The following is a 57,671-nucleotide window of genomic DNA, read 5'->3' on the forward strand; positions in this document are numbered from 1 at the left end:
GTGAAAGCTAATTAATTAGAAAATCCCTAAGAGAGAATAAGAGCAAATTTTGGCTCATGAATCTCATTATCGAACGTCTGCAACTGGCACAGAGCCGTCTTTCGGCTCTAATTCGTTTTTGTCCATTGACGAGTTACAAACATAACTGGCCTTTGCCCCTTAACGAGTTAGTGCTGGCCTTTAACGATTAAAATTCACTCTAAAATGATGAGTCTTGAGGAAGAAACTATGATTCATTTTCAATCTACGATGATTGGTAATACCCGCCGAGCCTATGAAAACTAAACATACTAACGTAAAGCTTCTAGTAAGTTTCTTAATTTTTGACATTATAGCTACTAAGAACAGGGGGCAATTTAGACCGAGTCTGTGACAAGTGTAGGAACTTACGATTAGAAGCTTGTTAAGAAAATATTGTTCCTATATTGACAATTAACAAATGTTAATATAGCTTTATTTTTGTTCAATGGTGAACATATTGTCAATTTATTAAGGACTCTAATATGACAAATTTTTATAAGCTAGCTTCTGTAATTCTTTTTGTTGGTACTTTTAGTGTTAATGCGAAAACAACAATTGAACCCAATAACCCAGTATCACAAATAAAAAGTAATATAGTTAATAACAGTAAAACTTTGGGGTTATCTGAAAAAGCCTATAAATACGCTACAGATCAATTCATGAGATTAAACTCAGGTTCATCTACTCCTGATATGCAACTAATTTATGAGGTTCCTGAATTTATTTCGCCGGAGAATTATTCAGAAAAAGAATTGAATAAAGCTATGAATGAGCAAAAAACAAAATTTGCGAACTATTTTGGTATACCAGTATCAAAGTTAGACCCATTTATTGCTCATATGGCTGTCGTTTTTGATTCAGATCTTTTCAGTGGAGGTATTACTACTTTCGATACAGATGAAGATATGGAAACAATAACAATTTTCTGTGAAGAAGCATGTAGTGGTGGAACAACTTCGGGAGGAGGTATTGCATTGAGTCTTAGTGTTTATCAAGGTGCAGTTAATGCAGGCATAAGTCAGTACACAGATTTCCAAGTTGAGTTTGTCAAGAAGTCAACAAATGATAAAGTTTCTACCGAAGTGTGGAGATACAATAACTTTTCGGGCGCTTGGAGAGAGAGTGTTATTTCTAAGCCTTGCCCTACCTGTTCTTATAATTAGAGCAGCTAAATTCAAGTTTGAAAGCTAACATTTATGTTAGCTTTTTTATTACTAAACCTTTTAATTTACTAAATTAGCAAAGCGAAATAATACAGTAGAAGAAAAGGTGTATGGCTCACGAATAGCTCCATATTGGGAATTATTATTTTAATACTCTAGCATGTTCTTGTCCAGAGGCGTGCTGGCGGGGCATGAAACACGAAAATGCCCCATTTCAATCTAGCAATGTGACTCACAAGTAACTTCAGCGTCGAAAGATTGACCAAATCACTGTACCACTACAGAGTGACTAGTGTAATGGTGGCGATTCATACCTTTATCCAGCTTAAGATGCTATCTTAACTAATATTTTATACTTACTAGCAAAGGGATTTGGCATGCCGGTTATTCGTCATATTGATATACAAAACTTTAGATCAATTAAAAACCTATCTTGGAATCCAAAGCCTGGACTTAACTGCCTAATCGGGCCAGGGGATTCTGGTAAGTCAACAATTTTAGATGCCATTGATTTAGCTCTAGGTGCAAGACGCTCTTACTCATTCAACGATGCAGATTTTTACCAATTAGATACTTCATCTCCATTAACAATCACTGTGACAATTGGCGAGCTTCATGATGATTTAAAAAATGTTGAACGATACGGTTTTTTTCTTCGAGGCTTTAATTTTGAGACCAAAGAAATCTCTGACGAGCCACAACCAAATTGTGAAACGGTTCTTACCTTCAAGCTCCATGTAGATGCTGACTTAGCACCTGATTGGCAGCTATACTCTGATCGTGCTGATGCTGACGGTCTTGAACGTAGATTACCTTGGAAACACCGAGAATTATTGTCTCCAGCCAGACTTGGCACCACATCACATCAAAATCTCGCATGGGACATCGTTCAATATTGAACAAACTTTCTGAAGAGACATTAGATGTATCTTCACTCCTTGCTCAATTGGGACGGCAAACTCGTGAAGCCTTTGCAGCACAACCAGTACAAGGGATCACAGAGGTTTTGACTCAAGTACAGCAAATCGCTAATGGACTTGGCGTACCAGTCGGGCAACTTAGTGCTCTTCTTGATGTAAATGGAATATCCATGTCAAATGGTGCCATAAGCCTCCACAATAGTGATGGATCACCTCTAAGACAATTAGGAACTGGATCTTCACGCCTTCTCATTAGCGGTCTACAAAAGGTGACTAGCAGCTCTAGTATTCTGATTGTAGATGAAGCTGAATATGGTCTTGAGCCATACCGCATTACTAGACTACTTAACGAACTAGGTTCAAAGGACATCGAGCCGCAAAAACAAGTATTTATCACAACTCACTCACCTTATGTACTTAGAGAGCTACAAGCTACCCAACTCCATGTCCTAAGGAAGCAATCCATAACAGCTCAAGCTTTGGAACTCCCGTTTTACTCCCATAAAATCTACAGTCTTTTGGGTGGGGAACAAGAACAAGCAACACTAAGAGCTTGTGCAGAAGCGTTCTTTAGCAAGGCAATAATTGTCGGTGAAGGAAGCACTGAAGTTGGTTTTGTCAGAGGTTTTGATCTTTACAAGCAAGACAATCAACAGCTTGGGATTCAATCTAAAGGAGGTTTTTGCACTGATGGTGGCGGTGGTGATAACTACTTCCAGCGATCTAAGGTATTTACGAATTTAGGTTACCCCGTGGCCTTACTAAAGGATTCAGATATTAATACTCTGGCACACCATGCACAGACTAAACAATGTATAGAAGCTGGTGTAAAAGTTTTTGAGTGGGGGCATGGCATGTCTACCGAAGGTGCTATTTTCAGCTGGTGTAGAGTAGATCTTTTACCACTACTTGTAAAAGCAGCAGCGGATTTAAATGGACACCAAGAAGTAGATCAGCATATTAAAAACAAGTCGAACAATCAGTATAATTTAGCCGCATGTTTATCCAACTCACAGGATAATATGAGAAGTCCTTTGGCTCTTGCCGCTGGCCACTATAAATGGTTCAAAAACATAGCAAAGTCTGAAACAGTTATCAGAAATGTCGTTGGCCCAAACATACTATTATTTAACGCACACTTTCAAAGTATCCTCAATGGTTTGCTCAATTGGGTTGAAGCTAATGGAGATATTAGATGAACGTGGAAACCGTTCTTGATACTGAGCGAGGGGCAATTGTTGCTCCTGCCGGCTGTGGTAAAACACATTTAATCACGGAGACTTTATCCGTGAAAAATACCAAGCCTATATTGGTGCTAACACACACCACAGCTGGAGTTTCTGCACTAAAGAAAAGACTGCGAAAGCTATCAGTTCCAACGTCGAACTACGTTGTTACTACCATTGATGGATGGGCACTTCGTATTGCCAATAGCTTCCCAATGACCAGCCCTGTTCATCACTCACCTGAAATGCCTCAGCTTTTTTATCCAGAAGTTAGACAAACTGTTTTAAGGTTGCTATGTACAGGCAGCATTAGTGACATCCTACAAGCATCATATTCACGACTGCTTGTTGATGAGTATCAAGACTGTGACGTTAACCAACACAATATAATTGCTTCACTTTCAGAAGTTCTCCCGACAGTTATTTTTGGCGACCCTATGCAATGTATTTTTAACTTCGGAGGTCCAATGCCTGATTGGGTCGGCGGAGTTCTGCAGCAATTTCCGCTTATAGGTGAATTAAATACACCATGGCGTTGGAACAATGCCGGAGCACCATTGCTTGGACGGTGGATACTTGAAACAAGGGATGCACTAATAAAAGGGACAAGAGTTGACCTTAGAACATGTCCCGCTCATGTCATATTGCACCCACTGACAGACATAGTCCGAACGGATATAACTAATCAGCATAATGCGCAACACTCTATTTTAAATCACTACCCAACTGATTCTATATTAGTAATAGGTAGTTCAATGGATGAACGTTCAAGGCATGGTTATGCTCAGGGTAATTCGCGAATTGAAGTCGTTGAACCAGTTCAACTTGCAAGCGTGACTAGTGCTGCAAGCCAATTCGATGACAATACAGGGTTAGCTCTTTCAGCCTCTATTTTGCAAGTTGCTAGTACCATGATGACTAATGTTGAAATGGCAACCACATCGCAACGAGTAGACAGTATTCTCAATAATCGAAATAGGACTTCTGCAACAAATACTGAGCAAGCACTCTGCAACGTAGCGATTAACAGCTCTCGCTCCAACATCTTAGCAGCACTGCAGCATCTAGAGTTAAAACCTGGTACTCGTGTTTACCGTAAAGGCGCATACAACGCTTTAAAAGACTCTTTAGCTCTTTCTATAACGTCTCCAAAAATAAGTATCTTTGAAGCTGCGTCAGCAGTAAGGGAGCGCTTACGTCAACAAGGAGATCAACGAATACCTAATAGGGCTATTGGTTCAACCCTTTTACTCAAAGGCCTTGAAGCCGATCATTGCATGATTCTTGATGCGCAAGCTCGAGGAATGAACGCAAATCATTTATATGTAGCACTCTCACGCGGAGCTAAAACTATTACAATATTTTCTCGAGATGTTTATATTCCATGAGGTAGATACGTGAGTAATAAGCTTATCAAATGGAATTTTCATACCTCGCCACATTTCCTATATCTGAGCATAGGATCTTGCTTGTAATGTATTAAAGAAGGCGTTATTCCACAAAGCGTCCCTAGTAACGTGATAGTCCATTTTGAATCGCCATTAGATCATGTGGTTTCGTCGTCTTCTGCCAACTCACCTCTAGCCTACGCCTTATATGAGGTTATTGTTCATCAGCTCACAAGTAACAAATAATTGAAACGGGACAAGCTTTTAGCTGGCGGAGTTCGCTTCGTTCGCGAGTATAGCCAGCTAAAATTTGCCGTTTAATTTAGTCGTTAAACCATAGAAATTTTTATCCGAAATTCACTTGATACAGCTGACGTCCTAACACGCTTTTGTCCAAAAACGAGTTTATCTGACCGTCTGCTTCTCGCTCTAAGCAGACTAACAGCAGTATATTAAAAGAGACTTTGATGACTAAAGCTCAGAGGGCTGAAATATAAATACTCTCTTTCGGAGTTTTTCAAGTTAGTTGTCGCATAAGCTGGCTCTTTACTTATACTCAATTTTATTAATAAACCACTCTTTTATCCCTACTGGCGTTTTCACTTGAAACTCATAATCAACTTCCTTTTTTAGCATCGCTCTGGCCATAGGGGAGTCAATCGAAATAAAGTTTTTGGTATTATAGATCTCATCTGGACCAACAATCTTAAAGCTTAATATTTCACCTGCTTCATTTTCAATTTCAACAGTTGCCCCAAAAAATACTTTTCCATCCTGTTGAGGAGAATAGTCGACTATTTTAAGTTCTTCTAAACGCTTTCTTAGGTACCTTACTCTTCGGTCAATTTCTCTTAATGCACGTTTATTAAATATGTAATCGCCGTTTTCTGATCTATCACCTAAGCTAGCAGCCCAGCTAACTATAGCTGTGATTTTTGGTCTTTTATCACGCCATAAATAATTAAGTTCTTCTTGTAATCTTTTATAACCTTCACGAGTTATTAATTTACTTTTCAAAGTGTTCCTTAAATATCATAAATTCTTTAAAGCTTTACCTAGAGCGTCTAATGTGGCGATTTTAAATACTCGTTCGTCTTGCTCATTTAATACGTCACCATGTATACCTTTTTTGAAATGCCACTTGTTAATGAAGTCATCGGACATTAAATACTCTAGCGCTTTCCGCTCAAGATGATCAAATGATTCAGTCTGAATAGCTAAACCATCGTTAATATTAATTACCATATCGGGCGGTGTAAATTCTTTTATAATTCGCTTAGCTTCGGCTAATTGGGCTGCTTGATGACTGACTAATATTTTAAGCCTAACATCAGATATTTCTTCAATCCAATCTACCTTCCCTTTATATTTTTTATTTTTAGAGTTTTTTTCATTAATATTATCTTCGAAAGATTTAATTAATGCTCTGTATGGCGCGCCTGTTTTGTTACGTATACTTTGAGCTTTAGGTACACCTCTTCCTTCACCTAATCGAGAAACTGTTGAAAAGGAGAAGTCTGATAAGCCACGTTTTTTTTGCTCAGAACATACTTCGTATATAGCTTGAAGCGTTTGTTTAACTTTATTTTTCACATCCATTTTCAATTCAACCAATAGTTCTTCCGGAGTCATCTTATACTTCCTTTATTTCTATTTTTTTCTGATGTAATACATTGAGTAAATCTATCGGCTCTATTCGTTCGTGTTCTTCCAAGTCAGATAAAAGTAGCTTACCTTCGATTAAATCATTCACTTTTACATGACTTTTTAAACGTTCTTTAAACAACTTATGTAATTGATTACCAGCTTTTAATTGCTGCTTCTTAGTTAAGGTAAATAATAATGGCTTAAGATTATTTCTCAGCATCATATTATCTATAAGCTGAGTACGCGGCGTTATAGCTAGATCGGCGCTCGCTGATTGATAAATTTCAGCATTTTCGCAAACTTCACAAAGTAGTTCGTATTGACTAACCTCTTCAGCAATCACCTGCAGTTCATGCTCGGGTCTAACTATTAATTGTAAATTTGAGTCGTCATTATCAATAGAAAGGTTTGATTGATTTAGTAAAACTTGGCATTGATGAACTAATGTACTTATTGCACCTAAGTCGCAATAAAGCATATCCATTTTTTTAGCTACAACTTCATACTCAGATTTTGTTTTCCGAATACTTGCTAGAATCTCTCTACGCTTTGTTGTATCAAATGTCTTGTTATTTTTATTACATAAGTACTCTTTTTCGTCTTCTTTCTCTAAAGACATTGATAATTCATTTTCATCTTCAATTAACCCATCATAATGTAATTGCTTCGCTTCTAAATACAGAATAATTTCTTGAAATATGGCTAATAACCCACCAATAAATGCAGGGCCTGTTATAAAGTGCCGACATCTAATGCAATTTTCTCCACCCAAATATCCTATTGGGACAGGAGATCTTGCTTGCGTGTTTCCAATGAAAGTACCTCCGTCCTCGCACCGAGTACCTGCATGCGGGCATATCCCCCAATCTCTAAACAAATAATTTCCTGCAGGTATGTTGTTATTAAGTGCGTTAAGAGTCTCTTGAGAATTACCAATTAGATTGGGCTTTATTTCATCAATTCTTAATTGTTCAATCATACTTTGAGTTGCTATTGCTTGAGATTTTAATGCTCTTTTCTCACCTTCTTCAATTTTTTTACGTAATACTGACCCTTGTGTTTTGACATAATAAACACTCATTAATATTGAGGAGTGCCCTGCAATTTTCATAATTATTGATAAATCTAAGTTGTATTCCATAACATAAATAGTGATCAGACTCACACGCATGCTATGGGGGGTAAACTCTGATTTAAACATAGAGATAGCTGTTTGCTTTCCTTCGCATATAGCTAATTTAATGCCCTTAGGTTGGCTGAAATATAAGGCAGCCGCTAACCTATTAGCTAATCGAGCGCCGAAAGTTCCACATTCTTCTTCTCCATAATCCCGAAACAAAAAACAATTTCGACCTTTTTTCTTACGTTGTACTTCATTAATATTTGTCCTTTTACAATCAATCCAATCTTTTGGCTCTTTTATTGGATTATATTTTGATTGCCACTTTCTTAATTTGATTAGCCAATAAGCTAATTCTATTGGCATCCAAGGAACGCTTGAGCCCATAGAGTTCATTGAAGTTTTATTTGATGTTGAATACATCCCAAATTCATTATTTGGGTAGCGCTTTATCATTCCTTGATTATTAGTTCGCCCTGCTAATTTATTTTTATTTTGTACCCAAACTATTTTTTCTTTTATATATTCTGGAATATATGTATCAGCTTCACCACTATCATTGTACGCAATCTGTATACCTCTAAGAGGGACGGAGAAGAGGGAATACGTATGCATCCAATACATAGGAATCCAAATTTTAGCAAAGTTGTTATCAATAACTTCAAATACACAATCTGGATCATGTTTATCTACAATATCGATCGGGACTTTTACCCAATCAGCATCAAATGTATGCAGATGTTTTAAATCGTTAAAAGTCTTTGCGTTCGATGGAATTGTCCAGTTTCGAATAGCTTCAATGTATTGGTACGATAATGCAGGTTTTATAGTTTCACCAAGAGTATCCTTACGTTGTTCATCAATAATAAAGGTGTCTTTAATACGATTTTTGGCATTAGGCATTCTAATAACCTCACCCGTATCAGAGTCTTCATCTGAACACTGTGTTCTGATTATATAATCCACAAATTCATCAATAGCGTTATAAGTTTTTGCTTGGTAACCTTCTTGTTGAGAAATAAACTCTTTGAATTCAAGTGAATTTATTTCTTTTTTTAAGACAAAGTCTATAGGTTTTATGCCTAACTGATATTTTTGAATATATAACCTGACAAACTTACACAACATTGTTTTTTTTGACATTCCACCTCTTGCAGACTTCATATATATGTTTATTTCATTACGCCAAGAAATATATGGTTCATGGATATACTGAGGCTGAAAGGGCTCTTCTACTCCAAAGAAAACATACCAATTAACCCAATCACTTTTATAATACGAGCTTTCATGGGGATTTGAAGGTATTCTAGAGTCCTTACTCAAGGAACGCCATTTTTGGTACTTATCAATGGTTGTAACTTTATTAATTTTAACCAAACGTTGCAGTGTTAAATAGGGATATGGTTTAGCTATGCCACACAAATTGTACCAATCAATAAATTCATTGGGAAAGGAACGTTTCGGATTAGATGGCAACTGCTTATATTTCTTTCTTACTTCCCTATATTCAGAAGAATTATTAATATTTAAAGCTTTAACTGCTTGAAGTAGTAAGCTAAAGTTGTCAATTTTAAGTGGAATGAAAAACTCTAAATCCGAATCGAATTTTACCCAGTCTTTAAAGTAAATTTTTTTTGGGTTTGATGGTAATTTGAAATCTTCTTTATAACGATTTTTATATTCTTTTAAAGAGGCTATTCCTAAAGAAAAAACTGCACCTTGTGCTTTTTCTAAATTAGAATAAAAACTTTTAATCCTGTGCCCGAAGAAAGCATTCCACCCATTAGTAATAGGCCAGGTTTCAGCATAAACTTGCTGGGGGTTAGCTGGTAATCTTTGGTCTTCTTTATAGCGAGCTCGGTATTCTTTTCGGGATGCAATACCTAAGAGCAAAGCGGCACTTCTTGCTTCATCCAAAGATGTATATAAAATTTTAACCTGTTTCCCCAAAAAATAATGCCAGCCATTTTTAGTCGGCCATTCTTTTCTGTAAAAGTGTTCTGGACAAGAGGGTAATTTGGGTTCTTCTTTATACCGAGCTTTATATTCATGGTATGTATTAATGCTTAATTCTGAGACTCTTTTTTTAGCTTCACTTAATGTAGAATAAAATTCAACATTTTCTTTACCAAAGAAAACAAACCATCCATTTTTAATTGGCCATTCCTTTGAATAATAATTCTTAGGATCCGATGGTAGTTTAGGGTTTTCTTTATAACGCTTCCTATATTCATTTATATTTTTTACACCTAATAATCTTACAACTTCCGTTGCTTCTTTAAGCGTAGGATAAAAATCATTAACAGTTTTTCCGAAAAAAAGTGTCCACCCATTTTTAACTGGCCATTCCTTTGAGTATACTTGACTCGGGCAAGACGGTAACTTAGGGTCTTCCTCGAATCGCTTTATATATTCACTATTAGATTTAATCCCTAAATTTGATGTCGCTTTTTTAGCAGCCGCTAAAGTAGGGTAAAACTCTTTAAAGCTTTTACCTAAAAAAATATGCCATCCATTTTTAGCTGGCCAATCTTTGAAGTAATAACTTTGGGGTTGTGAAGGTAGTTTATTAGACTCTTTATAGCGCTTATAATATTCAGCTCTAGATTTAATATTTAAGAGTCCAACCAACTGTTTTGCTTCATCAAATGTGGGGCATAGTACTTTAATGGTCTTCCCTAAATAAAAAGTCCACCCGTTTTCTTTTGGCCATTCTTTAGAGTATTTTTTATATGGCTGCGAAGGAAGTTTAGAGTCCTCTTTATAACGCATACTATATTCACGTATTGATGTTATACCTAGTAACTTAGTTGCTTTTTTAGCTTCTAATAAGGTCTTATACTTTGTGCTTTTCATTATATTTCCTCCTATTTTAACTACCCCTCTACTTCACGCATTTTTTTCCGGATATCTTCACTGGTAGGTTGGATATAGACAAGGCAAGAATCAGGGCTCTTATGATGCATGGCCTTTTGTATTTCTACTTGGCTAAACCCTAATTTAGATAAGCCATAACCATAACTATGGCGATGAGCATGACAGCTTGTCCCTTCATCCTTACATGGATTTAACCCTATATTAAAAACTGCATTCTCATGCATTCTCCTAAAGTTTTTAATAGTTTCTGGTTCCCCTTTACTATTAGTGAAAGCAAAAGGGTGCTGGAAGTGAGGAGGAGGATTTTTGCGTTGAAATGTTAGGTACTTTATCCAAATTATTTGGAATTCCCTTGCAATATTAGAGTTTGAAAATATGACATCAAAATATTTTTTATTACTTGTTAATAAAGGAGTCTTCCAACCTGCATGTAATCTTAAGCTTTTAGAGTATTCGTTCCGTGGTATTAAAGCATATTTTTCTTGTAGGTATGTTCTTCTTGTTTTGTTAGATGATTCCGGGCATTGCCCATGTGAAGGATGAAATACCCTCACAATAGCTTCATTATTCTTTTCATCTAATACTATATCATTAATATAAATATGAAAAACCTCACTAAGTCTCAAGCCGCCATAGTGCATTAACATTGTTATCAATTGATTTTTATAATCCGGATACTTGTCTCCAGATTTTTTAAAGCCATAATTAAGTAAAGTGCCTATTTTATCTTCAGGAAATTTAAAAACTTTTTCATTTTTAATAATTTCAGGTTGATCTGATTTGATAGATCTCACAAATTTGATTTTATCAACTGCGGCTTTTTTTTCTAAATGATTTAAGAAAACATGTTTTTGACGGTGATAATATGCACACCAATTAATTTTTTCTTCAATATGAGATGCTTTTCTAAAAGTATTTGTTGGCAGTTTATTTTCATTTTTAGCGCTGTAAAAATCAGTATACTGAGTTATATGATTTAGTATCACTTCTGCATCTTTAGTTTCTCTAGCCCTCCAAAACAACCCTGAAGAATCTCGTCCTATACGGTCTATGGTTCCTAAATTCAATGCTGTAGTAAAGCTTCTAAGCATTTCTACACCATTAAACTTTTGATTGTTTGAATGATTTTTAGTGTTAGCGTCAATATATTTAATTAACAATATAATTGAAAAAACACTTCTCTCTACCCAAGATTGGGATCTAGCTCTTTTCATATATAGGTATTGAATATGGCTAGTTAACACTCCTGACTTAGTAAGAACACAGGGAAACTCATGTGATATACCAGTTTTATCTACCTTATATTTACATTTTATTTTTAAAACATATGACATAATAGTATTTATTTTAAGGTTATAATTTTTATTGATTTACAAATACTAGTCTATAAATATAAAAAAGAAACTTAAGATACTTACTAATAGTATGCTCACTTGTGGGGTTATAATTGATAGTCTGCGTTCTCAGAGCGATCTCCGAGGCTGGCTGCCCAGCTTACTATTTTTGTTACTTCTGGGCGTTTTACGTTCCATAGTTGATCGTGTTCTTGTTGTAATTGCAAGTAACCTTCGCGGGTAACTAAATTTGTTTTCATGGCCAATTCTTTATTAACTCTAATGGTGTGCACGTTATTAAATTTGCCAAAACTTGTCGAGCGTAAAATGTAATAAAGTACGAGTAAGGAAGCTTTGAAATGTTCAGTAACAATCTAAGCAAGTAATTAGTTTTTGATTATTAAGTTTTTCATTTATATTAACTAGTAATTGGATATAAAAATAAGAACGAGATTATGGGACACGAGACCACAAAAGTATTAGTTGTTGATGACGATATGCGCTTACGCAGTTTGCTTGAACGTTATTTAGTAGAGCAAGGCTTTATTGTTAGAACCGCAGGAAACTCGGAGCAAATGGATAGACTCCTAGAGCGAGAAAACTTTCACTTAATGGTTCTCGATTTAATGCTTCCAGGCGAGGATGGCTTATCTATTTGCCGCCGACTACGCCAAAAAGAAAATGAAATTCCTATTGTTATGCTTACTGCAAAGGGCGACGAAGTCGACCGTATTATTGGCCTTGAACTTGGCGCTGACGATTACATTCCAAAACCATTTAATCCACGTGAGCTACTTGCTCGCATAAAAGCAATTTTACGCCGCCGCGCAAAAGAAGTGCCAGGTGCTCCAGCTGCTGAAGAAAACTTAATCGCTTTTGGTAAATTTACGCTTAATTTAGCAACGCGCGAAATGAGTGAAGGGGATAAAACAATATCGCTTACCAGTGGTGAGTTTGCAGTGCTTAAAGCGCTTGTTTCGCATCCGCGTGAGCCACTTAGCCGCGATAAGCTAATGAACTTAGCGCGTGGCCGCGATTACAGTGCGCTTGAGCGAAGTATTGATGTGCAAGTATCGCGACTTCGCCGCATGATAGAAGTAGATGCTGCTAATCCGCGATATATTCAAACCGTTTGGGGTTTGGGCTATGTGTTTGTTCCCGATGGTGAAAAGTAATATTTATGGGCATGTTTCCGCGAAGTGCTTTTGGGCAAACTGTTTTTTTAGTGGCGGCTTTGCTGCTAATAAATCAAATAGTCTCTTATGTTACGGTTAGTTTTTATGTTGTAAAACCAACTATTGAGCAAGTTAACTTGATGCTTGCTAAGCAAATTAAAACGGTATTTATTGACTGGGAAGATGGCGTTGAAATAAACGACGAAGTATCTGCGAAGTTTTTTGAAATTACCGGCATTGAAGTAATGACGCAGCGCGAAGCAATGCGTCAAGGGCTTGGACAAAGCCGCGAATATTCTATGCTATCGCGCAGCATGACTGAGCAACTTGGTGGTTATTCTCGTGTACGTATTAGCCAAACTGATCCATTAATTTATTGGGTTGAAGCACCGCAAGCGCCAGGTTATTGGGTAAAAGTACCGCTTAAAGGCTTTAAAGAGAATAACTTAGAGTTTTTAACTTTTTACTTATCAAGTATTGGCTTTTTAAGTGTGCTGGGTGGGTGGTTGTTTGCAAGGCACCTTAATAGGCCATTAAAAGCACTGCAACAAGCTGCAGTAAAAGTAGGCAAAGGCGATTTTTCTACCAAATTAGAAGAAGAAGGCTCAACAGAAGTAATAGAAGTAACGCGCGCGTTTAATCAAATGTCGCGCGGAATTGCCGCACTTGAAAACGACCGCCGTTTACTAATGGCTGGTGTATCGCATGATTTACGTACGCCGCTTACGCGTATCCGTTTAGCCACCGAAATGATGGTTGATGAAGATGACTATCTTCGTGAAGGTATTATTTACGATATAGAAGATATGAACGGGATTATCGATCAGTTTATTGAGTATTTACGCCACCATAAACGTGAAGAACTAAGTTGCGAAGATATAAATGCTTTAGTTGCCGAGGTTGTTAATTCTGAGCTTCAGCATCAACGTACTATTACGTTTAAAAGTAATCCAAATATAGGCAATATACCCTTAAGCTCTGTAGCTATTAAACGTGTAATTACCAACATGATTGGTAATGCGCTGCGTTATTCTGAGGGCGATGTTGAAGTACTTAGTTACTTTAATTCAAACAAAAAATATGTAGTTATCGCTGTAAACGATAGTGGTCCTGGGATCCCTGAAAACGAATTAGAGTCTGTGTTTGAGCCCTTTAAGCAAGGCGATGCTGCACGTGGCAGTGAAGGTAGTGGCTTAGGCCTTGCCATTATTAAACGCATTGTTGATATGCACGACGGTAAAGTAAAACTAGAAAACCGCCCAGAAGGCGGTTTAAGTGCACAAGTATATTTGCCAATCAAGGTATCAACTCCTGCAGTATCAAAGTAAGCTAAAGCATGGTTGGCTCTGTGCTTTTAAATAAAGCCCGTTAAAAGTATTACTCGGGCTCCCAAACGTATAAGCCATATTTTTGCATTACTTTTTTAAGGTCACCAGATTTTCTGAGCTCCTGCATACCAGTATCTATAAGTTGAGCATATTCATGTGCTTTAGGGTTTTTAGGTGAGAAGCACATCCTACCCCATAGTATTTTGTCAAACTGACCTGCTTTTTCAAAGCTATCTTGCAGACCATATTTTTGTAGTTTGTAATCGGCTACATAGGCAGCTTCACTAAATGTATCGATTCGGCCTAATTTCAGTTTTTTAAACAAGCGATAAATGAGATCTTCTGAACCATGATGAACCTGAATTAGCTGCTCGTTATCGCGGTTTTCTTCAAAGTAGCTTTGAACTTCAGGAGATATTGGTGAAAAATCGTAGCCTGCAATAACGCCAAATCTTATTAACTTTAGAGACTCCATCCCATTGTAACGCCATTGAGTGCCTTTTTTGACGTAAAAGCTATATATCATCGGGCCTACAGTGTTTTTAGAACATATATTTACTTTTGAACTACTGTCGTTACTTATAGCTACAGCATCATACTTTCCACTCTCTGTTCCTTTTAAAGAGCGTAAATAAGGGACTATATAAAAATTTACTTGGTGGCCTGCACGTTCTAAGATTATTTTTTCTAGCTCTAATACAAAGCCTATGGAATTATTATCGGAGGTATCACTGCAAACGTACGGGCAGAAGTCGAGTGCAGCAATATCAAGAGTATCAGAGCGTACGTTGCTACAACCAATTAGGGCAGCAAACATAATAAGTTTTGGTTTAATTGACACTGTAATATTACGCCCTTATTTTTATTAGTTTGGTAGTTCACTTGTATCGCGTTAATTATTGTTGATAATTTGTTAAATTCAACTTTTTAAAGAATAAGGCAGGGCTTTTGTTGTTTTATAATAATTAAGTGAATTGGCATAAATACCAAACATGCCTTAGTTAGAGCATTGGTAGGTTTAAATCTACCAATGCTCCGTAAACGGTGCAGGCATAATAATAAAAAATTAAAGTGCCCTAAAGCGAATGGCTGTGCCGCCGCTGGTAGCGAGTTTTAAGGTTAGTTTATCGCTTGCCGTGACTACATGTTTTTCGATATTTAAATCGTATGGATTGTTTTTCCACTCTGCGTTTTTACCATCTTGATAAATTTGCGCTTCAAACTTTTTACCTTGCTCTAAAAAGTCGAGCTTTACCTCAATTGTTCTGGCTTTCTCGTCAGTAACAGCACCTAGGTACCAATCGTTTCCTGAGTATTTAGTGCTTTTACGTTCTTTACGGGCAAATACAATAAAGTCGCCTACTTCACCATCAAGAGCAATGCTTTGCTGCCAATCTGTTGGTACGTCTTGAATGAATTGAAACGCATCGGGCTTAGCTAAGTAGTTTTTAGGTAAGTCGGCAGCCATTTGAATTGGACTATACAAAACAACGTAAAGTGCGAGTTGTTTGGCGAGAGTGGTTTGTGGGCGGTTTGTATCGCCTCCTAAACCATTAAAGCTCATATCAAAAATACCTGGCGTAAAATCCATCGGCCCAGATAGCATGCGGGTAAAAGCAAGCATTGGTACATGCTCTGGTGGGTTAGGTGGTGAACCCCATGCATTGTATTCTTGTCCGCGAGCGCCTTCGCGCGCAATCCAGTTTGGATAAGTACGGCGCAGGCCTGTATCTTTAATTGGCTCGTGAGTGTTAATGCTAATTTTATGTTTAGCTGCAAGTTTTACGTTATAAAGGTATTCGTTAACCATAAATTGGCCGTCATGCCATTCATGGCGAGCAATACCGTTTTTGTCTATACGTTTTATATTTCCGCCATCGGCTACATAACCTGTTTTTACTTGGCTGACGTTTGATTTTTCGTAAAGTGTAAAGGCATCTTCCATTTGGTCTCGGTAGTTGCTTACATTGCCTGATGTTTCGTGATGGCCAATGAGCTGTACGCCTTTTTCTTTGCCGTATTGAGTCAGCGCTGCTATATCAAAATCATCGTACGGTTTGGTAAAGTTAAATACATCGCCATTAAAGTACCAATCGCCATCCCAGCCAATATTCCAGCCTTCAACGAGTACGCCATCAAAACCATACTGCGCTGCAAAATCCATATAGTATTTTGTGGTTTGCGTAGTGGCGCCGTGTTTTTTACCGCTACCCCAAGTTTGCGTGTTTATATGCATACCCCACCAGATACCCACGTATTTGCCAGGTTTAACCCACGACACGTCACCGAGTTTATTAGGCTCGTTTAAATTTAGTATTATATCTGAATTAACTAGGCCAACAGCGCTGTCGGCTATTTGAATGGTGCGCCATGGTGTTTTAAAAGCACCTTGTTTTTTAACGGCAACACCATCTGACCAAGGGGTTAAGTCTGCTGTAAATGTGCCTGGACGGCGCTGATTAAGCACCATACCCGCGTAATCAACAAGAGCGGCTTCATGAATACTAATATGAGTACCGTCACTTGTTTTAAACGTAAATGGTGTGTGAGCTAGTGGAGCTTCGTTAAGTGGAGTAGTGTTGTAAACATATTCGTAGCGGTTCCAGCCACGAGCAGGTATCCACCATGCTGTTGCATCATGGCTATTGTTTATTGCAAACTCAGTCAGCTCTTTGGTTATTTCTGTATGTTCGAAGCCGGTTTGTTGTGGCACTTCGTATCTAAAACCTACACCACTATCAAATGCTTTAAATCGAATAGTGTAGGTACCTTTATTTGGCTCGTTTTTTGTAAAGGTAACGGCTACTTCGTTATATTCGTCAACAACGTTTTGGCGTTCGCCCCAGGGTTGTTGCCACTGCGAGTTAACGCTTTGTTGTTCAATGCTTTTAATTTTAAAGCCATCGCTAAAAGCTGCTTGTGTTTTAAATTCAAACCCCAGTAAAGATTTGTTTATAACCGCTTTGTTTTTAAATTTTATTGCGTAGCTTGGCGTGTTGTTTTCGTCAGAGATGCTTACTGTTATTTGTGTGTCTGGCGATTTTAGCTCTACAGTTTGTCCGTAGCTATTACTAGCAAAGGCTAAAAGCACAAGTGCAGGGATTCTCATGGTGTGTCCTTAGATGAGTCGGTGGTGACATTTAAGGATAATGACTGTTGATGATTAATACGACTGCCTACATACGTATTCAATGTTTTAAAAAATAGAAAGAATTTAGTGGTTTAATCGGTCTATAATGTAAACAAATTGATAATAGCGACAAGAAAATGATAAAAAGCTTACTTTGTGTATTTTTACTAAGTGTTAGTACTGGAGTTTTTGCAGCAAATATAACAATTAAAAATGCTAATAATGGCCCATTACCTAATGCTGTTGTGTGGCTAACTGCAGGAGATTCCTATGGCGTTATTCCTCCAGAAGCACCTTATGCGATGACCCAGCAAAATCGAGAATTTAAGCCGCGTATTTTAGTTGTCCCACAAAATGCAAAGGTAGAGTTTCCGAATGCGGACTCAATCATGCATCATGTTTATTCATTTTCTAAAGCTAAAACATTTGAATTAAAGCTATATAAGGAGCACCCAAAAGCGCCCATTACTTTTGATCAAACAGGGGTTGTTGAGCTTGGCTGTAATATTCATGATTGGATGTTAGGTTATATTGTGGTGGTCGATAGTACTATTTTTGCAATCACTGATGAAAATGGTCATGTTGATTTAAATGCCAATGTAGGCGAATACACGTTAAGTGTTTGGCATTCTGGGTTTAGTGATATTAGTAAGGTTGAATCTCAAACTATTACTGTGGCTACTAACCCGATCACTTATAAAGTAAAGCAGGAAATTGCGGAGCAAATTGACTTTGCTACGGATGAATTTGATGACTATTAATCGTTTAACGAGGCTGATATTTTTAGCCGGTGCTTTATGTTTTAGTAATGCATTGTATGCACAAGTAATAGGCTTGATACAAATTAGAGCCGTGCAGGGTGACGATACACGTAGCTTCCAAGAGGGCGGCCTTGGGCTATATCGGCACGATACTAAAAGCGACGAACTTATTTTATCCCAAGGTATTTTAGATTTTAATGTTGATTTAGCATCTAGTTGGTCGGCTCATGGGGTGTTAAATGCGAATCAAGATCCTGACGTTGGCCTTGGTTTTACGCAAGCTTATGTAAAGTATCAGCCGCTATCTAACAGCAACTATAAATGGCATGTGCGTGTAGGGGGCTTTTATCCACTTATGTCGCTTGAAAACCCTGATATAGGGTGGACTTCTCCTTATAACTATACAAACTCAGCTATTAATAGCTGGATTGGCGAGGAAGTACGCACTGTTGGCGCAGAGATAACTATTAAGCGCCCAGCAAAACGTTTTAACAGCGCTCATAGCTTTAGTTTTGTAGGTGCTACATTTAAAGGCAATGACCCTGCCGGTACTTTACTTGCTTGGCGTGGTTTTGCATTACACGATAGGCAAACTACATTTAGCGAAAGTGTTAAATTTGCGCCTGTAGCGGCATTAAATGCGTATGAATTACGCTGGCAAGCTAATCAGGTTTTACCGTTTGAAGAAGTAGACGGACGTTTTGGCTATTACGCTGGCGTACACTGGGATTACTTAAAAAAATCACAATTTCGAATTTATTATTACAACAATAACGGTGACCCAACCACACTTAATATTAGTACAGGGCAGTATGCTTGGGATACTCGCTTTACAAGCGCCGCTTGGCTTTATAAGTTTAATAATAAAACCCGCTTTATAGCACAGGTACTTAATGGTAAAACCGAAATGGGCGCTAATGCTTTAATAGATAATGCCTTTTACAGCCATTATTTAATGTTAAGCCATAAAGAAGGCAAGCATCGAGTTTCTGTACGCTACGATTACTTTAAAGTGACAGATAACGACACTACTGCGTTTGATCCTAATGCAAGCAATGGGGAAGGTTTAACCGCAACATGGCGCTACCAGCTCACTAATAAACTACAAATAGGGGTTGAAGGTTCTGCACTTAAAAGTGTTGCAAAAAATAGAGAGCCAATTGGATTTAATGAACGAATCTCGCAGCAGCAAATAATGCTAAACGCTCAATGGCGATTTTAGGTTTTATAAACTAGATTTATTATCAAAAAGGTAGGTATTAAATATGGTTTTTTTTGGAGTAAGTAATGAATTTGAATAGTATCCGCGTCAAAGTCTCTTTTCCTATTGTTATTTTAGGTATTGCTATCTTGTCGTTAATTATTGGGTATTCATACTTAATTAACTTACAAAAAAATGCATTAGATGTGCAATCCGATAAATTTATTAAGGCTGTGTCTCTTGCTTTGAGTGCCGACAGGGATTTGTATCAAGCAAAGGTTGCTGAGTTAAATTTAGTCGCACATAACGACAATAAAGAAGCTTATTTGCAAGAGCATAAAGAAAATGCTGAGCAAGTAACGCAAAGGTTAGAGCAGTACTTAGCTTTGTTATCGGACTATCCAAAAGCTATAAATGAGCTTCGCGGTTTTGATGGTGCTTATAATACTTGGTTAAACGCTTCACTGGCCTATATGAATGATAAAACAAATCTAAAAAAACAGTCTCAATCAGAAAAAGCATTTGACGAATTAAGAGCTACGCTTGATCAAGCTGGTGAATTAGCAGAGCAAACATCGGTTGAAGAAGTTCAAAAACTATCAGACACAATTGCTTCAACTAAGTTAACTATGCTTATTTTTGTCATATTAATTTTATTAGTGGCGTGTTGGTTTAGTTACCTTATTCCTAAGCAATTAACACAGCAAATTAACTATGTAACTTCTCGTATTAACGATATAGCCTCTGGTGATGGCGATTTAACTGGCAGGATCGCTATAACGTCTAAAGATGAATTTTCTGAACTTGCAACGCAGTTCAATCGTTTTCTCGACAACTTACAGCAATTAATTCGCGATATTTTAGAGCAATCAAAAGAACTAAGTGAATTAGGAGGTGAGTTAAGTCAGGTTGCAAATAAAAACAATGCTGTAAATCAAACGCTCAGCCAAGCCTCTGAGTCAATAGTAAGTGCAGTGCATGAGATGAGTGTAGCAAGTAGAGAAGTTGCAGGTGTTGCTCAGCAATCATCAACAGAAGCTGATAAATCGTTAAATTTAGCTCAGCAAGGACTAACAGCGGTTGCGCACTCTAGTTCTCGTATTATTTCTTTGTCGCAAAATATGGAGCAAGCTATGGCGCGCTCTACAGAGCTACAACAAAGTTCTGATAACATTGCCAAAGTACTTGAGGTTATTCGTGCAATTGCAGAGCAAACAAATCTGCTGGCGCTTAATGCTGCTATTGAAGCCGCGCGAGCTGGTGAATATGGCAGAGGTTTTGCTGTGGTAGCAGATGAAGTAAGAACATTGGCTACACGCACGCAAGTAAGCACAAACGATATTCAAAAAATGATAGAGCAATTTGCAACGAGCGTAGAACAATCAATTAAAGCGATAGATGAAGGTAAGCAATTTGCAGATGATGCGGTTGGCTCGTTTAGTCAAACTAATGATGTGCTTAATGCAATGCAAAGCTCGTCTACTAAAGTAAATGATATGGCGATGCAAACAGCGCAAGCGACTGAAGAGCAGACAACGGTTGCAGATGAAATAAGTCAAAACCTATCATCATTAAACGATCAAACTTTAGAAGGGGGGGCGCTTGCTCGAACTACTGAGGATGTATCTAAAAAAATGGAACAATTGACTGATGAGCTAAATCACTTAGTACATCGATTTAAAGTTTAAATAAACTGATTATTTGGTTAGATAGCTCTTTAAGGTTTTGAAATATAACTGTACTTATGTTGTTTGCCAGCTCGAGTTCAGTTTGAATCGTCATTATAAAAATAAAAAGGGACTTTAAAAGTCCCTTTTTTAATGCAATTTTAACCTTGAGAAGTCAACAAAGCCTAAAGTGAATTAGTATTATTTTTTATCAAAAGCGCGTTTCATGTAGTTAGGTGTAGCGAGTGCACCATGATGAATACCGCTGTTGTAGTATTCACTTTGCTCAGCTATTTGTGCTGCGCCGTCTTCTCTAAAACCGTCAAATGCTTGTGATTTACGTGCAAGTGTTACCGACCATAAACCGCTTGGGTAAATTGGTTGCGGGAATGGCAGTGTTTGTAAATCGTTAAAGCCTACGCTTAGCATTGCTTCGCGCATTTCAACTAATAATGGCATATGCATAAGAGGTGATTCGCTTTGTTGTACTAAAACACCACCTGGGCGCAGTGCATCTAAACAGCTTGTGTAAAACGCATGATTAAATAAACCTTCACCTGGACCCACCGGATCGGTGCCATCAACAATAACCACGTCGATAGATTCGCCAGCGGCTTCGCGCATATATTTAATACCGTCGTCAAACATCACTGTTGCACGGGCGTCGTTGTTAGATTCACAAAGCTCTGGGAAGTATTTTAACGACATTTGCGTTACTACTTCGTCTATATCTATTTGCGTTACAGTTTCTACGCCTGGGTGTTTTAATACTTCGCGTAAAGTACCGCAGTCGCCGCCGCCAATAATAACGACGTTTTTAGGGTTTGGGTGCGCTAAAAGTGCAGGGTGGCTGATCATCTCATGATAAAAGAAGTTTTCGCGGGTTGTTACCATAGTACACCCGTCGATGATCATTAAATTACCAAAGTCTGTGGTTTCAAACATTTCTACCTTTTGAAAAGGAGACTGTTTTTCATCTAACTTTTTATTAATACGTAATGAAAATGCGCTGCCATCGCGGTCGCTAATTTCAGTAAACCACTTACTTTGATCTAAATTTGCCATAGTTACTATTACACTTTTTTAGGTTGAGTATGAAAAAGGGGCAATTCTGCCAGTGCTTGGCGTTTTGCTCAATGACATTTTAACTGATTTGACGAATAAAGTTAGTTAGGAGTGAGTGAAAGTTCAATTTTTGTTAGCCTAGTGGATAGTGACGTATTAAAATGCGCCTTTATACCTAATTGACTAAAGAAGAGTTGCCATGACCTGGGGTTTAGAAACAGCACGCGCCACTTATAACGTTGCTCATTGGAGCGATGGTTATTTTGATATTAACGCACAAGGCGAACTGGTGGCTTACCCAGATGGCGACCAAACAAAACCGGCCATTTCTTTAACGCAATTAACTGAGCAGTTTAAGCAACAAGGTTTAACGTTGCCGGTTTTAGTACGCTTTACTGATATTTTAAAAAATCGTGTAGACACACTTACTAACGCGTTTACGCAAGCGCGAGCAAATCGTGAATATAACGGAAAATACACCTGTGTTTACCCAATAAAAGTAAATCAGCAACGTTCTGTAGTAAGTAAGCTATTAGTGCATCCAAGCGGGCTTGTTGGCCTAGAAGCAGGCTCAAAGCCAGAACTTATGGCTATTTTGGGCGTAGCAAAAGAGCCAATTACTATTGTGTGTAACGGCTATAAAGACAGTGAGTTTTTACGCTTAGCATGTATTGGTCAAGCAATGGGCCACAGCGTAAAAATTGTGGTAGAGAAGCTTTCAGAACTAACCACACTACTTGAAGAAATAGACAACCTAGGCATAGAACCTGCTATTGGTATTCGTATTCGCCTAAACTCAGTAGGCAAAGGCAAGTGGCAAAACACGGGCGGCGAAAAAGGCAAGTTTGGTTTAACGGCAGGCCAAGTACTAAGTGCAGTTGAAGTGCTTAAAAAGCATAATAAGCTGCACTTAATGCAAATGGTGCATTTTCATATTGGTTCTCAAATTGCCAACATTCGTGATATTCACCGTGCTTTGCGTGAATGTGCACGCCACTTTGCTGAGCTTACGCAATTAAATGTACCGTTAAATACCGTTGATGTGGGTGGCGGCTTAGGCGTTGATTACGAGGGCTCTGGCTCACGCAGTGCGTGTTCAATGAACTACACCGTAGAAGAGTACGCGCGTAATGTAGTGAATGCATTTGCAGAGGTGTGCGATCAGCATAACCTTACGCATCCGGCCATTATCACCGAATCGGGGCGCGCTTTAACCGCTCACCATGCGGTATTAATTACCGATGTAATTGACGTAGAAAAAGCGCCCAATCATTTAAATCCAGAGCCACCGCTTGAAAATAGCGCGTTAGTGCTTGATGAAATGTGGCAGTGTTTACAGCGTTTAAACCCGCGTATGGCACTTGAGATTTATCACGACGCTATGCACTTATTTAGCGAAGCGCACGATCAGTACGTGCATGGCTTAGTAAGCATGCTAGAGTGGGCGAAAATAGAGCAGCTTTACTTTACTATTTTACATCGTGTACGTGCATCGCTTAGTAATAACGCGCGCGCGCACCGTGAAGTCCTCGACGATTTAAACGAAAAGCTTGCCGATAAACTCTTTGTTAACTTTTCATTATTTCAGTCATTGCCTGATGTATGGGGTATTCAGCAGTTGTTTCCGGTTATGCCAATCGAAAACTTAACTCAACCATTGACTCAGCGCGCGATTATTCAAGATATTACCTGTGACTCTGACGGGCAAATCCGTGAATACGTTGAAGGTGCTGGTATCGAAACTAGCTTACCCATTCCAGAATATAAACATGGCGAGCAATACCATATTGCGATGTTTATGGTGGGTGCATATCAAGAAATTTTAGGCGATTTACATAACCTATTTGGTGACACTGATTCAGTGCATGTAGAGCTTAACGATGAAGGTTATGTGTTAACCAATGCTATAAAAGGTGATAGCGTTAAGGATGTATTAAAGTTTGTTGACTATGATAGCGCCATTTTAGCTGACAACTTTGCGTACCAAGTTAATAAGCTTGATGTATCAGCGCAGTGTAAAGAAGGTTACTTAGCTGAGCTTAATGCAGGCCTTGAAGGCTATACCTATTTTGAAGATTAATTTGTAAGCAACTGAAAGCGCAGTATTAGTGGCTGCGCAATGTTTAAAGGAATGGAAGTAATGTCAGTTATTCGCGGTGTATTTAGTATTATTTTTTACACAATAAACACACTTTTTTGGTTTGTGCCTATTTTTATTTGTGGGCTTATAAAGCTTATACCTATTAAGCCTCTACAAAAGATTATGAGCTGGGCTGCAAAGCAATTTGCAACTATTTGGGTGACCTTTAATAGCTTAAATCAAAAGTTATTTACGCCAACTAAACTTAATGTAACTGGCCTTGAAGACCTTAAGTTAAAGGATTGGTACCTAGTAATTGCAAATCACCAAAGCTGGGTCGATATTTTAGTATTGCAGCGCGTGTTTAACCGTAAAATTCCATTTTTAAACTTCTTTTTGAAAAAAGAGCTTATTTACGTGCCTATTCTAGGTTTGTGTTGGTGGGCGCTTGATTTTCCGTTTATGACTCGCACGAGTAAAAGCCAATTAAAAAAGAACCCAAAGCTGCGTGGCAAAGACTTAGAAACCACGCGTAAAGCCTGCGAAAAATTTAAAGAGATGCCAGTAAGTGTGGTTAACTTTGTAGAAGGCACTCGTTTTACTACACAAAAGCACGCGCGCCAAAATAGCCCGTTTCCACACTTATTAAAACCAAAAGCGGGCGGTATTGCTTTTGTAATGCAAGCGATGGGCGAGCAAATTACTAAAGTGGTTAACGTTACCATTCATTACCCTGATGGCATTCCTACATTCATGGATTTTGCAGGTGGTAAGGTAAAAAATATCAACGTACACGTGGATGTAAGGCCTGTAAGCGAAGAGCTTATTGGTGACTACACCGGCGATTCTGAATTTAGAGTACGCTTTCAAAGCGAGCTAAATCGTTTATGGGAAAATAAAGAGCAAACATTACAATCGCTCGAAAATCACCCCAAATAAAAGGCAAAAATATGAGCTTACAGTTATGCTAAAAAAGTGGTTACCAAATTGGCTTAACGGCTTAATTGTGGGCTGCGTATTGTTTTCTAATGTAATGCTTTTTGGCTCACTAGTATTTGTACTAGGGCTTATTAAGTTATTACTGCCTTTGTCTGTTGTTAACTCTTTATTGCACAGCGCTTATCGAGGGTGGTGTAATGGCAATCGGTTTGGCTTGTGGCTAGGTTGTCCTAATATTGTGGTTGATATAAGTGGCGACTTAAACTCAAAAAGTTGGTATTTACTTATATGTAATCACACGAGTTGGTTAGATATAACCGTGCTTAGCTCATTACATGCATTACCAGCCCCTAAGTTTTTTTTAAAAGATGAATTAAAATACGTGCCTTTTATTGGCACTGGTGCGTGGGCTATGGGTATGCCGTTTATGAAACGGGTAAGCAAAGCACAGCTTGCTAAAAACCCAAAGTTGAAAGGGTTGGATGTAGAGCGCACAAAGCACAGCTGTCGCAATTTTCGTCACTATCCTACTACCATCGTTAATTTTGTTGAAGGCACACGCTTTACGCCAGCTAAGCATAATCTGCAGCAAAGTCCTTTTAAGCACTTATTAAAACCCAAAGCGGGTGGCATTGCTTTTGCGCTTGAAGTGCTAGCCAACCAATTTGATGCCATGCTAAATACAAGTTTAGTGTATAGCGGTAAAACAAATCACGTTTGTCGGAACTTACTCAAAGGCGAGCTAGATTCTATTTATGTTTCAATAGACGTAACGCCCATTAATGACAATATGCAGGGCAGCTATCAAACCGATGACGTATTTAAAGCTAATTTTCAACATTATGTGAATGAGCTATGGGTTGCGAAAGATCAGCAGCTTGCCGATATTTATGCTCAACAAGATTTACCTGAACCACAAATCAGTAAGGAAATTGAAACACTATGACCAACACCCACCTACAGGAGTTAATAGCTCCTTGGTTTGAAAAAGTACCCGATGCGGATTTTCTTAGTTCTATTACCGCAGTTTCAATAGGGATTTTTTCTTTATTAATTGTTTACTTATTTACTCGTAGGTTAATGTTACCAGGCATTCAAAAAGTGGTAACTAAGCTTTCGCCTCAACGTATTGGTTCGTTGTCGCCTATGCTTAATAAGCTTAATAGACGTATTGCAGGTATGCTTTGCTGCGTATTATTTTTGGCGACCTTTGACAGTGTTTATCCGGTTAATGAGCTGACCGCTGAAATTTTGAAAACGGTTGGCCAAGCCATACTAATTATTCATGTAGGTTTTATTTTTAGCAGTATTGTAAGTATTGCGGGTTCTATTTATAACCAATTGGAGTTTGCACGCGAAGTCCCTATTCAGGGCTTAATTCAGGTTGTTAAGCTAATCACCTTTATTGTGTGTGCTATTTTAATTGTAAGTATTTTCCTTGAGAAGTCACCCACTTATATTCTCTCTGGCTTTGGTGCTATTGCTGCTGTTACGTTATTAGTATTTAAAGACACTATTTTAGGCTTTGTAGCTAGTATTCAAATCGCAGCAAATCGCCTAGTAACCTATGGTGATTGGATTCAAGTAGAAAACTACGGCGCCGATGGTGAAGTAATTGATTTGGGTTTAAACACTGTGAAAGTACGTAACTGGGATAACACCATAACAACTATTCCAACTTATATGCTAGTTGCGGGTTCGTTTAAAAACTGGCGCGGTATGCAAGAGTCGGGCGGTAGACGTATTAAACGTTCACTTAATATAGATATGCACAGTATTTGTTTAGTAAGTGATGGATTTAGAAAGCAAATAGATGCGGCTATTCCGCTTCATGACTATATCCGAGTGACGACATTACCCGCTCAAGTTTCTAATTTAGGGCTGTTTCGTCGTTATGCTGAGGGCTATTTAAAGCAGCACAGTAAAATTAATACGTCGCTTACGTTAATGGTACGAGAGCTACAACCAATGAACCACGGGTTACCGATTGAGTTTTATTGCTTTAGTGAAGACAAACGCTGGATTTCGTACGAGCATCTACAAGCCGAAATAATGGACCATTTACTTGCAGTATTGCCAGTGTTTGGGCTTAGGGCATATCAAAGTGTTAGTGGGCAATTAAGCCCTCCTAACGAGCAACAAACAGATAAGCCAACATTTAGAGTGATGGCAAATAGTGCTGCAAAAGACCCACAGCAATAAATAAAGCTAAGAGCCACCAAATAGGTGGCTTTTTAAATCGCAGCCATGCAAATGTAATTATTACTAACGCAACCTGCCAAAGGTTATGCACAGCCGATGTCCAAATTGGTGAATACAATGCGGCCGCTAAAAAACCGACTACCGCTGCATTAAGCGCCGCTATTGAACTTGCAAAACGTGGCTTACTTGCCAAATTAATCCAACTCTTCTGAAGCGCCAGTATAAGTAAAAAACCAGGCATAAATATAAGCAGTGTAGCTATAAGGGCACCCACTAAAGGCTGCTCAGTAGTAAGTTGTGCGCCTAAGTAAGTAGCAATAGTAAACATTGGCCCTGGCACTGCCTGTGCACTCGCGTAAGCACTTAAAAACTGATCATCACTCAATGCTGGTACGCCAGCTTGAAGTACCGGCAGTACTACGTGTCCGCCGCCAAACACCATTGCACCCGCTTGGTAAAAAGGGGTAAACAAAGCAAACTCATGTCCTAGTGGAATAAAGCTAACCCCAAGTAAGAGCGCAAATAACCCCAGTGCAATCCAATTAATATTACTGTTTTTACTGCTAACATCGTCTGCTACTGTGCCAAGTTTTAATAAAGGCCATATAGCACCTACTGTTGCAGCAGTGATTAAAATCGCTATTTGAGTTCCCATCATTGGAAATAACACCAAGGCAAGTGTACTCATTATCGCAAGTAACTTAAGCGCACCACTTGTACAAAAGCTTTTAGCCATACTAAGTGTTGCATCAGCGACTATAACAACGGCAAATAACTTTAAGCCTGCAATAATTGCAAAGTAAACAGCGTCAAACTGATGGGCACTAGCCGCAAGCAGCACCATTATTAAAAACGAAGGCAAGGTAAAGCCTACAAAAGCAGCTATACCACCCAGTACTCCTGCACGCTCAACACCAATAGCAAAACTAACTTGGCTAGAGCCTGGCCCTGGTAATGCTTGGCTTAAACTAATAAGTTGTGCGTAACGCGTGTTAGTTAGCCAATTTAACGAGTCTACAAAGTGGCGCTTAAAATAGCCTAAATGCGCAGCGGGGCCACCAAAACTCATGCACCCTAGTAAAAAAAATTGTCTAAAAATAGCAATTAACATTGCGCCAATATCCTTTGTAAAATTCATTAAATTGTCACAGCGTAGTATGACATTTTTATTAAAACGGCACATTAGTTTGAGGTCTGTTTAACAATCATGCAAGATGCGCTGCTTTTAACACTCTCTTCATAGTTTGTTCATACATGTATTTGCATACTCTTGCTAAATTCTTAATGAATAGGGTATCACCATGACTTTAACTAAATCACTTTTAAGCGTAACCGTAGTAGCTGTATTACTTTCTGGTTGTGAAATGAATAACACCGGCAAAGGTGCGGCTATTGGCGCAGCAGCGGGTGGCGTATTAGGTAAAGCAACAAGTAACCATAAAGATAAGCGTATTTTTATAGGCGCTGCTATCGGCGCACTAGCTGGCGCTGCAGTGGGTAACTACATGGATAAGCAAGAAGAAGCATTTCGTGATGAACTTGCAGGCTCTGGTGTTGAAGTTGTACGTGAAGGAGATAACTTGCGTTTAGTTATGCCATCTAATATTACGTTTGCGACCGACCAATCTTATATTTCGTCTGGCTTTAACGATACCTTAGATGCTATTGCTAAAGTGATGAACAAATACGAAAAAACGTACCTAAGTATTGAAGGCCACACAGATAGCACAGGTAAAGACAGCTACAACATGAACCTATCGCGTGAACGTGCTCAAAGCGTTAAAAACTACTTAGTGAACCAGCAAATCATGGCTGAGCGTGTAAGTACTATGGGTTATGGCGAAACACGTCCAATTGCGACTAACGATAGTGCAAATGGCCGTGCTCAAAACCGCCGTGTAGAAATTCAAATAGTACCAAACACTGAAGAATAATTAGTCTTTATTAAACTGTAATTCACACAGTTTTTGATACAACGGGTTACTTGCTACTAATTCTTGGTGGGTACCCGTTGCTATAATCTCTCCATTTTCCATTACCACAATCACATCGGCATGTTTAACCGTTGCTAGTCTATGGGCAATAATAAGCGTGGTGCGGTTTTGCATTAAATGCTCAAGCGCTGCTTGTACATGGTGCTCACTTTGAGCATCGAGTGCGCTGGTGGCTTCATCAAGAAGGAGTATTTCAGGGTCTTTTAGTATGGCACGCGCAAGCACAATACGTTGCTTTTGCCCACCCGATAACCGCACACCTTGCTCACCTAAAAAACTGTTATAACCTTGCGGTAATTGTTTAATAAATTCATCTGCATGAGCATGTTTGGCAGCGGCATATACTTGCTCGTCACTTGCTTTTGGGTTGCCGTAGCGAATGTTATGCATTACATCGGAGCTAAACAAGATAGGGTTTTGCGCGACCATACCCATTTTACCTCTGAGGGTATTAAGCGATAATTCTTTAATGTTTATATCTTTAAATTTAATGGCTCCGCTAGCCGGATCGTAAAAGCGCTGTAGTAATTCAAATAAGGTTGTTTTACCTGCGCCAGAAGGGCCAACAATAGCCACAGTTTGGCCTTGAAGTATATTTAAACTTATTTTATTAAGTGCGCTTACGTCTGGGCGAGAAGGGTAGTTAAAGCTTATATTCTCAAGCGTAATAGCAGGGCTGTTACTATTTTTTAGTAAGTAACTATCTTGTGGATTTAGTGGGTTTTCTATCTCACTTTTAACAGCAAGTAACTCAAGTAATCTTGCAGCTGCGCCTGCTGCGCGTTGTAGTTCGCCATATACTTCAGCAACGGTTGCCACCGACATTGCTACCATAATAGCGTAAAACACAAAGGCTCCTAGCTCACCGCCAGTCATGGTACCTGCTAATACGTCGCTGCCGCCGACCCACAGCATTGCGCTAATAGCGCTAAAAGTTAAAAATATTACCGCTGCAATTAAAAACGAACGTTGCTTAATGCGGCTTTTAGCCACATTAAAGGCTTTTTCGGTTTCAAGTGCAAAAGCGTGCTGCTCTTGCTCTTCGTGGCTATAGCTTTGCACAACTTTAATATTTTGAATGATCTCGCCGGCATAGGTGCTTATATCGGCTATGGCATCTTGGCTGGAGCTTGCAAGTTTGCGCACCTTTTTACCAAATATCATCATAGGAACAAGTACCAACGGCACACAAGCAACAACCACTAAAGTAAGTTTTAAATTAGTAAACAACAGCATAGCAAGTCCACCAACCAGCATAAGTACACTGCGCAACGCCATAGAAAATGATGAACCAATAATTGATTGCAGTAATGTAGTGTCGGTTGTTAAACGCGACATAAGCTCGCCACTGCGGTTTTCTTCAAAGTAGCTTGGGTGCAAAGTAACAATGCGATTAAACACGGCTTTGCGAATATCGTTACTGACTCGCTCGCCAATCCACGACATTAAATAAAAGCGGCTAAAGGTGCCTACAGCCAATAAACTAATTAAACCAATAAGCACCAATACAGCTTGTTGTAGCTGATCTTTAGAGCCAGCTATAAAGCCATGATCTATGACAAACTTAACCCCTTGCCCTAAGGATAAGTTAACACCTGCTGTTACTAACAGGGCAGCAAGCGCCGCTACTACCATCCATTTATACGGTTTAATAAAAGCAAAAATAGGTAATAAACTACTAAAAGCGGCTTTTTCGGGCTTAGGGCTTGTTTTTGACATAGTGGATTCTTTTTAAAGGTTAAGGTATAGATATGGCACTAAGATAATAAAAATCAATACTATTAAATATTAGCCAATAAGGAAACGTTATGACTACTGCAACCGTAAGTGGAGAATTTAATGTAAATCTAGCCCCAATTGAAGGTTACGCAAGCGGCCAAAACGGCGTTAATTTAGGGCGTATGTCGATAGATAAAACATTTAAAGGTAGCTTAAATGCCACCAGCCAAGGCGAAATGCTAAGCGCCATGACACCCACACAAGGCAGTGCCGGTTATGTTGCCATAGAGCAAGTAATAGGCGAGCTTGACGGCAAAAAAGGCAGTTTTGTACTGCAGCATTTTGGCACTATGGATAAAGGCCAAGACAGCCTAATTTTAAATGTAATTCCCGATTCAGGCACTCATGAGCTAGAAGGGTTAACGGGCAGTATGAAAATACGTATTGAGCAAGGGATTCACTACTACGATTTTGAATACACCTTATAAGATACACAAGGATTAAAATGCAAAAAGTAATCGAATTTAGAAAGACCCGTTTTTTGGGTGGGGTAGATATAGTCGCACTGAATGACCGCATACAGGAATTAAACCAAGATGGCTGGAAAGTAATAAACGCAGTGCCATTGACAGGTTTTTATGGCCAAGTGCATGGTTATACTTTGTTTATTGAAACTGACGAGCTTTAAATGACATTTACAGTATGGTTAAGCCTAGCGGCTATTTGTATGATGGGCGCAATGTCGCCAGGACCAAGTTTAGCGGTGGTTTTAAAGCACTCACTTAACGGCAGTATGAAAAACGGTATGCTTGCCGCGCTCAGTCATGGTACTGGCGTTGGCTTGTATGCTGGTGCATCGTTATTAGGGTTAGGCGCTTTAATGACGCAGTTTCCAACTGTTTATCAAATACTCGTTTACTTAGGTGCGGCCTATTTGGCGTATTTAGGTATAAAAATATTGCTAGCAAAACCCAGCAATAACGAACTTGAAGTACAAAAAAGTGAGGTAAGTGCAGCTAAAGCATTACAAGATGGTTTTGCCATTGCTTTTTTGAACCCCAAGCTCGCTATTTTCTTTTTAGCCTTGTTCTCACAGTTTATTGACCCTCAGCTACTTACTTTAAGTGTGGGCATGATTATGTGTTTAACGGTGTTTGTCATTGATACCGGCTGGTATTTGCTGGTGGCATTATTGACCGAGGTTTCTAAAACCCGCTTTGGCTTTACTAAGCAAAACCCATGGCTTGATAAAATACTGGGTGTTGTGTTTATTGCTCTTGCTATAAAAGTTGTTATTAGCTTGTAAGATTGAGTAGAGATTATTGAAGCTTGCAGAGTGTATTTTTAGTTATATAGATAAAGGATTAAAACAATGACAAAACATATTTTAAAAAGTGCATCTTTCGACCCGAAGGTTCAGCAATACTGGATGCTAATGGCCGCTTTTTTTAGTGTACTAGCGCTGGTGACTATTCCGTTGTTACCCATTGTCTTGGCGATTGTATGGCTAGTGGGCGGACGAATACTCGCAGCTATGTCAGCTGACTTATTACCACAAAAATTGGTAGTTAAACGTGGCATATTATTTAAAGAAGAAAAATCTATTCCGCTTGAAAAAATAACAGATGTAGGGTTAAGCCAAGGGCCGCTCATGCGAATCTTTGGATTATATCGGTTAAGCTTTGAAACTGCAGGGCAGTCAGGAAATGGTGCATTGGTGTCATTACTTGGTGTTGAAAATGCCAGTGAGTTTAGAGAGGCGATACTTGAGCAAAAAGATGTATTGGCAAACCAAGGTAAAGCGTCGCAGCAGGCAACAGAGCAAAGTGAGAAAGAGCTACTGAGATCACTTACTTATAGTGTTAAAAATATTGAGCAGATGCTACTTGTTTTACTTGATGAAAGGCAGCAAAAGTAGCCTGTTTTAAAATTGTAAAGCTTATAAGGATATTTTTATGAATACGGAAATAGAAAATATATTTAATAATTATCCTGAGATAGCAAAAAGTAAGCTTATAAAATTACGAGAGTTAATTTATACCGTAGCACAAGAGCAAAACTTAGGAGCTGTTGAAGAGTCTTTAAAGTGGGGAGAGCCAAGTTATAACACAATAAATGGCAGCCCCATTCGCGTAGGCTTTAAGGGCTCCTCGTGTTATTTGTTTTTTCATTGCCAATCAAAGCTAGTAAGCACATTTAGAGAGTTGTATTCCCACACTCTCACTTTCGAAGGTAACCGGGCAATTGTATTAAATAGTGAAAAGCCATTACCAGAATATCCAGTTAAAGAGTGTATTAAATTAGCACTGACTTATCACAAAGTTAAACGCCTACCTTTACTAGGCGCATCATTATAAGTATTCAGTTGATGTTTAAAACACACTACATATTTGGTTTGCGTCACAGGTAATAACGGTTACGTTTTCATAACCCACACGCGTTAACGCTTCTGCTCCCAACGTTGCGCGCGCACCACTTGCGCAGTGCACGTAAATAGGGCGAGCTGCGTCTTTTTCTATTTCCATCAGTTTCATCTCGAGTAACCCACGCGGAATATTTATAGCGCCGGCAGCCGATTTTGTCGCGTGCTCTGCAGGTTCTCGCACATCAATAAGTAAACCTTTATTTTGTTCAAGCTCGAGTTTTGCTTGCGCTGCATCAATACGGCGTTGGTTAGGTGTGATAATTTTTAGTAAATCAGGAATTGAAGTAAGCATTAGTCTGTAAATCCTCTTTTGCGCAAAAAAGTCATTAATGGGCACCATTTAGTGTAGGCGGATTGCACTAAGTTAATACCAATAAATAACGTTAAAAATTGAAAGTTACTATCAACAAAGTAGCTTAGCAGTACTGAAATTGTAACAACATAGTCCCTAATTAAAGCGAATGACATTAATATTAGTAAGGTCTAATATTAATTATATTAGAACTTGCTAATGTAAAAGTCTATAATTAAAACACGCAAAATAATTAAGTATCACAATGAATATTGAACAACTTGCAGAAAACGCCCAGCAGGCAGAGCAGTTTTTAAAATTAATGGCAAATAAAAACCGTTTAATGATTTTATGCAGTTTATTACAAGGTGAACAAAGTGTAGGTGAGTTAAATCAAAATGTACCTTTAGCACAGTCAGCGTTATCTCAGCATTTAGCAAGTTTACGCAAGGCGGATATGGTTGCTACTCGCAGAGAAGGGCACACTATTTATTACTCATTGACCGATCCAAAAGTTGAGTCGATCATTGCTTTGCTATATGAGTGGTTTTGCCGACAAGAAAATACTAAATAAACGTAGCTATTTCATCGAGTGATTTTTTATCCAGTGCATGAGCAGGTATTGTTGCATCATCACTTGGGTAGCCTGTAATAAGTAGCATGTATGGGCGTTCGTTATCTTTATCGCGATTACATATGTCGGTTAAAAAACTCATTGGCTTTGGAGTATGAGTAAGGGTTGCCAAACCACTGCGGTGCAAAGCTTGAATTAAAAAGCCGGTAGCTAAGCCAACAGACTCATGCACATAATAATTCGTATTTTTATCATCGCTGCTTACGCCGCCCTTTTTTTGACTAAATACAGCTATAAGCCAAGGTGCATGCTCTAAATAAGGTTTATTGGCGTCGGTACCTAACGGTTTTAGCGCATCTAACCATTCTTCACCTGCTCTGCCTTCGTAAAAAGAACGCTCTAATTTTTCTGCGGCTTCTCTTATTTGTTTTTTTACATCGCTACTGTTTATAGCCACAAAATGCCAAGGCTGATGATTCGCTCCACTTGGTGCTGTGCCAGCTGCTTTTATACATGCTTCAATAATATTTTTTGGTACTGGGCGATCGCTAAAGCTGCGAATGCTATGGCGGCGTTGGCTGGTTTGTAAAAACTCGTTAGCACGATTTAGCATTTCTTCATGTGGATATTTTATAAAGTCATTTAACGGCTGGCTTTGGTGATCTTGCATGGCTTTTCGTTTCTTATAAAAAGTATATGTGGTTTTTATACCGAGTGAATACAGTGCAGGCAAGTGTTATGAGTTTAAATTATGTTTATTTGTTGTTACAAATTTAACCAGCAAGTAACTTATGTTCCTATTTTCCTTGTGGTATAAAACATTATAAAAATAATTACTCATATTCAAGGAAGTAAAAATGCTATCAATAACAGGGTTATCTAAAACCTACGATAATGGCGTACATGCACTACAAGGTGTTGATTTATCTATCGGCAAAGGGATGTTTGGATTACTTGGGCCAAATGGCGCAGGTAAATCATCGCTAATGCGTACCATTGCAACACTGCAGTCGGCTGATTCGGGTTCAATCACTTTTGATGGTATTGATGTTTTTAAAGACCCACAGGCTCTGCGCCAACGTTTGGGTTATCTACCGCAAGATTTTGGTGTGTACCCGCGTGTTAGTGCTTACGACTTACTGGACCATATGGCTGTTTTAAAGGGAATTCATAATAAAGCAGAGCGTAAAGAGTCGGTTGAAGGCTTGCTTGCACATACTAATTTATATCAACATCGCTCAAAAGCGGTAAGTGGCTTTTCGGGCGGTATGCGCCAGCGTTTTGGTATTGCACAAGCCTTACTAGGCGACCCCGACTTACTTATCGTTGATGAACCTACCGCAGGGCTAGATCCTGAAGAGCGAAATCGCTTTCATAACTTGTTAGTAAGCTTAGGCGAGCAAAAAGTCGTTATATTATCGACCCACATTGTTGAAGATGTAGCAGAGCTTTGCCCAAACATGGCGGTGCTGGCAGGCGGTAAAATACTATTAGAGGGCAATCCAATTGCCCTTACCGATAAACTCCAAGGCCAAATTTGGCGCAAAGCCATGAGCCAAGAAGAAGCGCTAGAGCTTGAACCGCAGCTGCCTGTTATTTCAAAACGCTTATTTGCTGGGCAAACCATATTACATGTATTAGCCAATGAAGCCCCTGAAGGTTTTGAGCTCAGCAGTGCAAACCTAGAAGATGTGTATTTTTCTACGTTGCTTAATCATCGTAACAGCCAAGTAGCATAAGGGGGCGCTATGTTTTTTAATATGCTAGCGTTTGAGCTGCGCTATTTTATGCGTCAGCCTTCGTTTTATGTGACCTCATTAATATTCTTTTTTATGGCGTTTTTTATAAGCTCCAGTAGTAAGTTTCCGTTAGGTGGGGCGAATGTTCATATGAACTCGCCTTATACCATTATGGTTTTAACGGTTACCTTTTGTACGCTTGCTATGTTTTTAGTGGTTAACTTTGTTGCAAGCTCAGCGATTCGCAACAGCGAGACCAAAATGGATGAGCTGGTGTTTAGTAAGCCCGTTAACCCGCTTGCTTATCAATCAGGGCGTTTTTTTGGTTCTTACTTAGTTGTACTTATTGTGTTTTTAAGCGTGCCACTAGGCGTATTTTTGGGATCTCAATTTGGCTTGTTGGTTGGCTGGCTCGATAGCGAGCTAGTAGGCCCCAATAAGTTTATATATTACGCAGCGCCTTTTTTATATTTAGCAGTGCCAAGCTTATTGGTCCTCAGTGCTATTTTTAATAGTGTGGCGGTCTATTTTAAAACCATGATGGCGGTATATGTAACGGCCGTGGTGGTTTATATAACCTACCAATTGGCGAGTATCTATTTTGACGATTTAGCGTTTAGAAATATTGTTGTTTACGCAGACCCATTTGGCACAGGGTCGTTAATTGACTTAACCCGTTACTGGACTGTAAGTGATAAAAATACTGAAGTGTTAACGCTTTCGGGCGATTTTTTAATTAACCGTATTTTATGGGTAGCAATAAGTTTAGCGATGTTTTTTGGCCTCGGAAAGTTAGGTAATCGCGTAGTCACTAAAAAACAGAAAAAGCAATTTGCTGTCTCAACGTTTGTAAAAAACAAACAAGCAGCACTTATTAGCAGCGCTAAAAATTACAAGTCAAAAGGGGTAAATACGAAATCGCAATTAGTAATGCGCAGCTTATTTGAACTTAAGCAAGTTATATTAAGTGCCCCTTTTATGATTTTAGCGGGTGTCAGTATTACTATGTTACTCGCACCACTTTTTGCACCTATTGGCGCATATGGCACAACGGATTGGCCGCTCACACAAAACATGGTGGGCATTATTCAAAACTCCTCCGCTTTGTTTATGTTTATCATTATTGCTTATTACAGCGCAGAGCTGGTTTGGCGAGAACGCCAAAGTGGTATGGGTGATATTGTTGACAGTTTCCCGGTGCATAACAGTGTGTTTTGGGTATCTAAAATTATTGCGTTAATCACTGCAGTTTGTGGCCTTTATTTAGTAGGCATGATGTTTACCATTGCAGTGCAGCTATTTAAGGGGCAATTTAACCTAGAGCTTGGTCAGTACTTATTTAGGTTGGGTTACCTTACATTACTGCCTTTAATTATGATGGCTATATTGGCGTTCTTTTTACAAATAATTAGCCCTAATAAATACATAGGTATGGGTTTATTTATTCTGTATTACATTGCTCAAATGGTAATGGGTGCTTACGGGTTTGAGCATCATATGTATCATTTTTCTCAAAGCAGTAGCGTACCGTATTCTGATATAAATGGTTATGGACATTTTTTACAAGGTGCGCATTGGTATACCCTATATTGGGGGGCATTGAGTGTGTTTTTAGCTATTGTAGGGTTTGCTTTATGGCATCGCGGCCCGTCGCAATCATTGCGTACTCGTTTATCTTTAGTGCGTTACAACATGTCTTTAAAAGGCCAGATTGCAGCCGTTATAAGTTTATTGGTATTTGTGGGCGCGGGTTATAACATTTATTACAACACCCGTGTAATCAACGAGTTTGTAACAAGTGATGATAACGAAGCGCTACAAGTAAGGTATGAGCAAGAGTTTTCACAATACAAAGACTTGCCACTGCCTATAATAACTGATGTTGACTTACACATTGATATTTATCCTAAAAAGCGTGCTTTAAATGCCGTGGCTAAAATTAAGTTTACCAATACCGCAAACGAGCCAATAACCCGTGTGTTAATCAACGAGCCTAGCCAATCTAAAAGCTGGGATGTAAAAATGGCGGGCGGAAAAATAGTAGAGCGTTTAACCGATTTTGGCATGGTATGGTTTGAGTTTGAACAACCGCTAATGCCCAATGAAGTACGAGAAGGCGAGCTCTCAGTTTCTCGTGAACACGACGGTTTTGTTGATAGAAGATCTGATACTCAACTCGTGCACAACGGTACATTTGTAAATAATGGAGAATTATTACCAAATTTTGGTTATCAAAAGTATTTTCAAATTGCCGATAAGTATGAGCGCCGCAAGCACGATTTACCTGAACTTGAGCGCGCACATAAACTAGAAGACAGCCGCTATTATACGCAAAATGAGTTTGGGCCTGCTAATGGATTTATAAACTACAAGGCAACCGTAACCACCGATGAGTCACAATTTGCGATTACTCCAGGTTACTTAAAAAATGAGAGTGTAAAAGATGGACGCCGCACCTTTGTTTATGAAATGGATGCTCCAATTATAAACTTTTACTCTGTGCTTTCGGCAGAGCTTGAAAGTAAAAAGGTTGAGCATAATGGGGTAAATATTGAGGTGTACTACCACAAAGATCATGCATGGAATGTTGACCGCATGATTGAGTCAGTTCAAGACTCAATAGATTACTACACGCAAGCCTTTGGCCCGTATCAGCATAGACAGCTTCGTATTATTGAGTTTCCTAAGTATCGCTCGTTTGCGCAAAGTTTTGCCAATACGGTACCTTACTCAGAAAGTATTGGCTTTATTACAGACTTAAGAGATGAGAGTAAAGTTGACCTACCTTACTATGTAACCGCACATGAAGTTGCACACCAATGGTGGGGGCATCAAGTATCTGGGGCTAATGTAGAAGGCAGTGCCGTTATTTCTGAATCGCTCTCCCAATACAGTGCGCTTATGGTGCTAAAAAAACGCTTTGGCGCCGAGAAGCTTCGTAAATTCTTAAAGTACGAGTTAGATAAATACTTAATGGGCCGTACTGGCGAAGCCTTTGAAGAAATGCCACTATATAAAACGCAGGCTCAACAATACCTTCATTACAATAAAGGCTCAGTTGCGATGATGGCGATTTATGATCGTTTAGGTGAAGTACGCTTAAATGCAGCACTTAAAGCGTTTTTGAATGAGTTTAAATATCAATCAACGCCATATCCAACCACACTTGATTTACTTAGTTATTTAAAGCGAGATGCAACACAAGCTGAACAACGTTTTATTGATGATCAGTTTAAATATATAACGCTTTATGAGCTTGAAATGAAAGAAGTGTCGGTTACTGATGATGTTGATGGCGAAGGTTTTTATACAGTAACACTGAGCGTTGAAGCAACTAAGCAGCATGCCGATGGACAAGGTGAAGAAACTGAGCAGCCGCTCGATGAGCTAATTGATATTGCATTATTTAGCGACGACCCTGAAAACTTACTCGCTGAAGACTTTGTTATTTACTCGCAAAAGCATCAAATAGTATCTGGTACCAATACTATTGAGCTAAAAGTAAAAGAAAAACCATTATTTGCAGGGGTTGATCCTTACATTAAGCTGGTCGACAAAGACAGTAAAAACAACTTAGCTAAGTTTTAAAGTCTATTTATTTACTAACCACTTAAACTGACTACTTTAAAGGCCGCATTTATGCGGCCTTTATGTGTAATAAACTGTATAAAACTTCATAGCGTTTCTACATATTCCCCACAGCTTTTTACGCTAATATTTTATGTTCTCTTATAAAGTTACCTTACTGGTATTTAGTTTATAAGGAAGAGTATGAAACCATTAATTATAGGGGCGATAGCATTAAGCCTCAGTGCTTGTTCTGCGGTAACCATTCAGCCACGGGCAACAGCAAAAATAACGAGCCAAGCTAATTACGAAGATAGCCGCCCATTTTATTTATGGGGATTAGTGGGTGAGCAGCGGGTAGACGTAAAACAAATATGTTCAAATACACCGGTTATTCAAATGCAGTCACAGCAAACGTTTAGTGATGGAGCGCTGAGTTTAATTACGCTTGGAATATACTCGCCTCATACCATTAAAGTGTGGTGCCAAGAGCAAGTACTAGGGGAGGCATTATGAGCATCAAGCTATTTGCAGCCGGTTGCACACTGATTATTTTAACGGGGTGTACAAATATTTACTTTGATAACGGTATGCAGAGCAAAGTAAGCAATAAGACGCTAAAAAGTTCACAGTGGCATCATAATTTTGCACTTGCGTTGTACGAGGGATCAGAGCCGTTAGATTTAACAAAACATTGCCCACAAGGGGAGTGGCAAAGCGTTCATACGTATAAATCGTTTACTAATGGTTTAGCTGAGGTGGTTGTGAATCAAATTGGCCCAGCTTGGTACCCTAAAACAGTAGAAGTACAATGTAATAAGGTACCATTTAAAGCTAAATAATTATTTAAAATAGTTATTCGTAACGCAGTGCATCTATAGGGTTTAGTCTTGCTGCTTTAATAGCAGGGGCTAAACCAAATATAATCCCAATCATTGATGTAAATCCGAACGATAGTATTACAGCCCATACTGGTATATATGCATCAGGCATACTTGGGACTAAAAACGAAATAAGCCCTGCGGCGCCATATCCTATAATGAGTCCTATTAAACCACCAAAAAGTGAAAGCACAACGGCTTCAACTAAAAACTGCAACATAATAAAACCAGGTGTTGCGCCTAGTGCTTTTAATGTACCAATAACACGTGTGCGTTCAGTTACCGACACTAGCATTATGTTCATAACACCAATACCGCCAACAAGTAAGCTAATGCCAACAATACCAGCAGTAATAGCAGTAGCACTGCTGGTAAATTTATCTATTTGGGCACGAGATTTTTCAGCGGTTTCAAATTCAAAGTCGTTTTCATCTTTCTCTTTTAGTTTATGCAGTTGGCGCAATACACGAGTTATTTTTGCAAGCACTTGTTCTTCGTTAGTACCTTCATTTAACCTAAACATAATTTGCACATTAGTTTGTGTACTTCCGCCTTCTAAAGCACTCATGGTACTAATTGGAATATTAATGTAATCGTCTTGGTCAAAACCAAATAAGCTACCTTGTTTTTCAGCAACGCCAATAATTCTAAACCATTCACCACCTAGCTTTATATATTCACCTACTGGGTTTTCAGGAAGGTTTAGCTTTTCTATGATTGAAGGGCCGATAAATGCGACCCTTCTTCGTTTATCATCGTCCTCAGCACGAATAAAACGACCAAGTTCAGGATAAGTACGATACGCTTTTTGATAGTCTTGCTCGGTACCGATAACACGCGATGAATGGCTTTTATTTCCATACTCAGCTCCCCCCGAAAAGCGCCAGGTAAACATTAGGGCAGTTAGCGTTTCAGCTTCTTTTATACGCGACTTTAAAGCTAAAAAATCGTCGTAGGTAAGCTTGGCATTTTTACCAACCATTTCGAGTTCAATACTGGTGTAAGGCTTTATTGTTGTTACATCTGGCGACATATCAGCAAGTTGATCGTTTATTTGCTTTGTAAAACCCTGCATCACTGCAACGACAGTAACTACGGCGGCAACACCAATAATAATGCCCAAACAGGTCAGTGCGCTGCGCATTGCATTAGCTTTAATAGCTGAAAAAGCGGCCTTAGTGCCTTCCATTATCGCAAGAGCTGATTTAAACATGCTGCTTGATTCCTTCATCTTTAGTTACATCACTTACCACTTTACCGTCCACTAAACGAATCACGCGTTGGCAATGATCGGCAATTTCTTGCTCATGTGTTACTAAAATAATAGTGTGACCTTCGTTATGCAGCTCATCAAACAAATCCATAATTTCGCGGGTCGTTTTACTATCAAGATTACCTGTGGGTTCATCTCCTAATAATATATGTGGTTTTGTGACTAAAGCGCGGGCAATAGCAACACGTTGACGTTGCCCGCCCGATAGCTGGCTAGATAAATGATTAACTTTATCACCGAGACCTACCCGCTTTAGTGCTTCTAGAGCTTGTTGCTTGCGCTGTTTACTAGGGATAAAGCGATATACTAAAGGCTGCATTACATTTTCTAGTGCGGTTGCACGTGGTATTAAGTTAAAGCTTTGAAATATAAACCCGACACTTTCATTACGCTGATGAGCAAGCTCTGTCTCGGTCATACTTTTTACTAGTTTATCTTTTAAGTAGTATTCGCCACTGCTGGGTGTATCTAAACAGCCTAATAAGTTCATCAAGGTCGACTTGCCTGAACCAGAAGGTCCTATAATCGCCACGTATTCGTTTTGCATTATATGTACGTTTACATCATCAAGTGCCTTAAATACCTCTGAGCCCATTTTGTATTGTTTATTAATATGCTCTAGCTTGATTACCGCAGACATTAGGCTTCTTCCTTGTCTGCATCTGATTTAAGTTTTACCACATCACCTTCAGTCAGAAGACTTACTGGGCGCGCAGGGCCAATAACTATTTTGTCGCCCTCATTTAAGCCGTCAGTAATGGCTTGCTCTATATCAGATGATATTCCAACAGTTACGGCAATTTTGCTAACGGTGTTATCACTATTTAGTCGCCATACAAATGTTTTATCGTCTTCTTTTTGGATTGCTTCTATTGGAAGTTTTAAACCGTTTTCGGCAATGCTTGTTGCGATCTCTGCTCTACAACTCATTCCTGCATATAGCTGGCGCTCAGTAGTATCGAGTAATACTTTTACTTTAAACGATAAACCTTGAGAGCCGGCTTGGTTTTTAGCTGAAGTACCAATATTGATTACTGTGCCGCTAAATGGTTTATTAGGGTATGCGGCCGCATAAATATTCGCTTTTTGGTTAAGCTTAATGCTCGCAATGTCGGTTTCATCCACACGTAGCTCGGCTAAGATAGCGCTAGGATCGGCTACTAGCATTAAATCAGAGCCAATAATATTAGTAGTACCGGCTATAACGGTTTCACCTTCTTTAATATTTACAGATGCAAGCAAGCCGCTCATTGGAGCTCTAAATACACTTTTACTTAAGCGATCTTGCGCAATTTGTAGTGACGCTTGTGCTTGGTTGTACGACTCTATTCGTGATTCAATATCGATTTTAGCTAGATCGCGTGCGCTTTCAATATTCTCGTAGCTCTCTTGATTACCTAAACCGACATCATATAAGTCTTTTTGTCTTTTAAGTTGGCGCTCTAGGTTAGCAAGGCGTGTTTTATTGTGTTTAATTTCAATTTCTGTGGCGCGAAGGATTGCTTTACTACGGGTAACTTCTGATTCAAAAGCAGTTGTATCAAGGCGCATTAACATATCGCCTTGTTTAACTCCTTGGCCTTCTTGAACAAATATTTTATCTACTCGGCCTGTCACTTCAGAGCGTAATTGCACTTGTGTATTAAAAACTAAATTACCTGAAGCCATTATTGAGTCAGCAATGTCGCCAAGCTCTACTTGAGCAATATTTACTTCGGCTTGTTTTTCATCGCCAGAAATTTGCTTTGACACAATTAGGGCTATAAATGCGCCTACAGCGAGTGTGATGATTATTGCTTTTTTCATTTTATCTATCCGTGAATTAAGTAATGTGGAGCTAGTATCTACCTCCACTTAAGAGTTAACTTGCTGCAATGATTGCCCAAATACCAAAAATAATAATTGAAGGAAGAGCAGAGAATAGGAGTGCTTTGTTAGTTGAAAAATTAGTCCAGCATTTTAAGCCGATCATTCCCAGCGCAATGCTCCAAAAGCTAAATAAATTTATTGATTCTAATAAGCTATAAAAAGGATGGCCAATTTCAAGTCCTATTATTAATTGGTTAATAGATGCGTAGCTAAATACGGCTTGTTGAGATATTTGATCTGTACTTGCACTTAGTACAAGAGCAATTGTTCCTAGGCTTGAAATAACAACTGGCATCATTGTCCAGGTAGCGAATCCATACCAAGCTCCGTAGCTATGTTCTGATTCAGGATCTTGTTTAGCCACAAGCATATAATAAAGTGCCATTAATGCATTCATGATAGCCAGAGCAATTACGCCGCCAAACAAACCAAACCATATTTGGCCTTCTGCATTTTGCTCTATACTTTGGCGAATCATTTTTTGCTCGCCAATCGTCGCATCAATAGTTGATGCTGCTACTTGCTCATTAATCAAAAACTGCATATCAACAGTGGAATAAAAAATATAAATACTCGCCATTGAAACTAAAGACATGACTATAAAAGCAAGCCATGACCAACCTTTGGCGTGTTCAACACCATTGAAAGCTTTACTAGGACTTATATAAATATCGAGTAGGGCGCTAAACGCGTTAGGTGATTTCATTATTATTCCTTTATACCTATTTTATGGCTAGGCAGTTATAAATGCCCAGTGACTAGGTAATAGAATAAAGGAAAATGTATGTATTGTTTTCATTCAATTGTAACGGTTTGTTAACAGGTGTGAGGGGTCTCGTTCAAAAACGAGAAAAGGGCCAAAAGGCCCTTCGTGTCGCAGCAAGTAACACATTCTTTCTTATAAATTAAAGTCTACAGAATAAGCAACGTAAGCTTTAATATCTGAGTCATCCATATCTGTATCAGATAAACCAAAAGTGAAACCATCTTTCGAAATTGATACACCGTAATCTAAGATATTATCATCGCCAATAAAGTCACCAGAGTAGTGGCCTAAGTGAAGTGCCATTTCAGTGCCGTTACTGCCAATAGCAAAACCGTAGTCAGCTGTCAGGTAAAGTGAATCACCAAAGTCTGTACCATCACCACTTGCAGCTGATGTTGCAAGTACTGAAGCACCAAATGTAAAGCCTTCAACACTGATGCTACCGTAAATTTCAGAGAAATCTGCGTCAGCTTCAGAAGCTGCATCTGGGTAAGCGTAATAAATATAGCCAACATCATAGCTAACGCTTTCGTTAATGTCGCCACCAAAGCCTGCATATAAATCAAGCTCATAGGTCATTTCATCTGCCCACGATGCATTTGAAGCCCAAGTACCTGCATAAAAGCCCGATTCATTAGCGTAATCAATACCGCCTGAAATAGCTGCATCGCCCCCAGTTTGCTCTTGACCACGCCATAAGTAGTTTGATGTTGCCGCTGCGTTTGCTGTTACTTCAGCATGTACGGCTGTTGACGTTAAAGATGTTGCGCCCATTAATGCTATAGCACTTATAGCGATGGTTTTTTTTAGTTTTAGCATGTCCATTTCCCGTTATATGATTTTTGCTCGCCAAGGTTTTTATTATGTATTCGGAACCTTTAGGCTGACGGCTTTTTATTGTTTAACTAACGAGATAATTGCACTGTATGTGCCAGCTTCATTATTTTTTATTAAAAATTATTTTTATACATTAAAAACATGAGCTTGTATTTTATAGATTGAGAAGAGAGATGGTATGTAGGAAGATGTTGCGCACACTGCTGGTGCATAAATTAACCTAGCCGCACCATAAAAGTACGGCTAAATTAGAAGTTTTTAGCCAAATATAGTGCGCATAAGGCTAATTGTTTCGTTTACACTACGACCTTTTTGAACTTCACTCACAATTGAATCGCGCTTACTGCGAATGTGCTCAGGAATATCGTCAGCAGCAAGTGCGCGGTCTACTAAAATTTCTGCAGACTCTTTACCTCTACGCTGAGTTTTACCTGTCGTAGTTGTAGTTCGTTTAGGCTTACTTAACAGTTTGATGTAGTTAGAGTTATCTGGTGTTTTTGCATCAGCATAGTGAAAGAAACATGGGATTAGTGCTTTAATAGCAACTAATTGTGCTTCTAACTCATTACTAGGTTTAGCCATTTTGTACCATGACATAGCTTGAATACCTTTTACAATATCTTGCCAGTAACGCTCAAAATCACTATTTTTTAGTTTAGAAACACCAAGGGCACCGCATAATGCATCTAATCGATTGTTTGTGATCGGAGTAAATATATCAGGGCGACGCATTGCAAGCAGTCGTGTTGCAGGCGCAAGTGTTGGTTTTTCATTATTGTCGGTGAATATTTTTGAATAAGCAGCAACAAATTGTTGATATTCGTATTGAGTAATGTCACCTTCAAGTGGAATATTTACTAGTGCATCGTCAAAGGCACCTGGTAAATCGCCAAGCATTTGATGAAAGCTCTTCGCACTTTTTGTTGATGCAAACCATTCAACGTCAAAGTTGTATGTGCTTGGATCAAGTGATGCCATGTGCTTACCGCTAAACGCAAGTAAGTCTTCAGGAATCATATCTTTAAGAGATTGTTCACGAATGCTTTTAATGTAGTCTACTAAGCGAAGCTGTTCATCAAGAGCAATAACGTCTTTGTGTTGTTCTACAAATACACTTACTACAGGCCACGGAGCAATACGTAAAGTTTTAACCTGTAAAAAGCTGATAGCTGAAATAAGCTGATCGTGTAGCTTCTTAAGTACTGGTAATTGCTGCGGCTCTAGTAAATCGTAGTTCATACGATCTCTGCTTGCACTTAGCAATTCGTAACACCAAGGTAAAAAATCATCAGGGTGGTTTTCTACTTTCACGGCCATAAGGTTAAGGCTTAATTCTGAAGATTGCTTCAGAATGTTCTGATAGATTTGATTTTCTTGTTCGCCTAGCGTCATTTTTGACGGTGAAATTAGCAGTTTTTTCATGCCTTGTAGAATCTCCGGTTTAGATATATATTTTTTTGCTGGTCTATTTTAGCGCAATTACGCTAATAACAACAGCGCTGTCCTCCATACGTTGTAATTGAAGTAGCTAAATCGGTGTTTTTGCTAATAGAATGAGACTAACGCTTTAACATGTATCAATCATTTTTATCTAGTACAAAGAGACTTTCAACTGAGGTATTAAAATGCTTTGCTATTTTTAGAGCAATTATTACCGAAGGGGTAAATCGTGCCGTTTCTACTGTACTAATAGTCTTACGTGAAACCGCAATTAGATCAGCCAAGTCTTGTTGAGAAAGGCCTGCTTCTTTGCGGTATTTTGCAATTTTATTTTGCACTTTTGCTCCTAATCTTTGCTTTGCCAAAGAATTGATACGCCGTATATTAAACTCATTACAGCAAGGTAAAATGTAGCCATCATGCTGTGAGATACTTCTAAAGCAAGAGTATCGGAGAGTAAGTACACGCCACCCATACTAAAAAGTAAGCCAAGCACGACATGTTTATAGGCAATAGTGTCGATGGTATTTAAATACTCATCTTTATATGTAAGGTGGTATTTCATTCTCCATGTAAACCCGCCTCTGATCACAAACATAAAGAATGAACCTAAAAAAGCAGCAGTTCCTAAAAACAATAGTGGGGCTGATGTTTGATTAAGCATTGGGTAAACACTAATGATTAATAAAGTGACCCCCATGAATAATGAAAACCATGCATTTTGGCCCATAAATTTTTCTTCACTTTTAATATCGTAATTAGACATAGCTCATTTCCTTTTAAAATTTTTACAATATGTAACCTGTAGGTATCAATGCAACCTTAAGGTTTCATTGGGTCAATATTTATTTGTAACCTAAAGGTATCAAAATGTTTCAGGGGCGATTCAGGATAAGAATGTAATATCTAATAAAAAGCTTTTTTATCAGAACGACAATGATTTTAAGGCTAACACTCGCTATGATAAGAACATTATTTGCACGTTTGAAAGGACGATCATGAAAACCTTACTTAAAATTGTAGGTGTAATACTTTTACTATGTATAGCACTAATTGTTGCCGCACCGTTTTTAATCCCTACTGATACTATTTTTAACAAAGTTTCAGAACAGGTAGAACAAACAACTGGGCGCACTCTTACTATTAAAGGTGATAAAACACTTAGCGTATTCCCTGCATTAAAGTTAGAACTTAACGACGTGCATTTTGCAAATATGGAATCAGGTTCGCGCGCCGATATGGCGAGTATGAAACAGCTTGCTGTACACATACCTTGGTTTTCATTATTTGGTGGTGAGTTTAAATTAGATAAGTTTGTGATAAACGAACCAAATATCCTATTAGAAACCGACAAAAATGGTAAAGCCAATTGGCAGTTGTTTGACGCAGTTGCAGAGCAACCAAAAGAGCAGAGCCAATCAGGTGAAGCGATAAAGCTTCCAGATAACTTTGATATTGAGTTAGGTGAGGTTGCTATTTATGGCGGCACATTTACTTATCTAGATGGTCAAACAGGTGCCAAACAACAAATTAGCGATTTAGAACTCGCTATTTTACTTCCTTCACTTCGTAAAACATTAGAAGTAAAAGGGGGTATTACTTATATGCAAGAGCGTTTTGATCTTGATATAAAATTAGATACTCCTGCTAAAGCAATTGAAGGTGCTACTTTTAATGTTAAACAAACCTTAGATTCTCGTTTAGTTGATTTAACGTTCGAAGGGAGCATAGCTAAGCAAGGCCAAGATATTAAGGGTCAGTTAGCACTAAGCGGTGAGTCTGTTAAAAGTATTGCGAAATGGCAAGGTGTAGAGCTAGACGCTAAAGACAATGCATTTAACGGATTTAGTGTAAACGGTAAAATGCACCTACTAGGTGAGAAATTTAATCTAGAAGATTTAGTTGCGACGTTAGACGCATTAGAAATAAAAGGTAAGAGCGAGCTTAACCTAGGTAAGCGTTTAGCAGTAAATGCTGATATTGATTTAGGTATGCTTGACTTAAACCCGTATCTACCTGAAGCAGTGGCAAAACAAGAAGAGCCAGAAGAGCAAGAAGATAAACCTGCAGAGCCAATAGTATGGGATGACACTAAAATTGATTTAAGTGCATTAAATTCACTAGATGCAAATGTAGTGATTCGTTCAAGTGGATTAAAAGCAAATGATATTAAATTAGGCGCAAATCAATTTACTGTTACTTTAAAAAATAGCGTTGCAAAACTAAGCCTAGATAGCTTTTCTGCTTATGAAGGGTCAGGTAAAGGCGTTATCAATGTAAACGCACAGCAAGTACCTTATAAAATATCAACTAACTTTGACTTAGCTGGAATAGATGCACAGCCTTTATTAACGGATGCGGCAGGTTTTGACAAGCTAATGGGTAAGGGGTCTTTAAATTGGAACCTAAGCACAACTGGCCAAAGTCAAAAGTCGTTTATTGGTGCGCTTAATGGAAAGCTTGGATTTGAGTTTGCTGATGGAGCTGTAAAAGGTGCAAATATAGCTGAGATGGTTCGTAAAGGTAAGGAACTCATTTCAGGTAACTTTGGTGCTGCATCTGAAGGGCTTGATACCGGATTTGAAGAATCTGAGCAAACAGATTTTTCAGCATTAACTGGAAGTTTTAACTTTACTAATGGCGTTGGCAAAAATACCGACCTATCACTTATCAGCCCACTTATTAGAATATCAGGTGAAGGCGACGTTGATTTACCGCAAACAACGGTCAACTATCGTTTGGTTACAGGTATAGTTGGATCTATCGAAGGTCAGGGAACTACCGATGACAGCACTGGCTTTAAAATACCACTACGTATAAAAGGGCCTTTCCACGATGTAGGTATAAAGCTAGATGTTGGTGATGCGCTCAAAGATGAAGCTAAGCAGAAGGTCGATGAGGCAAAAGAAAAAGCCAAAGACAAAGCAAAAGATAAAATTAAAGATAAATTAAAAGGTTTATTTGGTTAATTTATTACACTTTAAACAAACAAGGCACATTACAGGTGCCTTGTTTGTTTTGTAACCACCTGTAAAATAGCTACATAGCCGTAATTACTCAGCTTTAATTTCCCATCACTCCAAATTAATTAAAAAATAACCTATCGCTACCCCCTCAATGCTGGTACAATTGCCCGCCCTTAAGAGACAACTCGTTTGTTTTTGAGTGGGATTTAATCGAAATGTCTTGATTTTAAACAAATTTAAGACACGTTGTAATTACTACACCGGAGGTCATTAACATGATCCAAATGCAAACTCAGCTGGAAGTTGCTGATAACAGCGGCGCTCGCAAAGTGCAGTGTATAAAAGTCCTTGGTGGTTCTCACCGTCGCTACGCAGCGATTGGCGACATCATTAAAGTTTCTGTAAAAGAAGCTATTCCTCGCGGTAAAGTGAAGAAAGGTGATGTTAAAAACGCGGTAGTTGTGCGTACCAGAAAAGGTGTTCGCCGTCCAGATGGTTCTCTGATCCGTTTTGACAGCAACGCTGCTGTTATCTTAAATGATAACTTACAGCCAATTGGTACACGTATTTTCGGCCCTGTGACTCGCGAACTTCGTAATGATAAGTTCATGAAAATCGTTTCACTAGCCCCAGAAGTACTGTAAGGAGCCAATCATGGCAGCAAAAATACGTCGTGATGACGAAGTAATCGTACTAGCAGGTAAAGACAAAGGTAAGCGCGGAAAAGTGCTTTCAGTTGTTACTGAATCTGGTCGAATCTTTGTCGAAGGCATAAACTTGATCAAGAAACACCAAAAGCCGGTTCCACAATTGAACCAAGCTGGCGGCATTGTTGAGAAAGAAGCATCTATGGATGCATCAAACGTTGCGATCTTCAACTCGGAAACGAGTAAAGCTGATCGTGTAGGTTTCAAGATTGAAGATGGTAAGAAATTACGTATCTTTAAATCTACTGGTAAAACTATCTAATAGTTGGAGTAGAATGATGGCGAAACTGCATGAAGTATATAAAGACAAAGTAGTTGCTGAACTTCAAGAGAAGTTTGGTTTCAGCTCTGTCATGCAAGTCCCTCAGATCGAAAAGATCACATTGAATATGGGCGTGGGCGAAGCCCTAGCTGACAAGAAGATTTTAGATAACGCAGTAGCGGATCTAGCAGCAATCTCTGGTCAGAAACCTTTAATCACTAAAGCACGCAAATCTGTTGCTGGCTTTAAAGTGCGTGAAGGCTACCCGATTGGTTGTAAAGTAACCCTACGCGGCGAGCGTATGTGGGACTTTTTTGAGCGTTTGGTATCAATCGCTATCCCACGTATTCGTGACTTCCGTGGCGTAAGTGCAAAGTCTTTTGATGGACGTGGCAACTACAGCATGGGCGTACGTGAACAAATCATCTTCCCAGAAATCGATTACGATAAAGTAGACCGTGTACGCGGTATGGATATTACTATCACTACTTCTGCGAAATCTGATGAGGAAGGCCGTGCGTTGTTAGAAGCGTTTAACTTCCCATTTAAGAAATAAGGGTAGGGTTATGGCAAAGAATTCTATGAAAGCGCGCGAAGCAAAGCGCACAAAACTAGTTGCTCAGTACGCTGAAAAGCGCGCTGCACTAAAAGCTATCATCAGTGATGTTAACACATCTGAAGATGATCGTTGGGACGCGGTACTTAAGCTACAAGCTTTACCACGTGATTCTAGCCCTGCACGTCAACGTAATCGTTGTAACATTACGGGCCGCCCACATGGTTTCCTTCGCAAATTCGGCATGAGCCGTATTAAAGTTCGCGAAGCAGCTATGCGCGGTGAAATTCCTGGCCTTAAAAAGGCTAGCTGGTAATAGAATCATGGGAGTAAGACTATGAGCTTGCAAGATCCTATCGCGGATTTGTTCACACGAATTCGTAACGGTCAATCAGCGAAGAAAGTATCTGTAACGATGCCAACTTCAAAGCTGAAAGTAGCATTAGCTAAAGTACTAAAAGACGAAGGTTATATCGTAGATTTCGCTGTTAACGGCGAAACTAAACCTGAGCTTTCTATCGAGTTGAAGTACTTCGAAGGCAAAGCTGTAATTGAAAATATCCAGCGTGTAAGTCGCCCTGGTTTACGTATCTATAAGAAACGTGACCAATTACCTAAGGTAATGGGTGGTCTTGGTATCGCTATCGTATCAACTTCTAAAGGCCTAATGACAGACCGCGCAGCACGTAGTGCTGGTGTTGGTGGTGAAATCATTGGTTTTGTAGCTTAATCGGAGGGGAACTATGTCTCGCATAGCAAAGGCACCAATTACTGTTCCTGCCGGTGTAGAAGTTACATTAAAAGGCCAGGAAATCACAGTTAAAGGCAAAAACGGTGAACTTACTCGTACAATCAACAACGCTGTTGAAGTACAAGTAAATGACAACGTTATTACTACTTTACCTCGTGATGGCGTAGCTAATGCATGGGCTCAAGCAGGTACTGCTCGCGCTCTAATCAACAACATGGTTGTTGGTACGCATGAAGGTTACGAGAAGAAACTTCAGTTAGTAGGCGTGGGTTACCGTGCTGCAGCGAAGGGTAAAACATTAGATTTAACTCTTGGCTTCTCACACCCAGTTAATTTCGCAGTTCCTGAAGGAATTACGATTGAAACTCCAAGCCAAACAGAAGTTCTAGTTAAGGGCGTAGACAAGCAGTTAGTTGGTCAAACAGCTGCTAACATTCGTGCATACCGTAAACCTGAGCCTTATAAAGGTAAGGGTGTTCGTTATTCAGATGAGAATGTACGCCGTAAAGAGGCTAAGAAGAAGTAAGGTAAGACGATGGATAAAAAAACAGCTCGTCTACGTCGTGCTAAACGCACTCGTAGAAATTATATTGAACAAGGCACAACGCGTCTTGTTATCCACCGCACGCCACGTCACATATACGCTCAAGTTGTAAATGCTGAGGGTAATGTACTGGCTGCTGCTTCTACTGTTGAAAAGGCTATTAGCGAAACAGTTAAAGGCACCGGTAACGTTGAAGCTGCGCAAGCAGTTGGCAAAGCGGTTGCTGAACGTGCGGCTGACAAAGGCATCGAAAAGATTGCTTTTGATCGCAGTGGCTTTAAATATCACGGCCGTGTGAAGGCGCTAGCTGATGCTGCGCGTGAAGCCGGTTTGCAATTCTAGGAGTAGACTATGGCTAACGTAGAAGCAAAGCAACAACAGCCTGATCTAGCTGAAAAGCTAATCGCGGTGAACCGTGTGTCTAAAGTAGTTAAAGGTGGTCGTATCTTTAGCTTTACTGCACTAACTGTAGTTGGTGACGGCGCAGGTAAAGTAGGTTTTGGTTATGGTAAAGCACGTGAAGTTCCAGCTGCTATTCAAAAAGCAATGGAAAAAGCACGTCGCAACATGATCAATGTAGACCTAAATGGCAATACATTACAGCATCCTGTTAAGGGACGTCATGCTGGCTCACTAGTGTTCATGAAACCAGCCTCTGAAGGTACTGGTATCATCGCAGGTGGTGCTATGCGTGCAGTACTAGAAGTGACTGGTGTTCAGAACGTACTTTCTAAATGTTACGGTTCTACTAACCCAATCAACGTAGTACGTGCAACGATTTCGGCTCTTGAGAATATGAATTCTCCACAGTCAATCGCTGCAAAACGTGGCCTTCGCGTAGACGAAATACTGGGGTAACCATGGCAAATCAAACTGTAAAAGTAACACAAGTAAAAAGCTCTATCGGTCGTTTACCGAAACATAAAGCTACATTACGCGGTCTTGGTTTACGTCGTATCAACCACACTGTTGAGTTAGAAGACACAGCATGTGTACGTGGTATGATAAACAAGGTTTCTTACATGGTTAAGGTAGAGGGTTAATTCGATGCATTTGAATACACTTTCACCTGCTGCAGGTTCAAAAACTGCTCCAAAACGTGTTGGTCGTGGTATCGGTTCTGGTCTAGGTAAGACTGGTGGTCGTGGTCACAAAGGTCAAAAATCACGTTCTGGCGGCAAAGTACGCGTTGGTTTTGAAGGCGGTCAAATGCCTATGCAACGTCGTCTACCTAAATTTGGTTTTACTTCTCGCAAATCTTTAGTATCTGCAGAAATAAACCTTTTTGAAATCGCTAAAGTTGAAGGCGATGTGGTAGACCTAAGCGCGTTACAAGCAGCTGGTCTAGTTAAAAAGAACGTTCTTTTCGTTAAAGTTGTTAAATCTGGCGAAGTTTCACGCGCTGTTACCGTTAAAGGCCTTAAAGCCTCTAAAGGTGCTCGCGAAGCTATTGAAGCTGCCGGAGGCAAGGTAGAAGACTAAGGAAGTACTAATGGCTAAACCAGGTCAAGATACAAAAAGTGCACAAGGTGGACTTTCGGAATTGAAGCGCCGATTACTCTTCGTATTGGGTGCTATCATAATTTACCGTCTAGGTTCATTTGTGCCGATCCCTGGGATTGACGCCGCTGTACTTGCCGATTTCTTCGAGCAACAAAAGGGCACCATTGTTGAAATGTTCAACATGTTCAGTGGTGGTGCACTTGAGCGAGCTTCAGTGTTAGCACTGGGTATTATGCCGTATATCTCGGCTTCGATTATTACGCAACTATTAACGCATATGTATCCTCCGTTTATAGAGCTTAAGAAAGAAGGTGAGCAAGGGCGTAAAAAAATTAGCCAGTACACACGCTATGGCACGCTTGTGCTAGCTACTATTCAATCAATCGGTATTGCTACTAGCTTACCGGGCATGATGGAGGGGTTAGTTGTTAACCCTGGTATGGGTTTCTATTTCACCGCTGTGGTGAGTTTAGTTACTGGTACTATGTTCCTTATGTGGTTGGGTGAACAAATAACAGAGCGCGGTATCGGTAACGGTATCTCTGTTCTAATATTTGTTGGTATTGTAGCTAACTTGCCGTCTGCTATTGGTTCGACAGTCGAAATGGCGCGCCAAGGTGATTTGAATGTTTTTGTACTGTTGATGGTTGCGGTAATCGTATTCGCTGTTACTTATCTTGTAGTGTTTTTCGAACGTGGACAACGTCGTATTGTTGTTAACTACGCTAAACGCCAACAAGGTCGTCAAGTATTTGCTGCCCAAAGCACGCATTTACCACTAAAAGTAAATATGGCGGGTGTTATTCCACCAATCTTCGCTAGCAGTATAATTCTGTTCCCTGGTACAATTGCTAGCTGGTTCGGCCAAGGTGAAGGTCCAGTCGCTGATGTATTACAAGCTGTTGCTACTACGTTGACTCCAGGTCAACCGTTGTACTCGCTTGTTTTAGCTGCGGCTATTATCTTCTTCTGCTTTTTCTACACAGCGTTGGTTTTTAACCCACGTGAAACAGCAGATAACCTTAAGAAATCTGGCGCATTTATCCCAGGTATTCGTCCAGGTGAGCAGACATCTAAATACATTGATAAAGTGATGACACGCCTGACATTGGCAGGTGCTTTGTATATAACCTTTATCTGTCTGGTGCCTGAATTCATGACGATGGCGTGGCAAACGCCATTCTACTTCGGCGGTACATCAGTTTTGATTATCGTTGTAGTAATCATGGACTTTATGGCACAAGTACAGACTCACCTGATGTCTCATCAGTATGATTCTGTGCTGAAAAAAGCGAACCTTAAAGGCTACGGTCGATAAGGTCAGTTTACGGAGTTGAGCAATGAAAGTACGTGCTTCCGTTAAGAAAATATGCCGTAACTGTAAAGTTATTAAACGTGCTGGTGTAGTACGCGTAATTTGCAGTGAGCCTAAGCATAAGCAAAGGCAAGGCTAAGTAAACAGTCGTGCAGGCTGAGTTTTCTCGGCCTGTGTTTTTAGTAGTGATTTGGTCTTCGTTTGAGTATCCTTACGGGCTTTTCAAACTTTTGATTACCAAATTCGAATATAGGAGATGTGTTAGTGGCCCGTATTGCTGGCATTAACGTCCCTGATCATAAACATGCAGTTATTGGTTTAACAGCTATTTATGGCATAGGTAAGACTCGCTCTAAGGCTATCTTAGAAGCGACTGGTATCGCCGAAACCACAAAAATCGGTGAACTTTCAGACGAAATTCTTGACGTACTGCGTGATGCAGTTGGCAAGTACACTGTTGAAGGTGATCTTCGTCGTGAAGTTACTTTAAATATCAAGCGCCTAATGGACCTTGGTTGTTATCGTGGCCTACGTCACCGTCGCTCTTTACCATTACGTGGTCAAAGAACTAAGACTAACGCGCGCACCCGTAAGGGTCCTCGTAAGCCTATTAAGCGATAAGGGGATAGTATTATGGCTAAGACACCAATTCGTCGTAAAAAGGTTAAAAAACAAGTTGCTGATGGTATGGCTCATGTTCATGCGTCTTTCAACAACACTATTGTAACGATTACCGACCGTCAAGGTAATGCACTATCATGGGCTACTGCCGGTGGTTCAGGTTTCCGTGGTTCACGTAAATCTACACCATTTGCTGCTCAGGTTGCTGCAGAGCGTGCAGGTACTGCTGCTCAAGAATACGGTTTAAAAAATCTAGAAGTTTTCATTAAAGGTCCAGGTCCAGGTCGTGAGTCTGCTGTACGTGCTTTGAATGCTGCTGGTTACCGTATTACCAACATTACTGACGTGACGCCAATACCACATAATGGTTGTCGTCCACCGAAGAAACGTCGCGTTTAACAATAGGTTAGGAGAAATAACATGGCAAGATATTTGGGCCCTAAGCTCAAGCTGAGTCGTCGTGAAGGTACTGACCTGTTCCTTAAGAGCGGCGTAAGAGCTATCGACTCTAAGTGTAAACTTGAGACTGCACCTGGTCAGCACGGCGCTCGTAAAGGTCGCTTATCTGATTACGGTTTACAATTACGTGAAAAGCAAAAAGTACGTCGTATCTACGGTGTATTAGAAAAGCAATTCCGTAACTACTACAAAGAAGCTGCTCGCCTTAAAGGCAACACAGGTGAAAACTTGTTACAGCTTTTAGAGCAACGTTTAGACAATGTTGTATATCGCATGGGTTTTGCTAGCACACGTGCAGAAGCACGTCAGTTAGTAAGCCATAAAGCGATTTTAGTTAATGGTCGTGTTGTGAACATTCCTTCATACGTAATTACTCCAGAAGATACTGTTGTAATCCGTGAGAAGTCTAAGACGCAAGCACGTATCATCGCTGCTCTAGAGTTGGCTGAGCAACGTGAAAAGCCGACTTGGGTTGAAGTTGACGGTAAGAAATTGGAAGGCAGCTTTAAGCGTCTACCTGAGCGTTCAGACCTGTCTGCGGACATTAATGAACAACTAATCGTCGAACTTTACTCTAAGTAAAGTTAAGAGTTAAGAGAGGATAAAATGCAGGGTTCTGTTACAGAATTTCTAAAACCAAGGTTAGTCGACATCGACGCTATCAACCCAACGCGTTCTAAAATAGTTTTAGAACCATTAGAGCGTGGCTTTGGCCATACTCTGGGTAATGCTTTACGCCGTATATTACTTTCATCTATGCCTGGATGTGCAGTAACTGAAGTTGAAATCGACGGTGTATTACATGAGTACAGCGCGAAAGAAGGCGTTCAAGAAGACATCATTGAAATACTATTAAACCTTAAAGGTTTAGCAGTAACGTTAGAAGGCAAAGATGAAGTTTTTCTGACCCTGACTAAATCTGGTGTAGGCCCTGTTACTGCGGCTGATATTCAGCACGATGGCGATGTAACAATTGCTAATCCAGATCACGTTATTTGTAATTTAACTACAAATAACAGCGAGATCAGCATGCGTATTCGTGTTGAACGTGGTCGTGGTTATGTGCCGGCATCTAGTCGTTTATCCTCTGATGACGATGAGCGTCCAATTGGTAGATTGTTGCTTGATGCATCATTTAGCCCAGTTGAACGTATTGCGTACTCGGTTGAATCAGCTCGAGTTGAGCAACGTACAGATTTAGACAAGTTAATCATTGATATGGAAACAAACGGCACTTTAGATCCAGAAGAAGCGATCCGCCGTGCGTCTACTATCTTAGCTGAGCAATTAGATGCATTCGTAGATTTACGTGATGTAACTGAGCCAGAAGAGAAAGAAGAGAAGCCAGAATTCGATCCTATTCTACT

The 57,671-nt window shown here is 39.3% G+C and carries 61 protein-coding genes and 1 pseudogene (1 of these 62 running past the window's edge); 41 read left to right on the top strand and 21 right to left on the bottom strand.

Going from position 1 to position 57,671, the window contains the following annotated elements:
• Positions 1-503 precede the first annotated feature (503 nt).
• From H5089_RS18170 to H5089_RS18180, 4 genes are all read left to right on the top strand, one after another.
• Positions 504-1,184, top strand: coding sequence for a hypothetical protein (locus H5089_RS18170; RefSeq protein WP_104644254.1), 681 nt, complete (start codon positions 504-506; stop codon positions 1,182-1,184).
• 377 nt (positions 1,185-1,561) lie between these two features.
• Positions 1,562-2,083, top strand: a complete 522-nt coding sequence (locus H5089_RS20185) for an ATP-binding protein (RefSeq protein WP_220487002.1) — start codon at positions 1,562-1,564, stop codon at positions 2,081-2,083.
• Positions 2,080-3,303 carry an ATP-dependent endonuclease gene (locus tag H5089_RS18175; protein ID WP_220487003.1) on the top strand — a complete coding sequence of 408 codons (1,224 nt, stop codon included), beginning with the start codon at positions 2,080-2,082 and terminating at the stop codon, positions 3,301-3,303. The genes H5089_RS20185 and H5089_RS18175 overlap by 4 nt, the downstream gene beginning before the upstream one ends.
• Positions 3,300-4,718: a UvrD-helicase domain-containing protein gene (locus tag H5089_RS18180; protein WP_182712824.1), complete on the top strand. Its 1,419-nt coding sequence runs from the start codon at positions 3,300-3,302 to the stop codon at positions 4,716-4,718. The genes H5089_RS18175 and H5089_RS18180 overlap by 4 nt, the downstream gene beginning before the upstream one ends.
• Positions 4,719-5,264: 546 nt before the next feature.
• Here H5089_RS18180 and greB read toward each other — a convergent pair.
• The 5 genes and pseudogenes from greB to H5089_RS18205 form a co-directional block, all read right to left on the bottom strand.
• Complete coding sequence (gene greB / locus H5089_RS18185) at positions 5,265-5,735, bottom strand: transcription elongation factor GreB (RefSeq protein WP_182712825.1); 471 nt, start codon at positions 5,733-5,735, stop codon at positions 5,265-5,267.
• A gap of 15 nt (positions 5,736-5,750) precedes the next feature.
• Entirely contained in the window at positions 5,751-6,350 is a 600-nt protein-coding gene (gene gmtX, locus H5089_RS18190; protein ID WP_182712826.1) for a gamma-mobile-trio protein GmtX, read from the bottom strand.
• A 1-nt stretch (position 6,351) separates the two neighbouring features.
• Positions 6,352-10,341: a VPA1269 family protein gene (locus tag H5089_RS18195; RefSeq protein WP_182712827.1), complete on the bottom strand. Its 3,990-nt coding sequence runs from the start codon at positions 10,339-10,341 to the stop codon at positions 6,352-6,354.
• Positions 10,342-10,361: 20 nt separating this feature from the next.
• Positions 10,362-11,696: a gamma-mobile-trio recombinase GmtY gene (gmtY, locus tag H5089_RS18200; RefSeq protein WP_182712828.1), complete on the bottom strand. Its 1,335-nt coding sequence runs from the start codon at positions 11,694-11,696 to the stop codon at positions 10,362-10,364.
• Positions 11,697-11,809: 113 nt separating this feature from the next.
• Positions 11,810-11,956, bottom strand: a pseudogene (locus tag H5089_RS18205) (transcription elongation factor GreB); the annotation flags it as partial.
• A gap of 195 nt (positions 11,957-12,151) precedes the next feature.
• Here H5089_RS18205 and ompR point away from each other — a divergent pair.
• Positions 12,152-12,871, top strand: coding sequence for a two-component system response regulator OmpR (gene ompR / locus H5089_RS18210; protein WP_002959552.1), 720 nt, complete (start codon positions 12,152-12,154; stop codon positions 12,869-12,871).
• 5 nt (positions 12,872-12,876) lie between these two features.
• Positions 12,877-14,199: a two-component system sensor histidine kinase EnvZ gene (envZ, locus tag H5089_RS18215; RefSeq protein ID WP_182695866.1), complete on the top strand. Its 1,323-nt coding sequence runs from the start codon at positions 12,877-12,879 to the stop codon at positions 14,197-14,199.
• Between the two features lie 49 nt (positions 14,200-14,248).
• On the opposite strand, the gene H5089_RS18220 is transcribed toward envZ, so the two are convergent.
• On the bottom strand, positions 14,249-15,040 hold the full coding sequence (locus H5089_RS18220; RefSeq protein ID WP_182695865.1) for an ABC transporter substrate-binding protein: 792 nt from the start codon (positions 15,038-15,040) through the stop codon (positions 14,249-14,251).
• A gap of 225 nt (positions 15,041-15,265) precedes the next feature.
• Positions 15,266-17,308 carry a glycoside hydrolase family 97 protein gene (locus H5089_RS18225; RefSeq protein ID WP_182712829.1) on the bottom strand — a complete coding sequence of 681 codons (2,043 nt, stop codon included), beginning with the start codon at positions 17,306-17,308 and terminating at the stop codon, positions 15,266-15,268.
• A 158-nt stretch (positions 17,309-17,466) separates the two neighbouring features.
• Here H5089_RS18225 and H5089_RS18230 point away from each other — a divergent pair, with 158 nt between their 5' ends.
• From H5089_RS18230 to H5089_RS18240, 3 genes are all read left to right on the top strand, one after another.
• Entirely contained in the window at positions 17,467-18,090 is a 624-nt protein-coding gene (locus H5089_RS18230; protein ID WP_182695863.1) for a methylamine utilization protein, read from the top strand.
• Positions 18,080-19,312, top strand: coding sequence for a hypothetical protein (locus H5089_RS18235; RefSeq protein ID WP_182712830.1), 1,233 nt, complete (start codon positions 18,080-18,082; stop codon positions 19,310-19,312). The genes H5089_RS18230 and H5089_RS18235 overlap by 11 nt, the downstream gene beginning before the upstream one ends.
• Positions 19,313-19,377: 65 nt before the next feature.
• Positions 19,378-20,979: a methyl-accepting chemotaxis protein gene (locus H5089_RS18240; protein ID WP_182695861.1), complete on the top strand. Its 1,602-nt coding sequence runs from the start codon at positions 19,378-19,380 to the stop codon at positions 20,977-20,979.
• A gap of 180 nt (positions 20,980-21,159) precedes the next feature.
• Here H5089_RS18240 and speE read toward each other — a convergent pair whose 3' ends face one another.
• On the bottom strand, positions 21,160-22,023 hold the full coding sequence (gene speE, locus H5089_RS18245) for a polyamine aminopropyltransferase (RefSeq protein ID WP_182712831.1): 864 nt from the start codon (positions 22,021-22,023) through the stop codon (positions 21,160-21,162).
• Between the two features lie 199 nt (positions 22,024-22,222).
• On the opposite strand from speE, the gene speA reads away from it, so the two are divergent.
• The 4 genes from speA to H5089_RS18265 are packed head-to-tail and all read left to right on the top strand — an operon-like array spanning position 22,223 to position 27,244.
• On the top strand, positions 22,223-24,103 hold the full coding sequence (speA, locus tag H5089_RS18250) for a biosynthetic arginine decarboxylase (RefSeq protein ID WP_182712832.1): 1,881 nt from the start codon (positions 22,223-22,225) through the stop codon (positions 24,101-24,103).
• A gap of 60 nt (positions 24,104-24,163) precedes the next feature.
• Positions 24,164-25,042, top strand: a complete 879-nt coding sequence (locus H5089_RS18255; RefSeq protein ID WP_182712833.1) for an acyltransferase — start codon at positions 24,164-24,166, stop codon at positions 25,040-25,042.
• A 25-nt stretch (positions 25,043-25,067) separates the two neighbouring features.
• Positions 25,068-25,988 carry an acetyltransferase gene (locus H5089_RS18260; RefSeq protein ID WP_182712834.1) on the top strand — a complete coding sequence of 307 codons (921 nt, stop codon included), beginning with the start codon at positions 25,068-25,070 and terminating at the stop codon, positions 25,986-25,988.
• Positions 25,985-27,244, top strand: a complete 1,260-nt coding sequence (locus H5089_RS18265; protein ID WP_182712835.1) for a mechanosensitive ion channel family protein — start codon at positions 25,985-25,987, stop codon at positions 27,242-27,244. The genes H5089_RS18260 and H5089_RS18265 overlap by 4 nt, the downstream gene beginning before the upstream one ends.
• Here the strand turns inward: H5089_RS18265 and chrA are convergent.
• The gene (gene chrA, locus H5089_RS18270) at positions 27,201-28,355 is read right to left on the bottom strand and encodes a chromate efflux transporter (protein WP_182712845.1); all 1,155 of its coding nucleotides are present in this window, start codon (positions 28,353-28,355) and stop codon (positions 27,201-27,203) included. The genes H5089_RS18265 and chrA overlap by 44 nt on opposite strands.
• A gap of 190 nt (positions 28,356-28,545) precedes the next feature.
• Between chrA and H5089_RS18275 the strand changes: the two genes are divergently transcribed.
• Positions 28,546-29,178 (top strand): OmpA family protein, encoded by a 633-nt coding sequence (locus H5089_RS18275; protein ID WP_002959537.1) that lies wholly within the window; start codon positions 28,546-28,548, stop codon positions 29,176-29,178.
• On the opposite strand, the gene H5089_RS18280 is transcribed toward H5089_RS18275, so the two are convergent.
• Positions 29,179-30,957 (bottom strand): ABC transporter transmembrane domain-containing protein, encoded by a 1,779-nt coding sequence (locus tag H5089_RS18280; protein WP_182695858.1) that lies wholly within the window; start codon positions 30,955-30,957, stop codon positions 29,179-29,181. It lies immediately after the preceding gene.
• Positions 30,958-31,046: 89 nt separating this feature from the next.
• Between H5089_RS18280 and H5089_RS18285 the strand changes: the two genes are divergently transcribed.
• The 5 genes from H5089_RS18285 to H5089_RS18305 all read left to right on the top strand — a co-directional run bounded on the left by H5089_RS18285 (position 31,047) and on the right by H5089_RS18305 (position 33,314).
• Entirely contained in the window at positions 31,047-31,445 is a 399-nt protein-coding gene (locus H5089_RS18285) for a DUF3224 domain-containing protein (protein ID WP_182712836.1), read from the top strand.
• A 17-nt stretch (positions 31,446-31,462) separates the two neighbouring features.
• Complete coding sequence (locus H5089_RS18290; RefSeq protein ID WP_024599480.1) at positions 31,463-31,645, top strand: hypothetical protein; 183 nt, start codon at positions 31,463-31,465, stop codon at positions 31,643-31,645.
• Complete coding sequence (locus H5089_RS18295) at positions 31,646-32,263, top strand: LysE family translocator (protein WP_182712837.1); 618 nt, start codon at positions 31,646-31,648, stop codon at positions 32,261-32,263.
• Positions 32,264-32,329: 66 nt separating this feature from the next.
• A complete protein-coding gene (locus H5089_RS18300; protein ID WP_182712838.1) occupies positions 32,330-32,875 on the top strand; it encodes a PH domain-containing protein in 546 nt (181 codons plus the stop codon).
• 37 nt (positions 32,876-32,912) lie between these two features.
• The gene (locus H5089_RS18305) at positions 32,913-33,314 is read left to right on the top strand and encodes a DUF1801 domain-containing protein (RefSeq protein ID WP_024604483.1); all 402 of its coding nucleotides are present in this window, start codon (positions 32,913-32,915) and stop codon (positions 33,312-33,314) included.
• Positions 33,315-33,329: 15 nt separating this feature from the next.
• Here the strand turns inward: H5089_RS18305 and H5089_RS18310 are convergent, their stop codons facing one another.
• Together H5089_RS18310 and H5089_RS18315 are read right to left on the bottom strand one after the other, a co-directional pair.
• On the bottom strand, positions 33,330-33,674 hold the full coding sequence (locus H5089_RS18310) for a rhodanese-like domain-containing protein (protein WP_024591370.1): 345 nt from the start codon (positions 33,672-33,674) through the stop codon (positions 33,330-33,332).
• Positions 33,674-33,850, bottom strand: a complete 177-nt coding sequence (locus tag H5089_RS18315) for a DUF2892 domain-containing protein (protein ID WP_182712839.1) — start codon at positions 33,848-33,850, stop codon at positions 33,674-33,676. The genes H5089_RS18310 and H5089_RS18315 overlap by 1 nt, the downstream gene beginning before the upstream one ends.
• A gap of 89 nt (positions 33,851-33,939) precedes the next feature.
• Here H5089_RS18315 and H5089_RS18320 point away from each other — a divergent pair, with 89 nt between their 5' ends.
• Entirely contained in the window at positions 33,940-34,248 is a 309-nt protein-coding gene (locus H5089_RS18320; RefSeq protein WP_182712840.1) for a helix-turn-helix transcriptional regulator, read from the top strand.
• On the opposite strand, the gene H5089_RS18325 is transcribed toward H5089_RS18320, so the two are convergent.
• Positions 34,241-34,918: a nitroreductase family protein gene (locus tag H5089_RS18325; protein WP_182712841.1), complete on the bottom strand. Its 678-nt coding sequence runs from the start codon at positions 34,916-34,918 to the stop codon at positions 34,241-34,243. The two genes, H5089_RS18320 and H5089_RS18325, sit on opposite strands and share 8 nt — an antisense overlap.
• Before the next feature lie 187 nt (positions 34,919-35,105).
• Between H5089_RS18325 and H5089_RS18330 the strand changes: the two genes are divergently transcribed.
• The 4 genes from H5089_RS18330 (at position 35,106) to H5089_RS18345 (ending at position 40,396) form a co-directional block, all read left to right on the top strand.
• The gene (locus H5089_RS18330; RefSeq protein WP_002959519.1) at positions 35,106-35,987 is read left to right on the top strand and encodes an ABC transporter ATP-binding protein; all 882 of its coding nucleotides are present in this window, start codon (positions 35,106-35,108) and stop codon (positions 35,985-35,987) included.
• Between the two features lie 9 nt (positions 35,988-35,996).
• The gene (locus H5089_RS18335; RefSeq protein WP_182712842.1) at positions 35,997-39,575 is read left to right on the top strand and encodes a M1 family aminopeptidase; all 3,579 of its coding nucleotides are present in this window, start codon (positions 35,997-35,999) and stop codon (positions 39,573-39,575) included.
• A gap of 183 nt (positions 39,576-39,758) precedes the next feature.
• Entirely contained in the window at positions 39,759-40,070 is a 312-nt protein-coding gene (locus H5089_RS18340; RefSeq protein WP_182693249.1) for a Bor family protein, read from the top strand.
• Positions 40,067-40,396, top strand: a complete 330-nt coding sequence (locus tag H5089_RS18345) for a Bor/Iss family lipoprotein (RefSeq protein ID WP_039490488.1) — start codon at positions 40,067-40,069, stop codon at positions 40,394-40,396. The genes H5089_RS18340 and H5089_RS18345 overlap by 4 nt, the downstream gene beginning before the upstream one ends.
• 13 nt (positions 40,397-40,409) lie before the next feature.
• On the opposite strand, the gene H5089_RS18350 is transcribed toward H5089_RS18345, so the two are convergent.
• From H5089_RS18350 to H5089_RS18385, 8 genes are all read right to left on the bottom strand, one after another.
• Positions 40,410-41,648, bottom strand: coding sequence for an ABC transporter permease (locus tag H5089_RS18350; RefSeq protein WP_039490486.1), 1,239 nt, complete (start codon positions 41,646-41,648; stop codon positions 40,410-40,412).
• On the bottom strand, positions 41,641-42,348 hold the full coding sequence (locus H5089_RS18355) for an ABC transporter ATP-binding protein (RefSeq protein WP_024594267.1): 708 nt from the start codon (positions 42,346-42,348) through the stop codon (positions 41,641-41,643). Before H5089_RS18355 ends, H5089_RS18350 begins: the two co-directional genes overlap by 8 nt.
• Positions 42,348-43,514, bottom strand: coding sequence for an efflux RND transporter periplasmic adaptor subunit (locus H5089_RS18360; protein ID WP_024595210.1), 1,167 nt, complete (start codon positions 43,512-43,514; stop codon positions 42,348-42,350). Before H5089_RS18360 ends, H5089_RS18355 begins: the two co-directional genes overlap by 1 nt.
• 55 nt (positions 43,515-43,569) lie before the next feature.
• Entirely contained in the window at positions 43,570-44,283 is a 714-nt protein-coding gene (locus H5089_RS18365) for a YIP1 family protein (RefSeq protein ID WP_039490481.1), read from the bottom strand.
• A gap of 192 nt (positions 44,284-44,475) precedes the next feature.
• The gene (locus tag H5089_RS18370; RefSeq protein ID WP_182693254.1) at positions 44,476-45,162 is read right to left on the bottom strand and encodes a TorF family putative porin; all 687 of its coding nucleotides are present in this window, start codon (positions 45,160-45,162) and stop codon (positions 44,476-44,478) included.
• Positions 45,163-45,438: 276 nt separating this feature from the next.
• Positions 45,439-46,602, bottom strand: coding sequence for a hypothetical protein (locus H5089_RS18375; protein ID WP_182712843.1), 1,164 nt, complete (start codon positions 46,600-46,602; stop codon positions 45,439-45,441).
• A gap of 155 nt (positions 46,603-46,757) precedes the next feature.
• Entirely contained in the window at positions 46,758-46,958 is a 201-nt protein-coding gene (locus H5089_RS18380; RefSeq protein ID WP_002959505.1) for a helix-turn-helix transcriptional regulator, read from the bottom strand.
• Between the two features lie 8 nt (positions 46,959-46,966).
• Positions 46,967-47,386 carry a hypothetical protein gene (locus tag H5089_RS18385; protein WP_002959502.1) on the bottom strand — a complete coding sequence of 140 codons (420 nt, stop codon included), beginning with the start codon at positions 47,384-47,386 and terminating at the stop codon, positions 46,967-46,969.
• Positions 47,387-47,618: 232 nt separating this feature from the next.
• On the opposite strand from H5089_RS18385, the gene H5089_RS18390 reads away from it, so the two are divergent.
• From H5089_RS18390 to H5089_RS18470, 17 genes are all read left to right on the top strand, one after another.
• Positions 47,619-49,589 carry an AsmA family protein gene (locus H5089_RS18390; protein WP_182712844.1) on the top strand — a complete coding sequence of 657 codons (1,971 nt, stop codon included), beginning with the start codon at positions 47,619-47,621 and terminating at the stop codon, positions 49,587-49,589.
• A 272-nt stretch (positions 49,590-49,861) separates the two neighbouring features.
• A complete protein-coding gene (gene rplN, locus H5089_RS18395) occupies positions 49,862-50,230 on the top strand; it encodes a 50S ribosomal protein L14 (RefSeq protein WP_002959498.1) in 369 nt (122 codons plus the stop codon).
• 10 nt (positions 50,231-50,240) lie between these two features.
• Positions 50,241-50,555, top strand: coding sequence for a 50S ribosomal protein L24 (gene rplX / locus H5089_RS18400; RefSeq protein WP_002959496.1), 315 nt, complete (start codon positions 50,241-50,243; stop codon positions 50,553-50,555).
• A 16-nt stretch (positions 50,556-50,571) separates the two neighbouring features.
• On the top strand, positions 50,572-51,111 hold the full coding sequence (gene rplE, locus H5089_RS18405; protein WP_010554915.1) for a 50S ribosomal protein L5: 540 nt from the start codon (positions 50,572-50,574) through the stop codon (positions 51,109-51,111).
• Between the two features lie 10 nt (positions 51,112-51,121).
• Complete coding sequence (gene rpsN / locus H5089_RS18410; protein ID WP_006794245.1) at positions 51,122-51,427, top strand: 30S ribosomal protein S14; 306 nt, start codon at positions 51,122-51,124, stop codon at positions 51,425-51,427.
• Between the two features lie 21 nt (positions 51,428-51,448).
• Complete coding sequence (rpsH, locus tag H5089_RS18415; RefSeq protein ID WP_002959491.1) at positions 51,449-51,841, top strand: 30S ribosomal protein S8; 393 nt, start codon at positions 51,449-51,451, stop codon at positions 51,839-51,841.
• Positions 51,842-51,854: 13 nt separating this feature from the next.
• Positions 51,855-52,388: a 50S ribosomal protein L6 gene (gene rplF, locus H5089_RS18420; RefSeq protein WP_002959488.1), complete on the top strand. Its 534-nt coding sequence runs from the start codon at positions 51,855-51,857 to the stop codon at positions 52,386-52,388.
• A 9-nt stretch (positions 52,389-52,397) separates the two neighbouring features.
• Complete coding sequence (rplR, locus tag H5089_RS18425) at positions 52,398-52,748, top strand: 50S ribosomal protein L18 (protein WP_002959486.1); 351 nt, start codon at positions 52,398-52,400, stop codon at positions 52,746-52,748.
• 9 nt (positions 52,749-52,757) lie between these two features.
• On the top strand, positions 52,758-53,264 hold the full coding sequence (gene rpsE / locus H5089_RS18430; RefSeq protein ID WP_002959485.1) for a 30S ribosomal protein S5: 507 nt from the start codon (positions 52,758-52,760) through the stop codon (positions 53,262-53,264).
• Between the two features lie 2 nt (positions 53,265-53,266).
• Entirely contained in the window at positions 53,267-53,449 is a 183-nt protein-coding gene (gene rpmD / locus H5089_RS18435) for a 50S ribosomal protein L30 (protein ID WP_002959482.1), read from the top strand.
• Between the two features lie 4 nt (positions 53,450-53,453).
• Positions 53,454-53,888: a 50S ribosomal protein L15 gene (gene rplO, locus H5089_RS18440; protein ID WP_002959480.1), complete on the top strand. Its 435-nt coding sequence runs from the start codon at positions 53,454-53,456 to the stop codon at positions 53,886-53,888.
• 10 nt (positions 53,889-53,898) lie between these two features.
• Positions 53,899-55,227: a preprotein translocase subunit SecY gene (gene secY, locus H5089_RS18445; protein ID WP_002959478.1), complete on the top strand. Its 1,329-nt coding sequence runs from the start codon at positions 53,899-53,901 to the stop codon at positions 55,225-55,227.
• 22 nt (positions 55,228-55,249) lie between these two features.
• Positions 55,250-55,363, top strand: a complete 114-nt coding sequence (gene rpmJ, locus H5089_RS18450) for a 50S ribosomal protein L36 (RefSeq protein WP_002959476.1) — start codon at positions 55,250-55,252, stop codon at positions 55,361-55,363.
• A gap of 125 nt (positions 55,364-55,488) precedes the next feature.
• A complete protein-coding gene (gene rpsM / locus H5089_RS18455) occupies positions 55,489-55,845 on the top strand; it encodes a 30S ribosomal protein S13 (protein ID WP_002959473.1) in 357 nt (118 codons plus the stop codon).
• Positions 55,846-55,857: 12 nt separating this feature from the next.
• On the top strand, positions 55,858-56,244 hold the full coding sequence (gene rpsK, locus H5089_RS18460; RefSeq protein WP_002959471.1) for a 30S ribosomal protein S11: 387 nt from the start codon (positions 55,858-55,860) through the stop codon (positions 56,242-56,244).
• 21 nt (positions 56,245-56,265) lie between these two features.
• Positions 56,266-56,886 carry a 30S ribosomal protein S4 gene (gene rpsD, locus H5089_RS18465; RefSeq protein WP_002959461.1) on the top strand — a complete coding sequence of 207 codons (621 nt, stop codon included), beginning with the start codon at positions 56,266-56,268 and terminating at the stop codon, positions 56,884-56,886.
• 24 nt (positions 56,887-56,910) lie between these two features.
• Positions 56,911-57,671 carry the 5' portion of a DNA-directed RNA polymerase subunit alpha gene (locus H5089_RS18470; protein WP_002959452.1) on the top strand. Its footprint extends 226 nt past the window's final position, so 761 of the gene's 987 nt are visible here — the first part of the coding sequence; it begins with the start codon at positions 56,911-56,913; its stop codon lies beyond the right edge, outside the window.

This window comes from Pseudoalteromonas sp. SR45-1 (assembly GCF_014163655.1).
In the GTDB taxonomy this organism is placed as follows: Bacteria; Pseudomonadota; Gammaproteobacteria; order Enterobacterales; family Alteromonadaceae; genus Pseudoalteromonas; species Pseudoalteromonas distincta.

Coding starts and splice junctions, on each gene's coding strand:
- H5089_RS18170 (WP_104644254.1), top strand. CDS start 504: ATGACAAATTTTTATAAGCTAGCTTCTGTAATTCTTTTTGTTGGTACT.
- H5089_RS20185 (WP_220487002.1), top strand. CDS start 1,562: ATGCCGGTTATTCGTCATATTGATATACAAAACTTTAGATCAATTAAA.
- H5089_RS18180 (WP_182712824.1), top strand. CDS start 3,300: ATGAACGTGGAAACCGTTCTTGATACTGAGCGAGGGGCAATTGTTGCT.
- gmtX (WP_182712826.1), bottom strand. CDS start 6,350: ATGACTCCGGAAGAACTATTGGTTGAATTGAAAATGGATGTGAAAAAT.
- H5089_RS18195 (WP_182712827.1), bottom strand. CDS start 10,341: ATGAAAAGCACAAAGTATAAGACCTTATTAGAAGCTAAAAAAGCAACT.
- gmtY (WP_182712828.1), bottom strand. CDS start 11,696: ATGTCATATGTTTTAAAAATAAAATGTAAATATAAGGTAGATAAAACT.
- ompR (WP_002959552.1), top strand. CDS start 12,152: ATGGGACACGAGACCACAAAAGTATTAGTTGTTGATGACGATATGCGC.
- envZ (WP_182695866.1), top strand. CDS start 12,877: ATGGGCATGTTTCCGCGAAGTGCTTTTGGGCAAACTGTTTTTTTAGTG.
- H5089_RS18225 (WP_182712829.1), bottom strand. CDS start 17,308: ATGAGAATCCCTGCACTTGTGCTTTTAGCCTTTGCTAGTAATAGCTAC.
- H5089_RS18230 (WP_182695863.1), top strand. CDS start 17,467: ATGATAAAAAGCTTACTTTGTGTATTTTTACTAAGTGTTAGTACTGGA.
- H5089_RS18235 (WP_182712830.1), top strand. CDS start 18,080: ATGACTATTAATCGTTTAACGAGGCTGATATTTTTAGCCGGTGCTTTA.
- H5089_RS18240 (WP_182695861.1), top strand. CDS start 19,378: ATGAATTTGAATAGTATCCGCGTCAAAGTCTCTTTTCCTATTGTTATT.
- speE (WP_182712831.1), bottom strand. CDS start 22,023: ATGGCAAATTTAGATCAAAGTAAGTGGTTTACTGAAATTAGCGACCGC.
- speA (WP_182712832.1), top strand. CDS start 22,223: ATGACCTGGGGTTTAGAAACAGCACGCGCCACTTATAACGTTGCTCAT.
- H5089_RS18255 (WP_182712833.1), top strand. CDS start 24,164: ATGTCAGTTATTCGCGGTGTATTTAGTATTATTTTTTACACAATAAAC.
- H5089_RS18260 (WP_182712834.1), top strand. CDS start 25,068: ATGCTAAAAAAGTGGTTACCAAATTGGCTTAACGGCTTAATTGTGGGC.
- H5089_RS18265 (WP_182712835.1), top strand. CDS start 25,985: ATGACCAACACCCACCTACAGGAGTTAATAGCTCCTTGGTTTGAAAAA.
- chrA (WP_182712845.1), bottom strand. CDS start 28,355: ATGTTAATTGCTATTTTTAGACAATTTTTTTTACTAGGGTGCATGAGT.
- H5089_RS18275 (WP_002959537.1), top strand. CDS start 28,546: ATGACTTTAACTAAATCACTTTTAAGCGTAACCGTAGTAGCTGTATTA.
- H5089_RS18280 (WP_182695858.1), bottom strand. CDS start 30,957: ATGTCAAAAACAAGCCCTAAGCCCGAAAAAGCCGCTTTTAGTAGTTTA.
- H5089_RS18285 (WP_182712836.1), top strand. CDS start 31,047: ATGACTACTGCAACCGTAAGTGGAGAATTTAATGTAAATCTAGCCCCA.
- H5089_RS18290 (WP_024599480.1), top strand. CDS start 31,463: ATGCAAAAAGTAATCGAATTTAGAAAGACCCGTTTTTTGGGTGGGGTA.
- H5089_RS18295 (WP_182712837.1), top strand. CDS start 31,646: ATGACATTTACAGTATGGTTAAGCCTAGCGGCTATTTGTATGATGGGC.
- H5089_RS18300 (WP_182712838.1), top strand. CDS start 32,330: ATGACAAAACATATTTTAAAAAGTGCATCTTTCGACCCGAAGGTTCAG.
- H5089_RS18305 (WP_024604483.1), top strand. CDS start 32,913: ATGAATACGGAAATAGAAAATATATTTAATAATTATCCTGAGATAGCA.
- H5089_RS18310 (WP_024591370.1), bottom strand. CDS start 33,674: ATGCTTACTTCAATTCCTGATTTACTAAAAATTATCACACCTAACCAA.
- H5089_RS18315 (WP_182712839.1), bottom strand. CDS start 33,850: ATGTCATTCGCTTTAATTAGGGACTATGTTGTTACAATTTCAGTACTG.
- H5089_RS18320 (WP_182712840.1), top strand. CDS start 33,940: ATGAATATTGAACAACTTGCAGAAAACGCCCAGCAGGCAGAGCAGTTT.
- H5089_RS18325 (WP_182712841.1), bottom strand. CDS start 34,918: ATGCAAGATCACCAAAGCCAGCCGTTAAATGACTTTATAAAATATCCA.
- H5089_RS18330 (WP_002959519.1), top strand. CDS start 35,106: ATGCTATCAATAACAGGGTTATCTAAAACCTACGATAATGGCGTACAT.
- H5089_RS18335 (WP_182712842.1), top strand. CDS start 35,997: ATGTTTTTTAATATGCTAGCGTTTGAGCTGCGCTATTTTATGCGTCAG.
- H5089_RS18340 (WP_182693249.1), top strand. CDS start 39,759: ATGAAACCATTAATTATAGGGGCGATAGCATTAAGCCTCAGTGCTTGT.
- H5089_RS18345 (WP_039490488.1), top strand. CDS start 40,067: ATGAGCATCAAGCTATTTGCAGCCGGTTGCACACTGATTATTTTAACG.
- H5089_RS18350 (WP_039490486.1), bottom strand. CDS start 41,648: ATGTTTAAATCAGCTCTTGCGATAATGGAAGGCACTAAGGCCGCTTTT.
- H5089_RS18355 (WP_024594267.1), bottom strand. CDS start 42,348: ATGTCTGCGGTAATCAAGCTAGAGCATATTAATAAACAATACAAAATG.
- H5089_RS18360 (WP_024595210.1), bottom strand. CDS start 43,514: ATGAAAAAAGCAATAATCATCACACTCGCTGTAGGCGCATTTATAGCC.
- H5089_RS18365 (WP_039490481.1), bottom strand. CDS start 44,283: ATGAAATCACCTAACGCGTTTAGCGCCCTACTCGATATTTATATAAGT.
- H5089_RS18370 (WP_182693254.1), bottom strand. CDS start 45,162: ATGCTAAAACTAAAAAAAACCATCGCTATAAGTGCTATAGCATTAATG.
- H5089_RS18375 (WP_182712843.1), bottom strand. CDS start 46,602: ATGAAAAAACTGCTAATTTCACCGTCAAAAATGACGCTAGGCGAACAA.
- H5089_RS18385 (WP_002959502.1), bottom strand. CDS start 47,386: ATGTCTAATTACGATATTAAAAGTGAAGAAAAATTTATGGGCCAAAAT.
- H5089_RS18390 (WP_182712844.1), top strand. CDS start 47,619: ATGAAAACCTTACTTAAAATTGTAGGTGTAATACTTTTACTATGTATA.
- rplN (WP_002959498.1), top strand. CDS start 49,862: ATGATCCAAATGCAAACTCAGCTGGAAGTTGCTGATAACAGCGGCGCT.
- rplX (WP_002959496.1), top strand. CDS start 50,241: ATGGCAGCAAAAATACGTCGTGATGACGAAGTAATCGTACTAGCAGGT.
- rplE (WP_010554915.1), top strand. CDS start 50,572: ATGGCGAAACTGCATGAAGTATATAAAGACAAAGTAGTTGCTGAACTT.
- rpsN (WP_006794245.1), top strand. CDS start 51,122: ATGGCAAAGAATTCTATGAAAGCGCGCGAAGCAAAGCGCACAAAACTA.
- rpsH (WP_002959491.1), top strand. CDS start 51,449: ATGAGCTTGCAAGATCCTATCGCGGATTTGTTCACACGAATTCGTAAC.
- rplF (WP_002959488.1), top strand. CDS start 51,855: ATGTCTCGCATAGCAAAGGCACCAATTACTGTTCCTGCCGGTGTAGAA.
- rplR (WP_002959486.1), top strand. CDS start 52,398: ATGGATAAAAAAACAGCTCGTCTACGTCGTGCTAAACGCACTCGTAGA.
- rpsE (WP_002959485.1), top strand. CDS start 52,758: ATGGCTAACGTAGAAGCAAAGCAACAACAGCCTGATCTAGCTGAAAAG.
- rpmD (WP_002959482.1), top strand. CDS start 53,267: ATGGCAAATCAAACTGTAAAAGTAACACAAGTAAAAAGCTCTATCGGT.
- rplO (WP_002959480.1), top strand. CDS start 53,454: ATGCATTTGAATACACTTTCACCTGCTGCAGGTTCAAAAACTGCTCCA.
- secY (WP_002959478.1), top strand. CDS start 53,899: ATGGCTAAACCAGGTCAAGATACAAAAAGTGCACAAGGTGGACTTTCG.
- rpmJ (WP_002959476.1), top strand. CDS start 55,250: ATGAAAGTACGTGCTTCCGTTAAGAAAATATGCCGTAACTGTAAAGTT.
- rpsK (WP_002959471.1), top strand. CDS start 55,858: ATGGCTAAGACACCAATTCGTCGTAAAAAGGTTAAAAAACAAGTTGCT.
- rpsD (WP_002959461.1), top strand. CDS start 56,266: ATGGCAAGATATTTGGGCCCTAAGCTCAAGCTGAGTCGTCGTGAAGGT.